At 36.9% G+C, this 57,671-nt stretch carries 53 protein-coding genes and 1 pseudogene (1 of these 54 running past the window's edge); 20 read left to right on the top strand and 34 right to left on the bottom strand.

What is annotated here, in order from left to right; translation table 11 throughout:
• The 8 genes from VB694_RS21625 to VB694_RS21590 all read left to right on the top strand — a co-directional run.
• Positions 1–1,901, top strand: the 3' portion of a protein-coding gene (locus VB694_RS21625) for an iron uptake porin (RefSeq protein ID WP_323362399.1). 664 nt of this gene lie to the left of the window's left edge; only the last 1,901 of its 2,565 coding nucleotides appear in the window; its start codon lies beyond the left edge, outside the window; its stop codon occupies positions 1,899–1,901.
• 233 nt (positions 1,902–2,134) lie between these two features.
• Complete coding sequence (locus tag VB694_RS21620; RefSeq protein ID WP_323362398.1) at positions 2,135–3,250, top strand: mechanosensitive ion channel family protein; 1,116 nt, start codon at positions 2,135–2,137, stop codon at positions 3,248–3,250.
• 72 nt (positions 3,251–3,322) lie between these two features.
• Positions 3,323–4,906, top strand: coding sequence for a mechanosensitive ion channel family protein (locus tag VB694_RS21615; protein ID WP_323362397.1), 1,584 nt, complete (start codon positions 3,323–3,325; stop codon positions 4,904–4,906).
• 177 nt (positions 4,907–5,083) lie between these two features.
• Positions 5,084–6,613, top strand: coding sequence for a radical SAM protein (locus VB694_RS21610; protein ID WP_323362396.1), 1,530 nt, complete (start codon positions 5,084–5,086; stop codon positions 6,611–6,613).
• Positions 6,614–6,729: 116 nt separating this feature from the next.
• On the top strand, positions 6,730–7,227 hold the full coding sequence (locus VB694_RS21605; RefSeq protein ID WP_323362395.1) for a DUF427 domain-containing protein: 498 nt from the start codon (positions 6,730–6,732) through the stop codon (positions 7,225–7,227).
• Positions 7,228–7,416: 189 nt separating this feature from the next.
• Complete coding sequence (locus VB694_RS21600; RefSeq protein WP_323362394.1) at positions 7,417–8,772, top strand: hypothetical protein; 1,356 nt, start codon at positions 7,417–7,419, stop codon at positions 8,770–8,772.
• A gap of 185 nt (positions 8,773–8,957) precedes the next feature.
• Positions 8,958–9,281, top strand: coding sequence for a nucleotidyltransferase domain-containing protein (locus VB694_RS21595; RefSeq protein ID WP_323362393.1), 324 nt, complete (start codon positions 8,958–8,960; stop codon positions 9,279–9,281).
• Positions 9,278–9,655 (top strand): HEPN domain-containing protein, encoded by a 378-nt coding sequence (locus VB694_RS21590; protein WP_323362392.1) that lies wholly within the window; start codon positions 9,278–9,280, stop codon positions 9,653–9,655. The genes VB694_RS21595 and VB694_RS21590 overlap by 4 nt, the downstream gene beginning before the upstream one ends.
• 21 nt (positions 9,656–9,676) lie before the next feature.
• Here the strand turns inward: VB694_RS21590 and VB694_RS21585 are convergent, their stop codons facing one another.
• The 7 genes from VB694_RS21585 to VB694_RS21550 all read right to left on the bottom strand — a co-directional run bounded on the left by VB694_RS21585 (position 9,677) and on the right by VB694_RS21550 (position 15,446).
• Positions 9,677–11,203, bottom strand: coding sequence for a glycine betaine ABC transporter substrate-binding protein (locus VB694_RS21585; RefSeq protein WP_323362391.1), 1,527 nt, complete (start codon positions 11,201–11,203; stop codon positions 9,677–9,679).
• 33 nt (positions 11,204–11,236) lie between these two features.
• Entirely contained in the window at positions 11,237–12,004 is a 768-nt protein-coding gene (locus VB694_RS21580; RefSeq protein WP_323362390.1) for an ATP-binding cassette domain-containing protein, read from the bottom strand.
• A gap of 141 nt (positions 12,005–12,145) precedes the next feature.
• Positions 12,146–12,526, bottom strand: coding sequence for a DUF423 domain-containing protein (locus VB694_RS21575; protein ID WP_323362389.1), 381 nt, complete (start codon positions 12,524–12,526; stop codon positions 12,146–12,148).
• A 31-nt stretch (positions 12,527–12,557) separates the two neighbouring features.
• The gene (locus VB694_RS21570; RefSeq protein WP_323362388.1) at positions 12,558–13,070 is read right to left on the bottom strand and encodes a hypothetical protein; all 513 of its coding nucleotides are present in this window, start codon (positions 13,068–13,070) and stop codon (positions 12,558–12,560) included.
• Between the two features lie 89 nt (positions 13,071–13,159).
• Positions 13,160–13,843: a magnesium protoporphyrin IX methyltransferase gene (bchM, locus tag VB694_RS21565; protein WP_323362387.1), complete on the bottom strand. Its 684-nt coding sequence runs from the start codon at positions 13,841–13,843 to the stop codon at positions 13,160–13,162.
• A 164-nt stretch (positions 13,844–14,007) separates the two neighbouring features.
• Entirely contained in the window at positions 14,008–14,844 is an 837-nt protein-coding gene (locus VB694_RS21560; protein WP_323362386.1) for a metallophosphoesterase, read from the bottom strand.
• Positions 14,845–15,218: 374 nt separating this feature from the next.
• The gene (locus VB694_RS21550; protein WP_416233494.1) at positions 15,219–15,446 is read right to left on the bottom strand and encodes a transposase family protein; all 228 of its coding nucleotides are present in this window, start codon (positions 15,444–15,446) and stop codon (positions 15,219–15,221) included.
• A 236-nt stretch (positions 15,447–15,682) separates the two neighbouring features.
• On the opposite strand from VB694_RS21550, the gene VB694_RS21545 reads away from it, so the two are divergent.
• The 4 genes from VB694_RS21545 (at position 15,683) to uvrB (ending at position 20,841) form a co-directional block, all read left to right on the top strand.
• Positions 15,683–16,576 carry a hypothetical protein gene (locus tag VB694_RS21545; protein ID WP_323362385.1) on the top strand — a complete coding sequence of 298 codons (894 nt, stop codon included), beginning with the start codon at positions 15,683–15,685 and terminating at the stop codon, positions 16,574–16,576.
• A 105-nt stretch (positions 16,577–16,681) separates the two neighbouring features.
• The gene (locus VB694_RS21540; protein WP_323362384.1) at positions 16,682–17,554 is read left to right on the top strand and encodes a bile acid:sodium symporter family protein; all 873 of its coding nucleotides are present in this window, start codon (positions 16,682–16,684) and stop codon (positions 17,552–17,554) included.
• A gap of 122 nt (positions 17,555–17,676) precedes the next feature.
• Positions 17,677–18,741 (top strand): aromatic ring-hydroxylating dioxygenase subunit alpha, encoded by a 1,065-nt coding sequence (locus VB694_RS21535; RefSeq protein WP_323362383.1) that lies wholly within the window; start codon positions 17,677–17,679, stop codon positions 18,739–18,741.
• A gap of 102 nt (positions 18,742–18,843) precedes the next feature.
• Complete coding sequence (gene uvrB / locus VB694_RS21530) at positions 18,844–20,841, top strand: excinuclease ABC subunit UvrB (RefSeq protein ID WP_323362382.1); 1,998 nt, start codon at positions 18,844–18,846, stop codon at positions 20,839–20,841.
• A gap of 13 nt (positions 20,842–20,854) precedes the next feature.
• Here the strand turns inward: uvrB and VB694_RS21525 are convergent, their stop codons facing one another.
• The 4 genes from VB694_RS21525 to VB694_RS21510 form a co-directional block, all read right to left on the bottom strand.
• Positions 20,855–21,475 (bottom strand): hypothetical protein, encoded by a 621-nt coding sequence (locus VB694_RS21525; protein WP_323362381.1) that lies wholly within the window; start codon positions 21,473–21,475, stop codon positions 20,855–20,857.
• 3 nt (positions 21,476–21,478) lie between these two features.
• Positions 21,479–21,826 carry an STAS-like domain-containing protein gene (locus VB694_RS21520; protein WP_323362380.1) on the bottom strand — a complete coding sequence of 116 codons (348 nt, stop codon included), beginning with the start codon at positions 21,824–21,826 and terminating at the stop codon, positions 21,479–21,481.
• 92 nt (positions 21,827–21,918) lie between these two features.
• Complete coding sequence (locus VB694_RS21515; RefSeq protein ID WP_323362379.1) at positions 21,919–22,539, bottom strand: hypothetical protein; 621 nt, start codon at positions 22,537–22,539, stop codon at positions 21,919–21,921.
• A 50-nt stretch (positions 22,540–22,589) separates the two neighbouring features.
• A complete protein-coding gene (locus VB694_RS21510; protein WP_323362378.1) occupies positions 22,590–24,650 on the bottom strand; it encodes a bifunctional serine/threonine-protein kinase/formylglycine-generating enzyme family protein in 2,061 nt (686 codons plus the stop codon).
• A gap of 289 nt (positions 24,651–24,939) precedes the next feature.
• Between VB694_RS21510 and VB694_RS21505 the strand changes: the two genes are divergently transcribed.
• A complete protein-coding gene (locus VB694_RS21505; protein ID WP_323362377.1) occupies positions 24,940–25,413 on the top strand; it encodes an MEKHLA domain-containing protein in 474 nt (157 codons plus the stop codon).
• A gap of 51 nt (positions 25,414–25,464) precedes the next feature.
• Here the strand turns inward: VB694_RS21505 and VB694_RS21500 are convergent, their stop codons facing one another.
• Positions 25,465–26,181 carry a Uma2 family endonuclease gene (locus tag VB694_RS21500; protein WP_323362376.1) on the bottom strand — a complete coding sequence of 239 codons (717 nt, stop codon included), beginning with the start codon at positions 26,179–26,181 and terminating at the stop codon, positions 25,465–25,467.
• 154 nt (positions 26,182–26,335) lie between these two features.
• Between VB694_RS21500 and VB694_RS21495 the strand changes: the two genes are divergently transcribed.
• Positions 26,336–27,034, top strand: a complete 699-nt coding sequence (locus VB694_RS21495) for a rhomboid family intramembrane serine protease (RefSeq protein WP_323362375.1) — start codon at positions 26,336–26,338, stop codon at positions 27,032–27,034.
• 95 nt (positions 27,035–27,129) lie between these two features.
• On the opposite strand, the gene VB694_RS21490 is transcribed toward VB694_RS21495, so the two are convergent.
• Entirely contained in the window at positions 27,130–27,477 is a 348-nt protein-coding gene (locus VB694_RS21490; protein WP_323362374.1) for a hypothetical protein, read from the bottom strand.
• A gap of 479 nt (positions 27,478–27,956) precedes the next feature.
• Complete coding sequence (locus VB694_RS21485) at positions 27,957–28,310, bottom strand: Rieske (2Fe-2S) protein (RefSeq protein ID WP_323362373.1); 354 nt, start codon at positions 28,308–28,310, stop codon at positions 27,957–27,959.
• A gap of 145 nt (positions 28,311–28,455) precedes the next feature.
• On the opposite strand from VB694_RS21485, the pseudogene VB694_RS21480 reads away from it, so the two are divergent.
• Positions 28,456–28,614, top strand: a pseudogene (locus VB694_RS21480) (IS5/IS1182 family transposase); the annotation flags it as partial.
• Here the strand turns inward: VB694_RS21480 and VB694_RS21475 are convergent.
• The 3 genes from VB694_RS21475 to VB694_RS21465 all read right to left on the bottom strand — a co-directional run bounded on the left by VB694_RS21475 (position 28,604) and on the right by VB694_RS21465 (position 33,322).
• Positions 28,604–30,850, bottom strand: coding sequence for a dynamin family protein (locus VB694_RS21475; protein ID WP_323362372.1), 2,247 nt, complete (start codon positions 30,848–30,850; stop codon positions 28,604–28,606). The pseudogene VB694_RS21480 and the gene VB694_RS21475 overlap by 11 nt on opposite strands.
• 73 nt (positions 30,851–30,923) lie before the next feature.
• Complete coding sequence (locus tag VB694_RS21470; protein ID WP_323362371.1) at positions 30,924–33,005, bottom strand: dynamin family protein; 2,082 nt, start codon at positions 33,003–33,005, stop codon at positions 30,924–30,926.
• Positions 33,006–33,016: 11 nt separating this feature from the next.
• On the bottom strand, positions 33,017–33,322 hold the full coding sequence (locus tag VB694_RS21465) for a hypothetical protein (protein WP_323362370.1): 306 nt from the start codon (positions 33,320–33,322) through the stop codon (positions 33,017–33,019).
• Positions 33,323–33,664: 342 nt separating this feature from the next.
• On the opposite strand from VB694_RS21465, the gene VB694_RS21460 reads away from it, so the two are divergent.
• The 3 genes from VB694_RS21460 to VB694_RS21450 all read left to right on the top strand — a co-directional run bounded on the left by VB694_RS21460 (position 33,665) and on the right by VB694_RS21450 (position 35,739).
• Positions 33,665–34,642, top strand: a complete 978-nt coding sequence (locus VB694_RS21460) for a cysteine synthase A (RefSeq protein WP_323362369.1) — start codon at positions 33,665–33,667, stop codon at positions 34,640–34,642.
• Positions 34,643–34,727: 85 nt separating this feature from the next.
• Positions 34,728–35,009, top strand: coding sequence for a (2Fe-2S) ferredoxin domain-containing protein (locus VB694_RS21455; RefSeq protein WP_323362368.1), 282 nt, complete (start codon positions 34,728–34,730; stop codon positions 35,007–35,009).
• A 55-nt stretch (positions 35,010–35,064) separates the two neighbouring features.
• Complete coding sequence (locus VB694_RS21450) at positions 35,065–35,739, top strand: DUF5331 domain-containing protein (protein WP_323362367.1); 675 nt, start codon at positions 35,065–35,067, stop codon at positions 35,737–35,739.
• 88 nt (positions 35,740–35,827) lie between these two features.
• Here VB694_RS21450 and VB694_RS21445 read toward each other — a convergent pair whose 3' ends face one another.
• A complete protein-coding gene (locus VB694_RS21445) occupies positions 35,828–36,808 on the bottom strand; it encodes a folate-binding protein (RefSeq protein ID WP_323362366.1) in 981 nt (326 codons plus the stop codon).
• Between the two features lie 125 nt (positions 36,809–36,933).
• Positions 36,934–37,137, bottom strand: coding sequence for a hypothetical protein (locus VB694_RS21440; protein WP_323362365.1), 204 nt, complete (start codon positions 37,135–37,137; stop codon positions 36,934–36,936).
• A gap of 191 nt (positions 37,138–37,328) precedes the next feature.
• On the opposite strand from VB694_RS21440, the gene VB694_RS21435 reads away from it, so the two are divergent.
• Entirely contained in the window at positions 37,329–38,204 is an 876-nt protein-coding gene (locus VB694_RS21435) for an S-methyl-5'-thioadenosine phosphorylase (RefSeq protein ID WP_323362364.1), read from the top strand.
• Between the two features lie 134 nt (positions 38,205–38,338).
• Here VB694_RS21435 and VB694_RS21430 read toward each other — a convergent pair whose 3' ends face one another.
• The 10 genes from VB694_RS21430 to glmM all read right to left on the bottom strand — a co-directional run bounded on the left by VB694_RS21430 (position 38,339) and on the right by glmM (position 52,842).
• A complete protein-coding gene (locus VB694_RS21430; RefSeq protein ID WP_323362363.1) occupies positions 38,339–40,474 on the bottom strand; it encodes a caspase family protein in 2,136 nt (711 codons plus the stop codon).
• A 100-nt stretch (positions 40,475–40,574) separates the two neighbouring features.
• Entirely contained in the window at positions 40,575–41,759 is a 1,185-nt protein-coding gene (gene sat / locus VB694_RS21425; RefSeq protein WP_323362362.1) for a sulfate adenylyltransferase, read from the bottom strand.
• Positions 41,760–41,909: 150 nt separating this feature from the next.
• Positions 41,910–43,289, bottom strand: coding sequence for a 1-acyl-sn-glycerol-3-phosphate acyltransferase (locus VB694_RS21420; RefSeq protein ID WP_323362401.1), 1,380 nt, complete (start codon positions 43,287–43,289; stop codon positions 41,910–41,912).
• A gap of 482 nt (positions 43,290–43,771) precedes the next feature.
• Entirely contained in the window at positions 43,772–44,410 is a 639-nt protein-coding gene (locus VB694_RS21415) for a peroxiredoxin (protein WP_323362361.1), read from the bottom strand.
• A gap of 200 nt (positions 44,411–44,610) precedes the next feature.
• Complete coding sequence (gene hpsP, locus VB694_RS21410; protein ID WP_323362360.1) at positions 44,611–45,780, bottom strand: hormogonium polysaccharide biosynthesis glycosyltransferase HpsP; 1,170 nt, start codon at positions 45,778–45,780, stop codon at positions 44,611–44,613.
• A 138-nt stretch (positions 45,781–45,918) separates the two neighbouring features.
• On the bottom strand, positions 45,919–47,085 hold the full coding sequence (hpsO, locus tag VB694_RS21405; RefSeq protein WP_323362359.1) for a hormogonium polysaccharide biosynthesis glycosyltransferase HpsO: 1,167 nt from the start codon (positions 47,083–47,085) through the stop codon (positions 45,919–45,921).
• Between the two features lie 126 nt (positions 47,086–47,211).
• Entirely contained in the window at positions 47,212–48,192 is a 981-nt protein-coding gene (gene hpsN, locus VB694_RS21400; protein WP_323362358.1) for a hormogonium polysaccharide biosynthesis glycosyltransferase HpsN, read from the bottom strand.
• A gap of 174 nt (positions 48,193–48,366) precedes the next feature.
• Entirely contained in the window at positions 48,367–49,527 is a 1,161-nt protein-coding gene (locus tag VB694_RS21395) for a glycosyltransferase family 4 protein (protein WP_323362357.1), read from the bottom strand.
• A gap of 20 nt (positions 49,528–49,547) precedes the next feature.
• Positions 49,548–51,218 (bottom strand): hormogonium polysaccharide biosynthesis protein HpsL, encoded by a 1,671-nt coding sequence (hpsL, locus tag VB694_RS21390; RefSeq protein ID WP_323362356.1) that lies wholly within the window; start codon positions 51,216–51,218, stop codon positions 49,548–49,550.
• A 151-nt stretch (positions 51,219–51,369) separates the two neighbouring features.
• Complete coding sequence (gene glmM / locus VB694_RS21385) at positions 51,370–52,842, bottom strand: phosphoglucosamine mutase (protein ID WP_323362355.1); 1,473 nt, start codon at positions 52,840–52,842, stop codon at positions 51,370–51,372.
• Positions 52,843–53,241: 399 nt separating this feature from the next.
• On the opposite strand from glmM, the gene VB694_RS21380 reads away from it, so the two are divergent.
• Positions 53,242–53,958: a heme oxygenase (biliverdin-producing) gene (locus VB694_RS21380; protein WP_323362354.1), complete on the top strand. Its 717-nt coding sequence runs from the start codon at positions 53,242–53,244 to the stop codon at positions 53,956–53,958.
• Positions 53,959–54,953: 995 nt separating this feature from the next.
• Here the strand turns inward: VB694_RS21380 and VB694_RS21375 are convergent.
• The 5 genes from VB694_RS21375 to VB694_RS21355 form a co-directional block, all read right to left on the bottom strand.
• A complete protein-coding gene (locus tag VB694_RS21375) occupies positions 54,954–55,460 on the bottom strand; it encodes a DUF3368 domain-containing protein (protein WP_323362353.1) in 507 nt (168 codons plus the stop codon).
• A complete protein-coding gene (locus VB694_RS21370; protein WP_323362352.1) occupies positions 55,453–55,704 on the bottom strand; it encodes a UPF0175 family protein in 252 nt (83 codons plus the stop codon). Before VB694_RS21370 ends, VB694_RS21375 begins: the two co-directional genes overlap by 8 nt.
• Positions 55,705–55,806: 102 nt before the next feature.
• The gene (locus tag VB694_RS21365) at positions 55,807–56,145 is read right to left on the bottom strand and encodes a XisI protein (protein WP_323362351.1); all 339 of its coding nucleotides are present in this window, start codon (positions 56,143–56,145) and stop codon (positions 55,807–55,809) included.
• A 37-nt stretch (positions 56,146–56,182) separates the two neighbouring features.
• Complete coding sequence (locus VB694_RS21360) at positions 56,183–56,965, bottom strand: DUF1828 domain-containing protein (protein ID WP_323362350.1); 783 nt, start codon at positions 56,963–56,965, stop codon at positions 56,183–56,185.
• A complete protein-coding gene (locus VB694_RS21355) occupies positions 56,965–57,420 on the bottom strand; it encodes a DUF6978 family protein (RefSeq protein ID WP_323362349.1) in 456 nt (151 codons plus the stop codon). Before VB694_RS21355 ends, VB694_RS21360 begins: the two co-directional genes overlap by 1 nt.
• Positions 57,421–57,671: the final 251 nt, after the last annotated feature.

Raw genomic sequence — 57,671 nt, 5'->3', positions numbered from 1 at the left:
TAGCTCTACAAGAAAATCTATCCATTGCCAGTCTTGAAAATAAAGCTGGTAATTATCTTCAACCAACTGTAGAAACAACAGAGAAAGCCTTAGCAAATGTCAAGTTTAATAATGATTTTACTACCGAAGATATTCAAGATCCAGAAAATGGTTATCCTTTAGTAAGTTTAACTTGGCTACTACTCCCTAAAAATTATGATGATCAAAAAATTCTGGAAAAAACCCAAAGTTTAGTAACATGGATTTTTACCCAAGGACAAAAATTAAATCCAGAATTAGGATATACAAAAGTTCCTGATGATGTTAATAAAAAAGCAATTGTAGCTATTAATAATCAATTTAAAATCAGTTCTATGGCAGCAATTAGCGGAGATGATTTAAGATTATCTCCCATTGGCAATCTATATGATAATACTCCCAGTGATGTACAACCCATTGTTAACGTCAATCAATTAATAGATATTGATCCTCAACATTGGGCTTATTCAGCATTAAGTAATTTAGTAGAAAAACATCAATGTCTGAGCGGTACTTCTCAAAATACATTTACTGGGAATAGAACACTAAAACGCCATGAATTTGCATTTATGTTAAATTCGTGTTTGTTGAAAATTAGGCGATCGCTTGATAGTTTACAAACCAATAAATTAGCTAATAAACAAGACTTAGCAGTTGTCCAAAGATTACAAACAGAATTTACTCAAGAACTCCAAAATATAACTAATAGAGTAGATAATTTAGAAGAAAAAACTGCATTGATTCGAGATCAGCAATTTAGCACAACTACAGTTTTAAGAGGTAGAGTAGATTTTAACTTAATTAGTGGTTTTGGTGATAAAAAAGCAGTAGCCCCTGGTGCAAATTCCACCGAAAAATTAACTGTGAATCCTACCTTTTCAGGACGCGCATCACTCACCCTAGATACTAGTTTTACAGGTAAAGATAAACTACAAACCCAACTAGTTGCAGGGAATATTAATAATTTAAATAGTGCCATCACAGGAACAGATATGACTCTTTTGATAGGTGCTACAAACACCAATAATAATGTCAGACTAGGAACAATCTTTTATCAATTTCCCATAGGTGATAAAGGCATAATTGCTATTGCTCCCGTGGCTGATTTTCCTACGCGGATTTTTCCAGCACTTAATCCTGTGAGTTCAATTTCTAACTTTGGTGCAGAAAGTCCTATTTATTCCTTTGCATTTGGTAGTGGTGCTGTAGGTTATTATCAATTCACCGATCAATTAGCAGCAGGTATTAGTTATTTAACCACCTCTGGAAATGATCCAAATGAAGGATTATTTGGCGGACAATATACCTTACTAAGTCAAGTAACCTATACCCCCTCAGATAAACTTGGTATTGCCTTTACCTATGGTAATTATTATGCCTCCAAACCAGGATCAACTATTAATGTGACTGGTAGTAAAGGTAGTCAATTTGCTCAATTACCTTTTGGGGAAAATACACCAACTTCTTCCAATGCTTTTGGTTTACAATTAACCTACAAATTAAGCAATAAATTGGTTTTAGGCGGTTGGACTAGCTACTTTAAGACTGAAAATAAAGCTATAGCTAGTTTAAATGGAATAGATTTTAATCCCGGTGCAAATGCAGATATTTGGAGTTGGGCAGTTACTGCATCTTTAACAGATTTGGGCAAATTAGGTAGTCAATTAAGTTTTGTGTTCGGGATGCCACCTAAAGTTACAAGTAATGATATTATGCAACGCAGGGATCGAGATACTTCCTTACATTGGGAATTATCTTATCGTTACCCATTGACTGAGAGAATTGATCTAACTCCTGGATTTTTAATGATTACTAATCCAGAACATAACGCCGCTAATGATACAATTTGGGTAGGATTGATCAGGACTTCTTTTAAATTTTGATCCCTACTTTAATCAACATTGGACAATCAAAATATTGCTTGAGCAACTTTAAATTTAAAAAAATAGATACAAAAGGGTAGTTGGGATTGATTTTTTGTCAAGTTTAATTACTTTTTTGCCAGCATTCAGAAAACAAGATTTAAATATCTGTTAAAATCCTCAACGCTGATAAAAATCATCCAATGATCTAAAATCAACAGACTCAAATATCTAACAGAGTAAACAGGGTAAAAATGGAAATTATCTCTAACGCGCTCAAAAGTATTGATTACTCTAATTTTCCCATTGCGAAAATTGCTGCTGTTCTTGTCATATTAACGCTAACACAGACATTAAGAAGATTTGTTTTAGCAGTGATCATTAAAACCATTGAAAATTTTACCAAGAAAACAGAAACTACCCTTGATGATGAATTAATTGCTATTGTTAAGCCAGCTTTAAATTGGCTAATTCTCATTGGTGGATTTTGGCTAATCAAAGAAATTCTTGCCCAGGAATTAGGGTCTCAATTAACCGAAACTATTGGTAAAAGTATCAACCTAATAGTTCTTTTTATTATTGGCTATGTTGTTTATCGTAGTTCATCAATTTTAGGTCAACTAATTGCTAATGTTGTACTGCAAACAGAAACTGAGCTTGATGAATTACTCAGACCTTTGATGCCGAAAATTTTTCAATCGGCTGCAATTATTGTATTAGTAATTAAAATTAGTGAAATCTTTTTAGGACAATCTGCGGCGGCTTTAGTTGGGTTACTCGGTGGTGCTGGTATCACTTTAGGTTTACTGTTCAAAGACATTGTTTATGACTGGTTTTGTACAATTATTATCTATTCCGATAATCTTTATCGAGAAGGTGATTGGGTAGGAATATCAGGAGTAGATGGTTTTGTACAGATACTCGGTATTGGATTTAGAACCACAACACTGCACATAGCTAAATGGGGTTCAATCATCAAAATGCCCAATTCTCGCATGATTTCTGGAATTGTGGAAAATTGGTCACAAAATCCAGGGGAAGAATTAAAGTGGGGGCTGAATTTAATTCTCAAAATTGATGGTATTTCCGCAAAAAAAACTGCGAGAATTTGCGATGCTATTCAACAAATGCCAGCATCTATTCCTGGTTTTTCTCCTAAGTGTACAGTGCGTTTCAAAAACATTGAAAAGAATGCTCGCGTAATTGAATTGATGGCATTTGTGAATGATGATAACTTGTATTTTGATGCTGAGAGAAACTTAAATTTAGCCATTTTGGAACTTTTGGAGCAAGAGGGTATTGATTCTCTGTATGTAGAATTAAGAACAGAACCAGAAAAATATAAACCGGTGAAAAATAGCAATAATTAAAACAGTTGAGAATAGATATACCCGAATTTTTTGTGAATTTGGGTATCATAAAAATGCAAAAATTACTTCACTATGAACATACTAATTATCTTGGCTGAAGTTGGCATTTTAATAATTGTTTTTCTCTTATTAAGATGGCTTGTAGGTAAGTTATTCAAGCTCCTGGTTAAATTATCAATATTGAAGGGTGACGATTTAAGAATCAAAATTCTGCGCCGCAATATTACTGGGTTCTTATTACTTAGTTGTATAATATTGTGCCTTTTAATTGTCGGTGCTAATGGTTTTCTCATCTATCGGGGTGAAAACATCCAACAATATACAATAGCCCTGATTCGCCGGATTCCATCAGGATTTTGGGTTACTTTAGGAATTGATCTGGCTAAAAGTATTGGTGTTGTAATTACAGCAATATTTTCTCTAAAAGTGATCAAATCTTGGTTAAAAATAGCTAGTAATCGTGCTAAGAATTTAGATCAAAACACCGCCGATGATGAAAGTATTGACGCTTTTTTTACTGCACTCAATCAAAGAATCAGAGGTGGAATTTGGCTATGGGTTCTCATTATTTGTACCCAATTTCTCAAATTACCCACAGTAGTTTCTGAATATCTATATATCGCACTGCGGATTTATTTGATCATTAGTGTGGGATTACTCATACTCAAAGCAGTGGCCGCAATTGTTGATATTTTAGATGTTCTAAGCGTCAGATATTCCAGTCCTGATAATTTATTAAGATTTTATGATCGTCTCCAACACCTGATTCCTTTTTTGAAAAGGTGTTTAGAATTTGTGATTTATGTCTGTACAGTAACATTGGTAGTTCAGCAAGTTCAGTTAATAGCTAAATTGGCTACTTTTGGTTTAAAAATTATCAAAATCATTGCTATCATCTTCTTGAGTCGCGTGATGTTTGAAGTGATTTACTTACTACTAGAAGAGGTGCTATTTAAAGATCAGGATTTGACTGATACCCAAAGAAGTAGACGTTTAACTATGATTCCTTTGTTTCGTAGTTTGTTACAATATTTTATCTACTTTAGTGTTGCGGTTTCTATTCTTTATATTCTTAATATTAATCCTACTCCTATTTTAGCTGGTGCTGGGATTGTGGGTATTGCTGTAGGATTAGGCGCACAAACATTAATTAATGATATAGTTTGTGGCTTCTTTATTCTTTTTGAAAATTACTATTTGGTAGGTGATTATATTGAAGCTGGGAAAGCTGAAGAAAAAGCAGTAGAGGGTACTGTGGAAGCAATAGAACTGAGAACCACCCGCATTAGACATCCTAATGGTCAATTACATATTATTCGTAATGGTGATATTGGTTCAATTACTAATTATTCTAAACAATATATATTTGCGGTTGTGGAAGTGAATGTACCTTGTGATGCCAATTTATCACATATATATGAAGTAATTCAGGAAATAGGACAACATTTAAAAGAAAATGAGCTAGATGTGGTTGAACCAACTTTTGTAGAAGGTGTGGAAAGTTTGAGTGAATCTCACTTATTGTTGCGAACTTTAACTAAGGTTAAACCGGGAAAACATCTGCATATTCAGCGTGTTCTTCGTAAACTTTATATGGATAATTTTCAAAACCAATGTATTTTACTTCCTGCTACTATTCCCAGGAGTGAAGATTAAAAAGCCATCTTGAATAAATTTGGTCAAATTAGGCAGTTAATTAAGTTTTGTATTTGGTATGTCTTCCACAGTATGAAACAATGATAATCTACAAAAGCTTGATCAAAATATAAAGTTCACTGTTGCGAAACTCGGTTATCAATAATTGAAACTATCAAAGATTAACAGAGGATTACCATGAAATCAAAAAATCCAAGCATCGGATTAGTTGAAGTACCTGCTTTGGGATTATATGACGAAGAAGGACATAATTGGACAGCATTATATAGACGTAATACCTTGTTAAGTAAACAGGTATTAATGGCAGATTTACAAGCTGGTGGTTTTGATGCTCAATTGGTAAATCTCAAAGCTGGTGATTCTAAAGAACCCTTTGGAGAAGTAACTTGGAAAGGGATGAATTTGACCAAAGCCTATGTAGGCCAGAGAATTTATGATATAGATCCAGAAACCTATGATGCTTGGGGAATTACTGTTAATTATACCCAAGAGCGCCAAGTAACTTGTATGGCGATCGCTCATTTTGCGAGTAAAGGAAAACCCGTTGTAGTTGGTGGTTCAGATGCGATCGCCGAACCCAAATATTATTTAGATGCAGGTGCAACAGCGATAGTAATTGATAAATCTGGAGCAGCTAACTGGCCGATTTTTGACTATGTACTCGGTAAAACTCCCAGAGAAAAACTCACAGGAGTAATATTAGCCGATGGTACTTATCATCCCACACGCCCACAAGCCATGAGTCCTGATCAATGGGCTTTACCATCGGTAGATGTAGCCAGACAATGTTTAGGACAAGAATATTCAGAAGAACCCTTTGTGGAAGATTTAGTACCCATAGGTTCGGTATATCCTGACATTGGATGCGATCGCAAATGTGACTTTTGCCAAACACCAACCTACACATCAGGTTATCGGCGAATGTCACCCCAAACTACCATCAATTGGATTGCTCGACAAAAAGAAGCCGGCGCAAAATGTACAGTTATGGGTTCAGATCAATTTCTTGGTAGAGTGCTATTTCCAGGAGGAAAAGAAGAAATTCTCGAAATCACCACAGCAGCGCGAGAAATGGGAATGCCACTTTTATGGCCTAACGGTTTAGAACTTAGAAAAGCCACATTAGGAAGAGGACGCAACTATGATCACACGGACCTCACACCAGATGAAGAAATCATAGAAGCACTGTGGGGATGGGATGGTAAAGTTGGCGGATTTTTAGGATATATTCCCGCAGAACGTCCCGTTTTTGGCAGAGAATCTTACAGTAAACTGCTGCCCTGGCAACAACATTGTGAGATGATGAAACTTATTGTCAGAGCAGGTCTTCCCGTCATCATTTATGGTTTAATTATTGGTCTTCCCGACGACAACCACGACAGTTTACTTCGTCTCGAAGAAGCAGTATCAGAACTCCATCAACAACTCAGAGAAATTAACCCAGACTTAGAATTTCAAGTAGCTTCCTATGCAATTTCTCCCATCCCCGGAACACCTCAAGGAGAAAACATTCGTAAATCAGGACTACTACGTTTTGATGATCCATCCATCGTTGGTGGTTTATGGACTCCCAGTTGTGACACCCACCATCTCAGCTATCAAGATATATCTGATTGGCAATTTAGACTATCTCAAATCGGTAAAGCAGAATCTAAAATCATCAACTATCATGGAGGACTCACAAAAATAGCTGCTGGTGTCAACTAAGTAATGATAAAAATTCCGGGGTTGCTTAACTCCGGGATAAAATCATTAAACAATAACTCTATTTCTCTCTGCGCCTCTGCGTGAAAAAAATATCCCATTAATTAAGTAAGTTAACAATGATCAGACCACAACCCATCCCCCCAAAACCCGGACAAGAATCAGTTTGGGACTACCCCCGTCCCGCAATTTTACAAGATACCGACAAACACCTAAAAGTAATTTGTAATGGTATTGTTTTAGCAGAAACAACCAGAGGAAAAAGAGTCTTAGAAACCAGTCATCCGCCAACTTATTACTTCCCCCCAGAAGATATCAAACTAGAATATTTAATTGAAACACCCAAGAAAAATTTGTGTGAATGGAAAGGTGCATATCAATATTATGATATCAAGATTGGTGATAAGTATATCAATTTTGCATCTTGGCGATATTTTAACCCCACACCAGATTTTCTACCCATTCAAGAATATTATGGTTTTATCGCAGCCTTAATGGATGCTTGTTATGTAAATGATGAGCTAGTAAAACCCCAATCTGGTGATTTTTATGGCGGATGGATCACTGCTGATATTGTTGGACCATTTAAAGGTGAACCAGGTACTTGGGGATGGTAAATTTCGTAGGTTGAGTTGAACAAAGTGAAACCCAACAAAACTTAATTTCGTAGTTTGGTTTAAACCATAGTAAATTTCATGGGTTAGTTGAACAAAGTGAAACCCAACAAAAGTTAATCATCTGATCAATGTTGGGTTTCCTAACGTCAACCCAACCTACATTATGAAATCAAAAATAACTTTATAATCATGAAAATATCAGTTATAAAAATTTATAGTTTAAAAATTCACGAACATCATATAGAAATTAGCTACAGTGCAGATAAATTTCAATTTTCTACTAAGATTTTCTATCATGATGTTTCTTTTTCTAGGTTGATGGAAAAATATTCTCAACCAATCATACAACGAATAGTTTCTCACATTGCCTTATTTGAAGGCATGAAATTTTGTTCTTTATTTCCACAATATTATGATATTTCTGTTATTGCTGAATATTTGGAACCTGCGGTTTTAGATTTATTTGTGCAAATTTATCAAGGTGTATTTGGACAACATTGGTATGAAAATAATATCACTGACTATCAACAACCAGAAATTATTACTTCCCAAGAATTAGGAAAAAGTCAACCTACAACTATTTTAGGTGATCATCAAACAATTCTTGCTGGTTGTGGTGGTGGAAAAGATAGCATTTTAGCTATGAAAATGTTAGAAGAAGTAGCTATTCCTTTTGCGTCTATGCAATATTCCCATAGCGTTTACGGAAAAGCCGATTTTCAACATCATTTAATTTCCCAAGTCTTAGAATGTGTTAAACCTACCTCCAAACATCAAATATCTATTTTTGATGATTTTACAGAATTTCCCTTTTTGAAATTATACTTTCCTGAAAATTCTGGTATTACTGCACCAGAAACACCAGTTTCTATTTTTGAATCTTTAATTTTAATGTTAGATCAAGGATATAATTATCTATGTTTAGCCCATGAAAAAAGCGCAAATACAGGTAATTTATTCTGGGATGAAATAGGAAAAGAAGTTAATCATCAATGGGGTAAAGGTTTAGAAGCAGAACAGATTTTGGATCAATTTATCCAAGAACACCTATTAACTAACTTTAAATACTTCAGTATTTTACAACCAATTTACGATTATCGCATCTTTAAAAACTTTAGTAAATACCCTGAATTTATTCCCAAAATACATTCTTGTAATGTCCAAAAACCTTGGTGTGAAAAATGCCCTAAATGTGCTTATGTTTGGTTAGGTTTAATGGCATTTTCCCAACAAAGTATTGTTAATGAAGTTTTTAAAAACAACTTATTTGATGATGTAGAATTACTTCCTACTTTCCGAGAAATGGTAGGTTTAGGTGAACACACACCCTTTGAATGTATTGGAGAAATTGAAGAAAGTCGGTTGTATATGAAAAGATGTGTAGAAAGAGGTTTAACAGGTAAAGCTTTGGATATGTTTACTGAAGAAATTTTATCAGACAAGAGAATTAATTGGCAGGAAATAGAAAAGAAATATAATTCTGTTTGTAGCACAGAACACACTATACCTGATTGGATATTTGAGAAAATTAAGGAACAGTTGTAATTGACAAGATTGGCCTATGCTAATTCTTTTTTGTTGATATAATAAAATTGCTAGTTCAGTTTTAAGCATATACAGCAGATTGCAAATCCATGAGGTACAAACTGACTCACCAAAACTCAAGCAGTAAGGGTATTTTACCTCCTGCCTCCTGCCTTCTGCTATAACTATAAAGGATGATCTCAGCAATGAATAAATCACAGGTTGATATCATATTACAACAAGTAAAACAAGCTTTGCAAAATCTTTATCAAGACAAATTATCGGCAATTATACTATATGGTTCTCAAGCGAGAGAAGAAGCTAAAGAATTTTCTGATATTGATATTTTGGTAGTTCTCAAATCAGAAATTAACCCCTATCACGAAATTGATAGAACCAGTCAGATAATATCTGAAATTTGTCTAAATCATGATGTGGTTATTTCCCGTCATTTTATATCTTCTGCAAAATTTGAAAATGAAAATACTCCCTTTAATTACAATGTCAAAAAAGAGGGTATTTTCCTATGAACTCGGAACAACATAAATTTATTAAAAAAGCTAAAGAAAGTTTACTAGCATCTGAGATTTTAGCAGAAAATAAATTATATAACTTTGCGGCTTCCAGAGCGTATTATACCATGTTCTATATTGCCGAAGCCTTTTTGTGGCAGCAAGGGTTTACTTTTTCTAGTCATGCTGCTGTAATTTCATGTTTTGGTAGAGAAGTTGCTAAAAAGGGAATTGTTCCCCTGGAATTTCACCGTTATTTGATTGATGCTCAAGATAAAAGGACTCAAGGAGATTATAGTATTGATGATACCGTTAATTTAAGTGAGGAAGATGTGAGAATTTTGATTGAACAAAGCAAAAAATTTATTGAAATTGCCGAGAAAAATTTATAAGCGTGAAAAATCATATTAAAACTATAATTTTTTAGATTTTAACCACTCCCTTACCACATCTTCCACTGGTTGAGATTGATTATCAACTTGATAATTCATCTTTTGTATTTCTTGAGTAGAAATTTTACCCGCTAATTGATTAATAGTTTCTACCAACTCAGGATATTTTTCTAGTATTTCTTGATTAAAAACAGGTACAGCTTCATAAGGTGGAAAGTATTTTTTATCATCTTCTAACATTGCTAGGTTCAAAACTTGAATTAAACCATCTGTAGAATTTGTAGCGATAAAATCAACTTGTTTCTCCTTTAATGCTTGATACATTACCCCTAATTCCATTTGTTTAATCTTGGCAAATTTTAAACCATAGGTTTTAGATAAACCAGGATAACCGTCAGCACGTTCTAAAAATTCATAACCAAAACCTGCTTGCAATTGGGGAGTATATTTAGCAATTTCTGAAAGGGTTTTAACTTGCCATTTTTTCGCATCTTCAGGACGAATAAGCATAGCATAAGTATTTTCAAAACCCAAAGGTTGCATAACTGTTAAATTATATTTTTCTTGATATGCCTTTTTAGTTATTTCATAAACAACTTGCGGATCTGTAATGGTTTTTTCTTTTAAAACTGCTGCAAATGCAGTACCTGTATATTCTACATAACCTGCGATTTTTCCTGCTTTTACCGCTTCATGGGCAATAAATGTACCAGCTAAATTCAACTTCCTATCTACTTTTAAATTAGTATGATTTTCTATTTGCTGTGCTAATATTTCCCCTAAAATAACCTGTTCAGTAAAATTTTTTGATCCAATAGTAATTGTTGCTGGAGTTTGTTGATAGTTAAATGCTATTAATCCGGCTATAATTAAACCAATTATTCCTAAAATAATGCGTATATTTCGATTAAACTTACCTTTATTTTCTGTTTGTTTAGTCAGTTTTTTTTCTAAAAATCCTAAACCAAAATCTGCACTTAAAGCAATAAAAGCAGCGGGGACTGCACCTGCTAAAATTAATTCATTATTAACTGTAGAAATTCCTCGAAAAATAAATACTCCCAAACCGCCACCACCAATAGCAGCAGCAATTGTGGCAATTCCTACAGATATTACTGTTGCAACTCTCACACCTGCTAAAATAACTGGTAAAGCCAGGGGAATTTCTACTTGTAATAATAATTGTTGATCTGTCATTCCCATCCCTACACCAGCTTCTTTAATGGCGGGGTTGATGCTATTAATGCCAATGTAAGTATTACGAATTATCGGTAATAAAGCATAAAGAGTTAAAGCAACAATGGCGGGATTTTTACCTATTCCTCCCAGGAAAGGGACGGAAATTAAAAAACCAAATATGGCTAAACTGGGAATAGTTTGGATAGCATTTGCTAAACCAAGAATAGGAGCAGCTAATTTGGGTTGACGAGTGATAAAAATACCCAAAGGAATACCAATAGAAATGGCCACTATCATGGCTATAGCTACTAATATTAAATGTTCACCACTGTGAAGAATAATTTCTGGAGCATATTGAAATAAAAACATAGTTTTTTTGATTTTAATTGATTTTAATTGATTTTAATTATTTTGTTCCCAATTATTTGCAGTATTTAAACAAGCAAGAAAAGCTTGTGCTTCTGGATGTCTAGATTGAAGTAATTCTCTTCTCGTTCCTAAGACAACTAAATTTCCTGCATACATTAAACCAATTCTAGTTGCTAAAAAGAAAGCTTCTTGAATATCATGGGTGACAAATATTACAGTTTTTCCTAATTGTTGTTGTAAATATTGAAATTGTTGTTGTAATTCTAAACGAGTGATAGGATCAAGTGCGCCAAAAGGTTCATCCATTAATAATATAGGTGGGTCTGCGGCTAAAGCCCTAGCAACTCCAACACGTTGACGCTGACCTCCTGATAGTTGATGAGGATAACGTTGAGCAAATTGTTTGGGTTCTAGTCCAACTAAGTTTAACATTTCATATACTCGCGCCTCAATTTTCTGTGCTGGCCATTTTTCTAAAGATGGTACAAGTCCGACATTTTCGGCGATGGTAAAATGAGGAAATAAGCCTGTTTCTTGGATGACGTAACCAATACGTCGCCGCAGTTTAATAGCATCCCAATTAGTTGTAGAGCGACTTTGGACTAAAACTTGTCCTTGGGTGGGTACAAGCAAATGATTAATTAATTTTAAAGTCGTGGTTTTTCCACTGCCACTACGCCCCAATAAAATCAAAGCTTCCCCTTGATAAATGCTTAGATTTAGGTTAGATAATAAAGGACGATGATTAATTTCAAAACTGACATCTCGAAACTCAACGGCAATTTCTGGTGTTGATAACATGAGTTTTTAGTAAAATAAAATTAAGGCTTGAGGATAAACAATACTATTTGCATATTTTGATTAATTATCACCACAGATATATTATCATGTTTAAAGTTCTCAATCCCCGACTTTTTCAATCAGCCGAGGATTTTGTTTACATTAAAATTTGATAGTTGCAGCGGTAAGAGCTAAAGCACCCCAACCAGCCATTAATGCTAATCCTCCTAATGGTGCAACTGCTCCCAAAGATTTAATACCACTTAAACTGAGAGCATACAAACTACCTGAAAAAATCACCACACCAATAATAAATAACCAACCACTAACTACGAGTGTAGTCGGTGGAATTTCCAAACGACTCATGATCATAGCTACTAATAACAATGCCAGAGCATGATACATTTGATAACGTGCGCCAGTATCGAAAATTTCTAACATTCTTTCACTGACTTTTTCCCGCAAAGCATGAGCGCCAAAAGCACCAGCAGCAACAGATAAACCACCAAAAATAGCAGCTACAGTTAAAAAAATCTGCGTCATAATCACCTAGATGTAAATGAGCAAAACAACACTAAACATCAAAATGATATGATACGCCTCCTTCTTCATTTACTTGAAAATTAGCATTAAATTCTTTAGCTTTTTGATCTAAAAATTGTTGAGCTTCTGATGGTGGTAATTGAGATTGCATGGCAAAACTTAATAAAGTTATTCTGCCATTATTTGCTTGTAACATCTGATAAAATTGCGATAGCTTTGCTTGTTCTTGGCATTGCAAATACTCATTTTGTCGCTCTGTCAAAACTTTTTTATTTTGTCGATTTTGTTTATACATTCCTAATACTAACCATCCCCCCAATAACGCCGTAGGAACGCCAAAAATGATACCTTGAGTAGCAGTATTATCAAGTTGATAAAGTGCGTCTTTATTAATAAAATCTTTTGCCAATGCTTCATCAGGTATCCCTGGTAAAATAGGCTTGAGTGTGGTATTTTTTGTAATTACTGCTGATACTGTTGTTGTTAAAAACATGAATCCGAGTGTGAGCAGCCAACCAGCAGCCAATTTTTCCGCCGTCTTCATAGTTTTACCTCAAAGTTAGACTTTGCTTGCAATTTTAACCTTAGTGTGTTCAAATCCCCGACTTTTTGAAGAAGTTGGGGATATTGTTATTATCGTGTTGCTTCTAACAAACGAGAAAAATAGAAGCTTGTTTTAGTCATGGCTTTTCTTTGCACTTTAAAGCCATTTTTCTCCAGAATTTTCACCACATCAGTTTCACGGTGTAAATAGGCACGAGTAGCTTTACTCGGACCTGGAAAGAAACTACCAATTTTTTTGAGGATAGTGAGGAAACAGGTTTTAGGTGCAAAACTGATAATCATCCGTGATTGTGCCAAAGAACACAGGTGAGAAATCATCTCATCAGCTTTCTCTTGGGGGTAGTGGATGAGAACATCCAAACAAATAACGGTGTGATAATTACCACTTAAAGATTCTAAATCCTGTACCGCGAAAGTAGGATTTATAGAATTGGAAAAAGCTTTTACAGACCTGTCCTGGGCTTCTGATACCATTTTAGCGGATATATCACTGGCGTAAACCTTCGCACCTTCAGTTGCGAGAGGAATACTGAGACTACCCACACCACACCCAGCATCGCAAATAGATAACTCTGATAGATTGTTATCATCTTTTAACCAGCCGATGACTGTATCCACAGTTTGTTGATGTCCAGTACGGATATCTAGCTGAACTTTGTTGACTTCACCATCTCCATAGATGCGTTGCCAACGGTCAAAACCTGTAGAATTGAAGTATTCACGTACTATTGTTTTATCGTCGGCTGCGTTCATAACCTTGATTGTTAAGAGTTCACAATTCTTAAAATTACAATAAAATTATAATACTTGATTTTGATTTAACACACTTTTTAAGTTATAAATTTAAATTCTCAACTTTGTAATTTTTTAGGCTTTAATTTTTGAATCCTCTCAATTAACAACAACTAATTCAAAAATTAACGTGATTTACGTTGTAAAGTAATTATCGTCACTTCTGGCGGACAAAATAAACGTCCGGGCAAATAAGTGCCTAAACCACGATTGACATATAGTTGATTTTTTCCGATTTGATGTAAACCCTCTGACCATTCCCAATGAATAATACTAGGCTTAGTATTTCGCAAAAATGGCATAAAATATTGCAGTTTTTTAGATGTTTTGAGAGCAATTTTTTGGTAAATCATTAATACAGGACCCAATCCGGGAATAACGATTTGTCCACCGTGAGTATGACCAGATAATTGCAAATCTACGCGCCATTTTTGCAATATTTCTGCTGTATCTGGATTATGGGATAAAACTATGCGTGGTGTCTGAGGATCTAGTTGGTTCATGACTGGTGTAGGATTAAATTCTTGTGAGTAAAAATCTGCTAGTCCTACGATTGGTAATTCTTTTCCTAGTGGATAGGAAATTTGATTCCAGAGAACATAAATACCTATATTTGTGAAAGTATCTGTCACTTCAGATTTGGAGTTTCTAGGAAATATATCGTGGTTTCCTAATACAGCATAAATACCACAACGACTTTGCAATTTTTTGAGGTGTTTTGCCAATTTCTTCAGGGGTGCTGTGCTGGTGGTGATGTAGTCGCCGGTTAATAAAATTAAGTCTGGTTGTGCTTGGTTAGTAATTGCGATCGCTCTTGCTAACATTTTATCTGACAATTGCACATCATCATAATGAAAATCTGACATTTGCACTAGTTTTTTACCTTGTAATGATGCAGGTAAACCCGCAATTTTTACCGTTAATTTTTCTATAGTCAACGGTCCAGATAATAATCTGTGCATAATTGTTTAATATTTTGAATATTCTTATTTATAGGTTAACTGAAATTTTTCGGTTTGTTTGTATGAATGAGATAACTTTTGGGAAGTTTTATAAAAATTGTAGATTTCTCCGTATTTATACCTAAGATTTGTTGCCCTAAAATCAACCTGTTTTCACTCTTCCCATGCACTCACTGTATGTAAGGCTTTTAGTTTCAATTCTCGGTCATATTACCCCCGATGAGTTTTACCATCTATAGCAACTATAGCAATCCTATTTGATTTGTGAACACTGCAAGAGTCAGATCCCCGACTTCTTTCATTAATTATGTCCATAAATGATAAATTGATCACAGAAGTCGGGGATCTTGTTGTTCATAACTGATTTAGGATTGCTATACTTCTACACCCAATTTCTCTACTAATGATTGCACCCAATTCCGAAAACATTGCTCAAATTCTTTGGGGTTTATTCTCTCAAATACTCTTCTAAATGTATCTGGACTGGGTATTTCTTCTGGTAATTCTAAAAATGTCTCTAACCACCCTTCTGCACCTGCTATGAATGCCAACAAGGAAATAGTGATAATATCGGTGAGTAAATGCAATCGAGTCCTTTTCACTCTAGTACAGCACTGCGGAAATAAACCAACCATTCCCAATCTGTGAAAAGCTTAGTCTGTATTTGTTTTGACTTTTGATTTTTGACTTTCGCGAAGCGGTACTAGGGTCTGTTATTTCCGTGAAGTGTTGCAGAAAGTTGCGGGTAATCTCTTTACTGTCTACACTGGGTGTAACAGATTTTCTGGTTTTGCACTTTTCATTTAACCGCTAATTTTAATTAAGGAAATATATCAAGATGAAACGTATTTTGACAGGAATTTTCATGGCTACAACATTATTAGTATCTTCTGGTTGTTCATCTACAGTTGAATCTGGTGAAACACAAGTTTCTAATAATGAAACTACTTCTCAAACCGAAAAAAAAGAAACAACACCCATGGGTGATCATCAAGGACAGTCTATGGATCACTCACAACATGATCAAAAACCAAAAACAGTTACCAATGCTAAGTTAACTACTCCTAAAACCTTAACGTCTAATCAACCGATTGACTTAGTTCTTGATATTCAGGATGAAGCGGGAAAACCAGTCAATAAATTTGACATTTTCCAAGAAAAATTAATGCACTTAATAGTTGTTAGTGATGACTTAGAACATTTCGACCATATTCATCCAGACTATAAAGAAAATGGTAGATTTGCAGTCAGCGCCAACTTTCCCCAACCAGGAGAATATACACTTTTCAGTGATTATAAACCCACCGGACAAGCCGAAACTTTATCATTAACAAAAATCTCTATTCCTGGTTCAGTTCCCCTTCCCAAAAGTTTATCTAAATATGAAAAAACTAAAACAATTTCCGATACCAAAGTCAGTTTTAAACCATCTCAAGAAAAAATCAAAGCAGGTGAAGATGTAACTTTTACTTTTGACTTAAAAGACAACAAAAACCAACCCATTAAAGACCTACAACCGTACTTAGGAGAAAAAGCTCATTTAGTAGTGATCAAAAGTTCATCTCCTCTCACGACAGCCGATTATATCCACGCTCACGCGCTCAAAAATACTACAGATGGAAAAATTGAATTTCACACAAAATTACCCCAGTCAGGAACTTATAAAATGTGGATGCAATTTAACCGTAATGGTAAAATCAAAACCGCAGATTTTTGGGTAAACGCAGACTAAAAAATTGTAGGTTGGGTTAAGCAAAGCGCAACCCAACAAAAACATTACTTATTTTAAATAACGTTTATCGTTTAAATTTATCATATAAAACAGGAATATTTAATTATGGAAGCAAGCTTTTTGAGTGCGGTTATATTACCTATAGCCTTAGCTATCATTATGCTAGGGATGGGATTATCTCTTGTACCAGACGATTTTCAACGTGTAAAGAAATATCCTAAAGCTGTCTCAATCGGCTTAGTAAGTCAGTTAGTTTTTTTACCTATTATTGGGTTCATCATTGCTAAAGTTGTACCTATGCAACCTGTGATCGCAATGGGGTTAATGATAGTAGCACTGTGTCCAGGCGGGGTATCTTCAAATATAATTACGTTCCTTGCCAAAGGCGATGTTGCACTTTCAGTAACTCTAACCGCTTTTAGCAGTGTAATTACAGTATTTACAATTCCGGTGTTGGCAAACCTTGCATATCAGCACTTTATTGGACAAACTGCGGCCATCGCTCTACCCATTGGAGCAACAATAGCACAAATTTTTCTGATGACGCTTTTTCCTATCGGGTTGGGAATGCTGTTACGGCAGATGTTTCCAAAATTTGCTCTATCTTTGGAAAAAGTCACTAACCGTCTTGCCGGAGTATTACTTGCTACAATAATTCTCTTGTTGATTATTCGTGAGTGGCAGCGTCTCCCTGACTTTCTTCTTCAAGTTGGATTTGGCGTTGTATTGCTGAATTTTATCTCAATGTTTGCAGGGTTTTATATTAGCAAGTTGTTGAATCTCAATCCTCCTCAACAAATCTGCATTGCGATTGAAGTTGGACTTCAGAATGGTACATTAGCGATCGCCATTACCGCCGGATTACTCAACAATCCTGATATGGCAATACCGGCTGCGGTTTATAGTTTATTTATGTATCTGACAGGGTTTATTGCTATTCGCTACGGTAGAAAGTTAGCTGCAACCAACCCTCTGTGAAGAAATACATTGAATACCCACATCACGGTTAATATAGAAAAGACCAACGCGGTTAAAACCGCCCGTGTCGCTTCCCTCTCAGGGCTAAAACCGCGCTCGTTTCCCGCTGATCGGGTATTCCTATGATAGATAACAATAACATCTTATTACGTAATCTTTGGTACTACGCACTACCTAGTCATCTACTTAAACCAGGTAAGATGGTATCCCGAATTTTTTTGGGAGAACCCGTACTCCTGATCAGAAATCAAGATGGTAAAGTTTCCGCAGTTCGTGATATTTGTCCTCATCGTGCAGTCCCTTTAAGTTGTGGTCGATTCGATGGCAAAGAAGTAGAATGTTGTTACCACGGTTGGCGTTTCAACCCCGCTGGAAAGTGTGTAGCCATTCCATCTTTATTACCAGAACAAAACACTGAATTAAGCCGCTTTGATGTGGAATCATATCCCATTCATGAGACTCAAGGTAACATTTGGATATACATGAGTGATGAAGAAAAATCTCAAATTCATGCTCAAGAAAATGACGTTCCAGTAGTTCCTGGTTTTCCTGAAAAACAACCACACTTAGTAGAAGTGATGCGCTTTCCTTGCTTTATAGATTATGCAGTCACTGGTCTAATGGACCCTGCACATTCTCCTTACGTGCATCGAGTCTGGTGGTGGAGAAGCGGTGATTTACATGAAGAAGTTAAGCAATTTGACCCTTCACCTTATGGCTTTACAGTGCGACGACATCAGTTATCAGAAAACATGGAAAATATGAGCCGATTATATTGGTTAGTCGGTGGTGGAATTCCCGAAGTGGAAATTTCTTTTCGTTTACCTGGAGTCAGAATAGAAGAAATTACTTTTGGTAAACATCGAGTTTGTAATTTAACCGCAGTTACACCAATTTCCGAAACAGAAACAGAAGTAAATTTTGTTCTTTATGGTATACCCTCTTGGTTAAGAATCTTCACACCTTTAATTCATATATTAGCCAGAAAATTTCTAGATCAAGACCGAACAGTAGTAGAAAAACAGCAAATTGGACTCAAATATAATCCAGTTTTACGACTAATTAAAGATTCAGATATGCAAGCACAATGGTATTATCAATTAAAGCGAGAATTTGCCCGTGCGACATCTGAAAAACGGGAATTTATCAATCCTGTAAAAAGTCTATTGCTACGTTGGCGTGCTTAATTTATCGAGAAGTAGTTTGAGCAGAAATCAAATTACTTCTGAGACCCCACAGTTTGAGATGGTATGGCTACCATGGGAAAGGGTATGTTCAGCAAAACGGTTATGACAGAATTTAGTCTTCAAGCTCCTTTTACTCCCACTGGTGATCAACCACAGGCGATCGCCCAACTTATCACCAGCATCCAAGCAGGTAATCGTTACCAAACTTTACTGGGTGCGACGGGAACCGGTAAGACGTTTTCTATCGCCGCAGTCATTGAAAAAGTTGGTAAACCTACTTTAGTCTTAGCCCATAATAAAACCCTGGCCGCGCAATTATGTAACGAGTTGCGGGAATTTTTTCCTAACAGCGCCGTTGAGTATTTTGTCAGTTATTACGACTATTATCAACCGGAAGCTTATATTCCCGTCACTGACACATATATAGAAAAAACAGCAGCAATTAATGATGAAATTGATATGTTGCGACATTCTGCAACTCGTTCTTTATTTGAACGCCGTGATGTGATTGTTGTTGCTTCTATTAGTTGTATTTATGGTTTAGGAATGCCGGCTGAATACCTCAAAGCCGCAATTCCCCTACAGATAGGTATGGAAGTTAACCAACGGCAAATTTTGCGAGATTTAACATCTGTGCAGTATAGCCGCAACGATGTGGAAATGGGTCGGGGAAAATTCCGCGTCCGGGGTGATGTTTTAGAAATTGGACCAGCTTACGAAGATAGAATTATTAGAGTTGAATTTTTTGGTGATGAAATTGATGCAATCCGTTATATTGACCCTGTAACTGGGGAAATTCTCAGCAGTTTACAAGCAGTAAATATTTACCCAGCCCGTCACTTTGTCACCCCAGAAGAACGTTTAGAAGTCGCTTGTACAGATATTTCCGCCGAATTAAAACAGCAAAAATTAGCATTAGAAGAATTAGGAAAATTAGTCGAAGCCCAACGTATAGATCAACGCACTCGCTACGATTTGGAAATGTTGCGTGAGGTGGGATATTGTAACGGCGTAGAAAATTATTCTCGTCATTTAGCAGGTAGACAAGCAGGAGAACCACCAGAATGTTTAATTGATTATTTTCCTAAAGATTGGTTATTAGTAATTGATGAATCTCACGTAACTGTACCACAAATTCGCGGGATGTATAATGGCGATCAAGCACGAAAAAAGGTTTTAATTGATCATGGTTTTCGGCTTCCCAGTGCGGCTGATAATCGTCCTTTGAAAGCAGAGGAATTTTGGCAAAAGGCTAATCAATGTATTTTCGTTTCTGCAACTCCAGGAAATTGGGAATTAGAAATCTCTAAAGATAATATAATTGAGCAAGTAATTAGACCAACTGGTGTGGTAGATCCGGTTATATTTGTCCGTCCCACAGAAGGTCAAGTTGATGATTTATTAGGAGAAATTAAGGATAGAGTTGATCGGAAAGAAAGAACTTTAATTACTACCTTAACTAAACGTATGGCGGAAGATTTAACTGAATATTTGGAAGATAAGGGAATTAAAGTTAGATATTTACATTCTGAGATTAATTCGATTCAGAGAATTGAAATTTTACAAGATTTAAGAAATGGTAAATTTGATGTTTTAGTAGGTGTGAATTTACTGCGGGAAGGTTTGGATTTACCAGAAGTTTCTTTAGTTGCAATCATGGATGCAGATAAAGAAGGTTTCTTGCGGGCTGAACGTTCGTTAATTCAAACTATTGGCCGGGCTGCACGTCATATTCGCGGACAGGCGATTATGTATGCTGATAAGTTAACAGATAGCATGATTAAAGCTATTGATGAAACTGATCGAAGAAGGGGAATACAAACAGCTTATAATAAACTGCACGGAATTACACCGCAACCAATTATCAAAAAATCAAGTAATGCGATTTTATCATTTCTGGATGTATCTCGGCGGTTAAATGCCGGTGATTTAAAAGTTGTTGATGAACATCTAGATGAGTTAGCTTTGGAGGATATTCCTGAGTTAATTACATTGTTGGAAAAACAGATGAAGGAAGCAGCGAAAAAGATGGAGTTTGAGGAAGCTGCAAAGTTGCGCGATCGCATTAAGCATTTAAGGGATAAAATGTTGGGTAGGTAAACTTAATTTATGATTAACGCACTATTAATTTTTGCTGTTTAGTAGCTTCTTGAATTACATAGTTGTTGCTGGTAAAAATCTGAATACCAGGAACAACACTATAGTCTAAATCATCAGTAATAATTTTCACTGTTCCTGCTCCTGCTCTACTAATTGCTTCTAGAAGTAATAAGTCATAACCATCAACTGCTTGAGTTTGAAAACGCTGGAGTGCTGCATCAGTAGTAGCATCATCTACTGTTAAATTAATAGGAATTGCAATTTTTTTGATTCGTCGCCAAGTAAACTGAACTTCAGCTACAACATTGGCTCTTTCTGTTGGATAATTATGACGATATTCCTTAATTGGTAAAGATCCATTAGATTGAACATAAATCTCATATTCAGTTTTCTCAATAATATGTGCAAGTTCTGCTAAAGTTAGCCCAGAGTAGGTGAAAGTAGCTTCATGTAAACCTGCTTGTCTGAGATAATTGGGATAATTTTTGATTTGGTAAGCCTTAGCAACTTCTTTAGCATATGTGTAAGTTTGCCAGAACCAAACATTAGTATCTACAAAGAAAATATCGCTTTTCTTTGGAGTATCTTTTCTAATGTCTATCACATCAGCTTGAATGTTTAAATTAATTGCCATGGCTCAAAAAGTTTCAGCCATATTTGTAATCACCGTATCCACAGCATTTCGATATTTCTCGTCCGAGTAATATCGTTTTGCCTTAGCTATTACATATTCTAAAACATCCCATCCATCATCATTGAGAGAAGTAAATTCTATAAGTTGATTCAGGTTCTCTGTGGAAATATCCTTCAACAATTGACCAAATGCAAAGTTTATAAATGGAGATGCAAAAACTTTCACCCCTGTAAAATCCAATTCTATTGCTTCGCCACGCAGTAAGCAGGGATGAATAACTTCATAAAGTTCTTGACCATAATCAGCAGTGGTAGCATATTCGCCTACCATATCGTAAATTTTGTGTCTCATATCTCTATCTCCTCCTTTCTAGAATATTCGCCTCTTGAGTTGAGAAACTATGGCTTCGCCACGTATTTATAAAAAAATGTTAAATTTAATTCTTAATTCCATCCCCGTAAATTTTTATGCACCACCGCTAAATACCACATATAATCATCAATTTTATAATTATCAGCAGCTTTCACAATATACTCTTTTGCTAGATCCAAATTACCCTCAGCTTCATAATACAAACCTAAATAAAGATGACTATAAAAATCACCTTTTAACCCTTCCAATTTACCCACCGTCAAAACATCATCAGTCGTGCAATTACCCGCAAATAAATCATATATAGACCGCATAATTTTTCTAGGATCATTTTTCACAGGTAACAAAGAATTACGCGCTTCTATCACACCAGATAACCGCGCTATACAAAGATATCGCCAAACTGTTTCTTCCACATCTTGAGCATTCACAGTTAAATCTATTTCAAACTGTTTCGCACCCTCAGCAAATCTTTCGGCATAATAATAAGATAAGCCCCGTTGCCAAAGATAGGGAGTAAGTTTAGAATCTAATTTTTCAGCGGTATCAAAATCTTGAATTGATTCCTGAATTTTGGCAAGTTGAAAATAAACCATTCCCCGACGAATGTAAGCATGAGGGCTATTTAGTTGCTTGGAAATAGTTTCATTCCAGCGTTGGAGTTGATTTTCTAAAGAATTGCTAAAAAACATAAATATTGTTTAACGCCTGATTTTTTTAGTAACTACAGAATCAAAAATTATTAACTCCATGTAGCAGAACAAGCAACACGAAAACCGTGATTTTGGTCTCTACTAACTGCTGGATAATTAACACGATATGCCGAACGACAATAGACTGGACGATAAGACCAAGAACCACCACGGAGGACACGACGAGGGTGATTATCACTGCCACTCAACCACGCATTACCATCAGTAGGCGCACCTATATAATTATCATACCAGCCATCTTCGCACCATTCCCAAACTAACCCGTGCATATCATATAAACCGAAAGCATTAGCTGGAAAAATTCCCACATTTGTTGTTTCTTTGCGGTAAATTCCTTTTTGTCCATTTGCATAAACATATTCACCATTATAATTTACTAAATCAGTGTTAATAGTATTACCAAAATAAAAAGGTGTAGTTGTACCTGCACGACAAGCATATTCCCATTCAGATTCACTGGGTAAACGATATAATTTACCTGTTTTACGTGATAATCTGGAGCAAAATTCCTGTGCATCATGCCATGATACTTGTTCTACTGGTCGGTTAGCACCTTGAAAATGAGATGGGTTTGGATGTAAATCAAATTTAATTTTTGGTAAATTAGAAACTGCTTGCCATTGTGCTTGAGTAATAGGATATTGACCTAGTAAAAAAGGTTGAATAGTAACTTGATGTTGAGGAGTTCCCCTATCCGTACTTTCGACTTCATTTTCGGCTGAACCCATTAAAAAAGTGCCACCAGGGATAGCAATTAATTCTAAAATTGTGCTATTTTCTAATTCTTCTAAAAACAACTCTACTGTTTTTTTGCTGCGTTGAATTTCCCAAGTTGTTCCTAAACCCAAAAATCTAGATTTTAAAATCAATTGTGCTGTTTCAAATGCAAATGCTTTAGTTTTAACAATAGCTGGAGATTGCGTTTGAGAAACTGATTGATTTTCTACTTCTGGTGTTTGTTGAACTTCAGATTTATATATTGCTCTGTTAGCACCGCGTTTTTGCGATTTCGTGGAAATTGATGGCTGATTTTGCTGAGTTTGAGGAATTTTTTGGGCTTGTTGTTGCCGACGTTCATACTCTCGATATGGTTGTAAAACTACTTCCTTAATTTCCCTTGCTTCTTGTTCAGATAAGGCTAAATTAATTCTTTTTATTTCTAATTTTTTCAACATTACAGGAGAAAGTTGTCCGTTAGCTTGTTTAGCTAGATTTGCTAATTCTTGATAATATTCATCTCTAGCAGAAGTGACTAAAACTGGAGATGATAGAATTGCTGTAGGTAAAGAAGCAGTTAATAGTTTCAAATCCTCTAAAGCTGCTTGAGCATTTTGATAACGTAAACTATGATGACGACGCACCATTTTTGTTAAGAACGTGGCTAACTTCTCATTGACTTTAATTGACTGTTGCCATAATAATTCTGCTGTTTGTGCATCTTCTTCAATGTCTTGAGAACGCAAACCTGTTAAAGCTTGAATAGCAGTTATTCCCAAGGCATAAATATCACTAGCAAAAACTGTTTTACCTCTGACTTGTTCTGCTGGCATATAACCAAGAGTACCTGCCATAATTGAAGTCTGCATACTACCACGACTATCTATAATTTGGGAAGCTATTTCTTTAACTATACCAAAATCAATTAAACAAATTTTTCCATCTTGTTGTCTACGGATGAGATTTTGCGGTTTGATATCGCGATGAATAACTTGTTGTTGGTGAACAAAAGTTAAAACTTCTAAAACATCTTGCAATAATTTACTAACATAACCTTCACTTAGTGGTTTACCGGGAATAATTTCTTTATCTAAACATTGTCCCTGGATAAATTCTTGCACAATATAAAATTTTTTATTTTCCTCAAAGTAAGCTAATAGATAAGGAATCTGGTAATGTGTACCCAAGATTTCCAAAGTTTTGGCTTCCTTCTCAAAAAAATTCGCGGCAAATGTATTATGGTGTTGAGGTAGAAGCTCCTTAACTACACATATAGGTTTACTGGGTTTTTGGGTATCTGTAGCTTTATAGGTAATGCCAAAACCACCAGTTGCTAATACTTCGATAATTTCGTAACGTCCACCTAGCTGCATAGCTGAATTCACCTATAAATCTTTAGAAAAAATATCTATATTAAACCAGTATAAACCTTGTCCTGGAGAATGTGGTGTTAAAATGTTAGGACTTACGCAAGTGTCGCACCAAAAATCTGTTGTAGGGTGCGTCAGATATCAACAATCTGTTTATTTGCAGGATTTATGCAGTCTGACGCACCCTACCAATGTGCCAGTTCCGTAAGTCCTGAATATAAAAGATTTGACTTTTATCTTCAATGAATTTTGTTGATTTGATAAATTTTCCATATTGTATTTTCCCTTGATTATGACTAGTATGATTGAATTTCCCTGGCAGCAAGAAGCTATAATTATTCACAGTCAACGCATTCTCAACAGTTTTCAGCATTGGCTAGGATATTCTTTGTTAGATGTGACTGGTTCACCTTTAGAAGTAGCACAAGCACTGTTTGCAGCCCCTTTTGTTTTAGCGTCTCACGGTACAGAAGAAAATCCAATTTTTAATTACGGAAACCGCAAAGCTTTAGAACAATGGGAAATGTTTTGGGATGAATTTACTCGTACACCTTCACGCAAAACAGCTGAAGCAGTAGAACAAGAAGAAAGAAACCGCTTGTTAGCAGATGCAGGGACTAAAGGCTTTAGCTATTTTTCTGGTGTGCGAATTACTAGCACAGGTAAACGCTTTCAGATTGAAGACGGTATTCTCTGGAATCTTTTAGATGAACAAAATCAATATTGTGGTCAAGCTGCTGTTTACTCTAAATGTGAATTTATCTGACCTGGATTTGTCGGTAATTGACTGAAAAAAAATGCTAAATTGTCAAGTAGTTTAGAGATTTTCTATATCAACTCCTTGAGCTTGCAATTTGACTAATAATTCTTGATATTGCTGGAGTGCTGCTTCTTTTTCTTGGCGTTCCTGTTCAGCCCGTTGATATTCTTGTTCAGCCCGTTGATATTCCTGTTCAGCCCTTTGATTAAGTTCCACAGATGTCATAAATTTCCGCCCATCAGGATAATAAATATCTAAAGTATCTGGAGTGAGTTGAAAACTTATACCCAAGTTTGGACTTACCCAACCATTTATTTCTTCTATGACTGCAAAAGAATCTTGGGAACGTAAAAAGCCAGATAATTCTAATGTTTCTGGGTCATAAATATAATATTCTTCTATTCCATAACGTTGATAAAAAAGTGATTTATTAATCATTTCTGGAGTGCGATTTCCAGGGGATAAAATTTCAAAGACAACCTGTGGTGAAATATTATCTTCTAGCCATTGTTTATAAGAACCTCTATCGCCTTTTGGTCTACCAAATACAACCATTACATCTGGTGCTTGGCGAGTTTTAACACTGCCTTCAACGGGATACCATAGGAGATTACCAGCGACAAAGACATCATCCCGTGGTGCAAATAATATTTCTAGGTTTTCTTTAATAGTAACAATCCAGCGAAATTGTTTAGTATTATCTGCCATTGGTTTGCCGTCACTGTCAGGGTAGATGATATCTAGTGCAGTTTGGGGTGTGAGTTGCTGTACCATAAGCTAGACCTCCAATTTTGGGGAGATAGATTCCTGACTTATTTAAGAAGTTGGGAATGTTGGCATTTTAACATATCCATCCACCAGATAGAAGCCATATTTAGCAAAATCCGTTATTTTAAAACTAGCTGCTCAAAAATCAGGAAAAATTCTAGTGGTTCCCCTTAAAGACAACAATCCCACAGAAATTACACCTTATGTAACTTATGGGCTAATTATTGCTAATGTCCTCGCTTTTCTTTATGAAACAAGTCTGCCTCCACAAGCGTTAAATGGGTTTTTACATCTAGCGGCTGTAGTTCCTAGAGAACTTTCTTTAAGCTTTGCTGGCATTTCTGTAAATCAACCAATACCAGAATGGCTAACTTTAATTACGGCACAATTTCTGCACGGTGGTTTTTTGCACCTAGCTGGAAATATGTTATTTCTCTGGATTTTTGGGAATAATGTGGAAGATAAATTAGGACATTTTAAATATTTAGTCTTTTATTTATCTTGTGGTGTTTTAGCATCATTAACCCAATGGTACTTTGCTCAAAATTCTAACATTCCTTCCTTGGGAGCAAGTGGAGCTATTGCGGGTGTGATGGGTGCGTATATTCTGCGTTTTCCCCAAGCAGAAGTTTTGACTTTGCTGCCTTTGGGTATTTTCTTCCCAACTTTTTGGGTTCCTGCATATTTCTTTTTAGGATTTTGGTTTTTGCAACAGGCTTTTTATGGTATAGCCAGTTTAGAAGCACCGACTAATATTGGCATGGAAGGCGGTGGTATTGCCTACTGGGCGCACGCAGGTGGGTTTATTTTTGGGGCGATTATTGCCCCTGTGTTGGGTTTGTTTGATGATAAATCCTAGCTCGGATATATAGTTGAAGTGGACTGATATAACCAAGAATCTCCCGACGTTTGATAAAAATTTAGCGACTGCTGATTTTTACGGTCGGGAGAGTTTTAACCAGCTAAACTTTCAATTAAATGCCAATTGCGGCTGCGTTCAATTTCCTGACGGACAAAATCAAAAACTTGTCGGCAGTGATTGTTCAATTGCAGAGGGAGTTCCTCATTCTTAATTACAATACTCATGCGCGTTTCCGTTTCTGTAGCAGTGGATTTATCAATTAATACCTCCACTATAACTAACTTAGAGAATGATACATTACCGGGCATTTCACGAGCCATAATATAGTCGGCTGTGTAGTATTGAACTTCCAAACCACAGTCTTGTAGCAGTTCTATAAATAATGCTTGCAGATGGGCGATGGGAACAGAAACAAGAAAAGAACAGGTATAGCGAGCCATAATAGCCCCACGTTTTTTAACACTCTGTCCATCCTATAATATAATAGAGTCGCGTCAAGAAAAGTTATCTATTTAGGATCAGATATTGGGCAAAGTGCTTAAACAACTGGTGTGGCTGTAACTACAAACCACAGTAAAATTGCTAAAAATAGCACACCGATTTTAAGAAGTAGGTATGCGGTACTATCAGGGATGATGTGATTGTATGTCATTTTCTTTCACCTCCGGTTGTGATTAGCTAACCAGCTATTTGAGGTTGAAGTTAATTAATGATTTAATTAATTTAATGATCTTTCTCTGTGCCTACATCTTTATTATCGCTGAAAAAGCACAAAATCAGATGTTGAGTAAAGTTAAAGTTTATGTAATATTATGTAGATTTATTGGCCTTGCTGATTTGAGGTATCAAGGTGGTTGTTGATGATATGAAAACCCTTGTAGAGACGTTCCATCGAACGTCTCTACACCTAAATTCATTACTACTCTGGCACGTCAATCAAAATATTGCCATCTTCCACACGGAGAGGAAATACTGGTAGATTTTTTTGTTGGGAAACCATTGACAACAGTTTACCAACTCCAGGTGGCCAAGGACACCAAGTTTTGACTTCACCAGTATTTAGATCAAAAGCACTACGATGGAAAGAGCAAACAATAGCTCCATTTTCTATTTTACCAGATTTTAGGGGTAACTTTAGGTGAGGGCAGGTATTTTCCACAGCATAAAGTTGATTTTCGTGGTTTAACACCAAAATATTTCTGTTCCCTACTTTCACAACTTCTCGCGCACCGGGGGATAGGGTGTTAGCTGCGAGGATTTTTGTCCAGGCCATAGAGTTCTCCTTTCTTGACAAACCTGTTTTCAGTTTCCCCCAATTGTGTCATTTGCGATCGCCTTTTAATCCTATGAGACCTCTGGTGAAAATTAATGTAGAGACTTTCTATAGAAAGTCTCTACAATATTTACCGGAAAGGTCTATTTGGATGGATGGTGGATACAGAGGAGAAGAATTGATGCGTTGGGTGATGGATATGTTTCGGTGGATTGTCACAATTGTCCTCAGACCCTTGGAGAAAAAGGGTTTTGTCCATTTACCTAAGCGTTGGGTTGTGGAGCGTAATATATTTAACCATTATTAGCATCTAAAATATTATAAGCTTCATTTACTAACCGCATCTTTTCCTGCACCTGTTTTTGCATCTGTGGTTGATTCATAAATAAATCAGGATGCCATTTTTTCACTAAAGTTTTATAAGCTTGTTTCACCTCAGCAAAAGAAGCCGTAGGTTGTAAACCTAAAACTTGATAAGCACGAGCAATTTTATCTTTTTCAACTTGCGTTTTTGGCGGCTTTTGTGTTTTTTGATGGGTATTTTGTTGCTGTTTAGCGGAAGAATTCATATTAGCTTTCATTTGTGCTATTTCTTCATCAAGTTCCCACGCACGAAATTTTGCTTCTACTTGTGCAGGATTTGATGGAGATGTATAAACTTGCTGACTTGGTGTTTTTAATTTAGTATCTACTTTAGCTTTATTAGTATTTGTTTTTGGTGGAGGTGGAGGTGGAGGTGGTGTAGAAATCTTTTGACGTTGTGGTTCTACCTTTTTTTCTGTATATGTATATTTGGTACTGTTTTCTGGGGATGATGTTTGAGTATTTGCAGCTTGAGGAGTTTCTTGATAAGATTTATATTTAGTTTTAATATTGACTTTTTCTAACTCTTTTAATAACTGATTAAATTCACTCTGCAACTTTTTTAAACTTTCCCTTTTTTGGCTAATTTCTCCTGGTTCTGGACTCACCTGAAACTTAATTACTTGAGTGGCTTTTTGCTCATATTCAGCCAAAATAGATAAACCTTGATTACTAAAATCAGCTAAATATTTTTCAGCAGTAACTATACAAATTTGTGCTACCTGTTGATGATAAACATCTTTATCTGATTGTTCTCCACCTTTTTGGATATTTTTATTTAATAAATAAGAAATACTCCCCACTACAGCAGCACCAACGGGTCCACCTAATAACCAACCAATACCACCACCTACAGCTATAGAACCAGTTTCTGTCAAATCATTACTATTAAGATTATTTGGTTTGTTTGGTAGATTTAACTCTGGTGCATTAGGAAATGGTATTTTTAAATCTTCTGGTCGTTCTTCCTTGAAAAAATCATAAGCTTGATACAACCATTTAATGATATTTAATTGTAATTCTGTCAAGTCTTTTTTTAAAGTTCCTATTTGCCAAGATGAGAAATTATTTTCTGCTAACACAACTGCAATATCACCTTGGTATTTAGCCACTAAATTGGGTAATTTTAACCAGGTTTCTAACTCATAAATGCTGGTTTTAAAACCTTGGTAAATAAGACTTTTAGCTTTTTGTTTAATTTCAATCTTAGCATTTTCTTTATCATCAAAGGTTTTAATTTCAATTTTGATTTTATCAATTTTATCAACTAATAAAGATTGAATTTGAGAAGTTATTATTTCTACCCTTGGTAAACGTACACCACCACTATTTTCTTGTAAAATTGTCACTATATTCTGTAAAGCTGTTTCAAAAGCTCCTAAACCACTACTATTAGCAAGTGCAACATCACCTTTTAATCTTGCACGTAAAGCTGGTAAAGCATCAACTCGATATAAATTACTAAAACCCGGAGGTAAATCAGAACGGAAACTTTCAGCAACAAATAATAACCGGTTATAAACTTGTTTTTGTTCTTCAGGTTCTAGTAAATTTAAGAAATTAACCACAAAAATAACGGTTTTAATTCCTCGTTCTAATAACCAATCTCGTAAATTTTCCCGTTCACCTAAAGTCATTAATTTACGAGCATCTAATAATTGGATTACTAAATCTGCTCCTAATAACCTATCCCTAACTAAACTATCCTGTGCTTCTCTGTCATTTGTTCCTGGTAAATCAATAAATTCCACACCCCTTTCTAAAAAAGAATCAGGACAAAAAACCTCAACAGAGGTTACATCTTTTCGCATCTGTCTATTACCATCTAAAACCGCAAACTGTTGTAAAACTTCTGTACCACTGCGGTAAATTTCTGTACCATCTGCTAACATAATCCGAGTGCGGAGAGTTGAACCATATTTAACAGTAATTGCAGCACCAGTAGTAGGTATCAAATCAATTGGTAAAGTGCGATTTCCCAACATCGCATTTAGCAAAGTTGATTTCCCATGATTAAAAGGTCCAAATACTGCAATCTGAAAATTAGGATTAGCTAAATGATTGCAAACAGCAATCACATCTTTATATAATGTTGATTCTTTATTCAAATCTATTAACTGACAAGCTGATTTAATAGAAGTTGTTAGTTGATTATAATCTTGAGATTGCTGCTGCATATTTCTTGTATTTAATAATTTGTGTTAAATATTCAGATCCCTGACTTCTAAGTCAGGGATATAGTTTTGATAATTAGCTATAGTAAGCTAATAAATTACTGTATGCAGATTCAATTTTTTGCAGTTGTTCAATAATACCTTCCTGCAAAGTTTTAAACCGCTTGAATTCAGTTTCTCGATTAATTTCCCTCGTTTCTTTTTGCTTGAGCAGATTATCTAACTCCGATTTACGAGAATTGATATCATCATTAATGCGGAGACTCACTTCTTTTTCGTAAGCATCAAAACATTCTTTAACTGCATCATAAACAGTTTGAGATTGTTCATTTGCTACTTGAGGAAGATATTTGACTAACTCTTTTTTAGCCGTTTTTACTAACTCTTTCCTAGCTTGGTCAGCTTGTAAAATTCCTACTCCCAAACCTAGTAAAGCAAAGCCAATTGGACCCAGAAAAATACCTGTAACGGCTGTAATTATTCCGCCAACACCAATAACAGTAAAATAGTTTAACAGGATATTTTTCCAATCAAACCCAGCACCAGCTAAAGCCACACCAGCTAAATTACCTCTCGATAAAGATAATAATCCCATTGCCCATTTTGCCCAACCAGGTGAGTTATCATCTTCTGTGGTACTATTGGCGTTAACTTTAACTGTTTGTCCTGTTAATTTTTCGGTGATTTGATTGGTGACTTGACTGTAGGATGCACCATATTGTGCAGCAGAAAAAGATAATTCTTTAAAAGCTGAATTAATATCTTTTTCCGCAGTTAAAGTCCAAGCTGAAAATTTATCTGTGATATATTGTTCAAAGGCTTTTTGTAATGCTTCGTTAAAAGCATCTCGTTTACCACTACTCAAGAAATCAAACAAATTTAAGTCTGGTTGGTAACGCAAGAAATCATTTTCAAAGGTATTTCCTAAGTTTAAAATGTAGCTGCGAAAAGATTCAGATATTTTGCGTGCTTGACTATCTCTGGTGTTGATAATTTCTTTTTGAAATTGATCACGAATATTGTTGAGTTTGCTAAATTCAGGTTCAACTGAATCAATACGTTGTTTCAATTCATCAACATCTTGATCAAGTAGGGGAATACGTCTATCAATAGCTTCACAGGCATGATTTACAGCTTGTCTAGCTAAGGTTCTGACTTGACGTAATTCAGCGATCGCTCTTTCCCTCGTCAAAAAGGTATTCAACGCCCCCATAAACTCAGGAAAACCAGTTTTACTTAAATCAGCTTGGGGATTTTTTAACCTACGTCTGAGTGCTTGAATTGATGAAATTTCAAACACTCTCTCATCATAAATATCTTGTCCATCTAGATTACAATATTCCGCTAAATTAGCTTTAAATACTTGTCTGAGTCTATTTTCTGCTGCTGATAATTCTTCCAAATCATCAGGATCAATTAATGATTCTTTCACCTGATCCCAAGCATTAACTAAAAAGAAAACCGATAAACCCCGACCTTTGATATAATTCTCTAAATAACGTCTTTCACCTAAAGTACAAGGTTGAGAAGCACGCATCACAAACAAGATTGCATGACAATTATTCACATAACCTAAAGATAACTCATTACGCGCTTCCGTATCATTTAAACCAGGACTATCAACAATTTCAATCCCCTTTTCTAACAAAGTTAAAGGATATTCAACCACTGCATAATCAACATCAGGAAACGCTTGTTTTTTCTCCTGTTCTAACTTCTTCGCTTCTGCTGGATCAATAGTATACTTATATTTAAAGCTTTGGAAATCTAATTGTTGGGGACTTTTCCCATCATTAAAGTGAATGGTAACTTTTTTCTCCGCTCCATAACGTAAAATAGTTAATACTGCTGTACAAGGATTAACATCACTTGGTAGTAAATTTTCTCCTATTAAAGCATTGAGAAACGTACTTTTACCCCGTTTCATATCCCCTAAAACCAACAACCGAAATACACCTTGACTGAGATTTTTACTGGCTACCGTAATATCTTCAATATCTCGTGATAAACTAAGTTTACCTGAAGAATTATCACCAGCTAATTCTGCCTGATTAATGATATCTGCCAGGTGATTTAAACAAACAGAAATTTCTGAACGCACTTGAGAAACACGCTCTAAATCATTGATAAATTTATCAGTGCCAACTTGATAATTCATGGTGATATACTCTATTTAATGTTCTTAAATTTTGATTCTAGGAAGAGTTTGTAAAGTAAAAAAGCCAACGCCCCAAAAATAACAAATCCAGCCAAAACTGAAGCAACTCGAATGGCTACAATTGTCGCAACTGCAAGACCAAAAAGTTTTGCACCCAGAATAGCTTTTCTCATCCAAGGTTTTTGAGAATTTTCTGGCTGATGTTTCTGAGTTTCATAGACAGGTGCTTCATTGGCATTGATTCTATCTTCCATTTCCCGCAACCGCATTTCCACTTTACGTTGCAGTTCTCTATTGTGTTCATCTGGCAATGTCATCTGTATCAACCTCATCGAGTTAGTTATGTTGTATTTTAGCTGACGCTAATAATTTTACCCAACAGTGCAACCAAAGCTACAGACTCAAGTATCCAAACAGATGAACTGGAAAGAGTTACATAGCAAAGGTCAAAATTCAACTGTCTACTGTGAATTGGTTTTGGCGTTTTGGAATGTCCTCATAGAAGTGCTTGCTATATTTACTTATTTACTAAGATTCAATATTTTTTGGTTGCTTTTCGGAAATTGTGGCTAAATTTTTCACCTGGGTAAATGTAAAAGATTGTAAATAGATTCAGCGATAAGGCAAAATCTGAGAGGGAAGAACTCAACTCAATTAAGATGGATATCAAACAAGGATTTGTCGGCACTATTGGCAACACACCGCTGATTCGCTTAAACAGCTTCAGTGAAGATACTGGTTGCGAAATCCTGGCCAAAGCAGAATTTCTCAATCCTGGTGGTTCTGTCAAAGACCGTGCTGCACTGTACATGATTGAAGACGCGGAAGCAAAAGGTTTACTTAAACCCGGTGGTACAGTGGTAGAAGGAACTGCTGGTAACACTGGCATTGGATTAGCGCATATATGCAATGCTAAAGGTTATAAATGCCTGATTATTATTCCTAATACCCAATCCCAAGAAAAAATAGACGCTTTGACTACTTTAGGTGCAGAAGTTCGCACTGTTCCCGCTGTCCCTTACAAAGACCCTAAAAACTACGTCAAGTTATCTGGTAGAATTGCGGCCGAAATGGAAAACGCCATTTGGGCTAATCAATTTGATAATTTAGCAAATCGTCGCGCCCATTACGAAACCACAGGGAGAGAAATTTGGACACAGACAGACGGTAAAATAGATGGTTGGGTAGCTGCAACAGGTACAGGTGGGACTTATGCTGGTGTAGCAATGTGCCTCAAAGAAAAGAACCCAGATGTTAAATGTGTGGTTGCTGATCCGATGGGTAGTGGTTTATATAGCTACATCAAAACCGGCGAAGTCAAAATAGAAGGTAATTCTATTACTGAAGGTATTGGTAATAGTAGAATTACAGCAAATATGGAAGGCGCACCTGTTGATGATGCTATCCAAATTGATGACACAGAAGCCTTAAGAGTGGTTTATCAACTATTAAGAAAAGACGGTTTATTAATGGGTGGTTCAACTGGGATTAATGTTGGTGCGGCTGTAGCTTTAGCAAAACAGTTAGGTCCCGGACATACTATTGTTACCATTTTATGTGACAGTGGTTCTCGCTATCAATCACGCATTTTTAACCGTGAATGGTTGGCTAGTAAAGGATTGGTTGTTAATCATTAAAAATAGGGGACTGGGGACTGGGGACTGGGGACTTGTTAGAGGTAGAAGATTTTTCTTCCTATCTTCGTTTATTAATTAAACTGACATGACTAAATGCGTACAGATTTGCCAACATCGTAGCTGTAGAAAAAAAGGCGCAGCAGAAGTTTTAGCTGCTTTTAAATCTTTACCGATTGCTGATGTGACAGTTACAGCTAGTGGTTGCTTAGGACAATGTGGTAATGGTCCAATAGTGCTAGTGTTACCAGATATGGTCTGGTATTGTCGAGTTTTACCTCTGGAAGTACACCTAGTGGTGGAAAAACATTTATTAGGTGGTCAAATAGTTAAACAAATGCTATATCATCGATTTCATCCCCAGGGATAAATCTACTTAAAAATTTACTAAATCTGCACTTTTGTGGACTCAAGTGAGGAAATTGATGGATATTCAGCAGCTGCGTCAATCGCTAAAACTGAAGTGGCTGAGTTACTGCGAGGAAAATCGTTCTTGGCTAGTCAAAATGCAAATTTGGCGTTCCTATGATGGTGTGAGACGACCTTCTTCTGGTTATATTTTGGCTACTCTGTCTATTTTGGAACCGCAGCTAAAGCAAACACTCCCTTTTATCCTGGATTTGAATAATAATCCCGATCAAATAATTGCTGCTTTGGGTCTGAATTTTAATCCTGATGAGGAGTTACGTTTACTAAAATCACAGCGTTCTGTGGCTAAAAATGAGATTGTTAGTAGACCTGCGAGGACTTCTGTCAATACTCCCCTATCGGGAAAGTCATCTGCTAAACCACCCCAGGAAAACAAACAGCTATTATTCAGAATTACTCCAGTTGTTGAACAAAAGCGCCAATCTGTTTCTGTGGTTGCGGTAGCAACACCAGTAAATTACCATTCTCGCACCAAATCGCTTTCTATGTTGGGGGAAACACCCAGACAATCTCTCACTATCTCTACACAAGTTCCCAATCAAAATAAAGAACTTAATTATAACGGTAAATTTGCGAGCATTCCAGTAAAAGCAGTTGCCTGTATCTCACCTAGCACTAATGCCCGTAGTTTACCTTCTTGGATAGATGAGTTCTGTCAGGGTGTAAAATGATCATAGGAGTCAGGATTTCTAGGATCAATAACCAAGTTAAACCCAATTCCCAATTCCCAATTCCCAATTCCCAATTCCCAATCCCCAGCTAAGGGTATTCGTGAGAAACAAATGGGACTGAAACAACTTCTCCTTGGGTTTCTCCAACTTGCACTTTTAAACCTACGCCACCTGCTTTAGCGCGAATGTAACCAAGTCCAAAATGACCATCAGGGGTTTCGGTGTAACTGGTAAGTTTGCCGACTTTTTCATCACCAATAGTAATCACCGTTCCTGGTTCTGCGTTAGCATTGAGGCGAATTCCCCACAGGTACTGCTTTACACCTTTATATGTGTTTAATCTAGCAATGGTTTCTTGACCGATGTAGCAGCCTTTGTTAAAGGAAACTGTCTGCCATAAACCGGCCTCTAAGGGATTATAATCATCCGTCAGTTCTAAATCTGGGGCGGGACGACCTTGTAAGATTCGTAACATTTCCCAATGGCGATCGCTCAATTCTAACGCCCCATGCTCTAAAATTTGATTCCATAGTCGTTGTTTTTCAGTGACGGGGAAAATTAGAGTATATCCAGGGTTACTCAAACCGCTACCCACCGCAAAAGTTACCCCATCAACTAAAACATGATGACCCTCTGGTTGACCAATCAGTGAACCTGCTCCCATTTTTTCTACAATAGCATCGCTTTGGGGTCCAATGAGGCTAAAGGTTGCAGTTTCTTCAGTGACATCGGTTAATGTTACTTTGTCTGCAAAAAAGATATAACGATCTAACCACTCCATCAAAAATGCACGACGATGAGGTGAAACTAATAGCAACACTGCATCATTGAAAACGTAGCCAGTCACCAAGTCAATGGTGCGGGCTGTAGATGTCACCATCACCGTATCACAACCTTCTCCTGGTTTGAGGCGTTGAAAATCATTGGTACTTTGGTTGTGTAAAAATCGTAGACATTCATCATTAGAAACACGGATACGTCCCCAATGAGAGCGATCGCACACAGCAACTGCTTCTCTGGCTGCATAGATAGCTGCTGTGTCTTTACTGTTAATTGCAGATGTTGGCATAGGTGATCAAGACTTACCCTATTTTCATATTCTTGCATCACAAATATTAGCAAATAGGGCTACCTATTACCACTGACTTGTGTTGTATTTTCAGTAGACTTTAGGCATGATATGAGTATTTTCTCTTAGTCTACAACTTTAATTATGCCTCTTTTGAGAGCATCAAATACTTGATTAATTTGCCGAATGTTCTGTTCACTGAGACCATCTTTAGCCAAAAGATTAGCCATCATTGTATTTTGATCTTGGCGCGTAATGCGACGATTACTAAATATACGCTCTAAGATAGCTTCTAAATTGCTTTGTTCTGAGTTAGCTGTAAGTTGCATATTTATTCCTCGCAATTTATATATTTGTAATGTTAATTAATTAATTAAAAAATATCAAATTTTCATAAAGTTTCCAATCGTAGCCTTACGGAAACAATATTCAAGCACATTAATTGGGAGTTAGTAGCTTTAATCTATTCTGTTTTTCGGTAAAATAACTGAGATGTTAAAAAATTCATAGGTTTAAGAATATGCTCTTAGCGGAGATTGGAATTATTGGTGGCAGTGGTTTATACAAAATGGAAGCTCTGCAAGATGTGGAAGAATTAGAAGTCAAGACACCTTTTGGCTCACCATCAGATGCAGTAATTCTAGGGACACTGAATGGAACAAGAGTAGCTTTTTTGGCGCGTCATGGTCGTAATCATACCTTACTACCTTCTGAGTTACCGTTCCGTGCCAATATCTATGCCATGAAGCAATTAGGTGTAAAATACTTAATTTCTGCCAGTGCGGTTGGTTCTTTGAAAGCAGAGGTAAAACCACTAGATATGGTAGTACCTGATCAGTTTATTGACAGGACAAAAAGTAGAATTTCCACCTTTTTTGGTGAAGGAATTGTCGCACATATTGCTTTTGGTGATCCTATCTGCAAACATTTGGCGGCTGTTTTGGCTGATGCGATCGCTTCTTTAAATTTACCAGATGTCACTCTTCACCGTGATGGTACTTATGTATGTATGGAGGGTCCGGCATTTTCCACTAAAGCTGAATCAAATCTTTATCGCAGTTGGGGTGCAACAGTCATTGGGATGACAAATTTACCAGAAGCAAAGTTAGCCAGGGAAGCAGAAATTGCTTATGCAACCCTAGCTTTAGCCACAGATTATGATTGTTGGCATCCAGATCATGATAGTGTCACTGTAGAAATGGTGATTGGTAATTTACAACGCAATGCAGTAAATGCCCAAAAAGTAATTCAAGAAACTGTGAAGCGGCTAAGTGATAACCCCCCTGCGAGTGATGCCCATTCCGCTTTAAAATATGCAATTTTAACCAATTTAGCCAATGCACCAGCAGCAACTAAGGAAAAGCTGGGTTTGTTGTTGGAGAAGTATAGCAGGTGACAGGGAATAGGGAATAGGGAATAGGGAATAGGGAATAGGGAATAGGGAATTAGCATCTCTTCCCAGTCCCCAGTACCCAGTCCCCAGTACCCAGTACCCAGTCCCCAGTACCCAGTACCCAGTCCCCAGTCACCTCAAACTACCTGAAAACTAAAATTCAAACCTGCCCAATTATTCACATCCAATACATAAGAGTCAGTAGCAGTTCCATTTACTTCCGTTTTCATCCTACTAGCATGATGTAAGTCTTGCAGCAAAGCTTGGGCAACTTCTAAGCCATTAACTAACGAACTAATTGGTTGTTGATCAGCCGTGGGATACTTAGCAGTTCCTAAAGCTGTCAGAGTTTCAGTCAAAGGAGATGTACTGAGAATTAGTTGGTGTTCACAAAATAAAGCTCGTGTTGGTAGTAACCAGCCTGGGTTAGTCTCATTTTGCGGGAATTTCAAAGTTTGTCCTGGGGGAATAACAATTTCTTGCAAATAGGGTTGAGTGTCTGGGACATCTGCTGCTGGAGAGATTTTCCAAGGGTAAAAAGCGGTCGCACTTCTAGTATTATTTAACCCCACCAGCATAAAATATATGGAGCGATCGCTCAAATTTTCCACCCGGTACTGCATCCTACTACCCACGGGAACTGTAGGAATAGCTGTTCCTGGGGTGGTAAATGCTTTGTTAGTTGTAGTTTCCCCACTACGACTGCGCCATGTTTGCCGTTGCATAACTACACGCGGCGAGATTTTGCTGATAATCTCTAAACTCACTTTCACCGCCAACCGAGAAGAACCTTCATTTTCTGTCAGTCGCCATAACTTGGCTGCCAACAGAGTAGAAAATTTTGGTGTTAATCTTTGTACTGCAATTTTCACCGCTTCCCCAACTTCCCCAGCAGTATTCGCTATGAGATCACCACCCAGAGAAAAAAGCCCATAACGACTAGGGATATTTTGCAGTTTACCAAATACGTAATCAGCGCCCTGTTCTGTTGAGGAGATGTTTACCATCCGGGTAAGGGAAGCAAAGGCACTGGTAGCATCTACACGCTCAATTCTTTCTAGTCCCGCATCTAAGGCTACTGTGAGATTAATATTTCGGGGTAACACGCGCACCGCTTCTTGTACTAGTTGCCCAACTTCCAGGGATTTGGTAGCTTCTTGACTAGATATCTGTGCTTTTGCAGTTAACCCATTGCGCGACTTGAGTATTAGCTGTTCTCCAGTTGGTAAAGTCAATCTGGAATTAACCCCATAGTATTGCCAAACCTGGGCGGGTAATCCTCCTAACCATAACTGGGCTGTTTTACCATCCTCATCCGTAGCTTTCACCACTCCTTCCGCGCCAGTGTTTTCTAGGAGGAAATTATTAGTAATTAACACATTTTGAGGATTTTTCTGCTCCGTCAGTAAACCTAATTGCTGTTCGCTACCCAGTTTATAGGTAGAACTATTGACATGAGAAAGAAGAATTTGAATTGTTGTCGCTGGGGTAACTTCCCAGAGATATTGGGTTAAAGCGTAGGTAAATAAACCCGCCGTGAAACCAGAGAAAACCAATTCTCCCGCTGGCTGATCTGGCTGTGAAGTTGCTTTTAGCACCATTGCCTTGTTAACTGCTGAGTTCTGCGTTTGCAGGTGTTGGAGTAACTCCAGTTCTTTGATTGCTAACTTTGCTGTCGATGGTTCGGGACGGGCGCGAAATCGTAAACCTGATGGCTGAGACGTACTTTTAGCATAGTAACTAGTATCTAATACTGCGGTTACTCTATCGGTAGGGAGCGATCGCAATAACAGTAAAAGAGTTTCTTCTAATAAATAGTTGACAAATGTACCATTGGGGAGATTTTTATCAACTGGGATCAGGGCATTCTGCACAGTTTCTGGGAAAGTTCCCAACTTGACACGACTGCCATAACCGCTAAAGTGGAAGACCACCACATCCTCAGCTTTTGCTTGTTTAACTAAGTGATCTAAAATAGCGGCCTCAATAAATTCCTGACTGGCTTGTTCTTCAGTTAAGGTGAGAATATCTGAAGCTGCAAAGCCAAAGCGGTAAATTAACAGTTCCTTCTGCAATTCCACATCAGTCAAACAACCAGCAAGGGCAGGAATTTGTGGATATTGATTGATACCTATTAACAAGGCCAGCTTACGGGCATTGGGTGCTGCTAAAGCTTGATAATAGCGATTTCCCAAAGTCAACCACTCAGCCTCAGTCAATCCCAAGATTGCCAGTATCGAGCCGATTCGTTCTAAAAACGCACGCCGTTTCATAATTAGCTATCAGCCATCAGTCCATTAGCTAACAGCTTAAAGGGCTGAGGGCTGTAGAGTAAAGTTTGAAATTACACTTTTTGCTACTTTTCGACCAAGTTTAAGCCAATGCTGATTTTTGGATCTGCATTGCGCTTGCTAATTCGGCCGCCACTTCAGGACGAGAAAATTCTGGTGGGGGTAATTCACCCCGACGTAACATTTCCCGGACTTTTGTCCCTGATAGATGAACCCGTTCCTCTGGTTTGCTAGGACTGGTTTTAGTTGTCGCCATTTGTTTGGTGCGTGTGCAATAGAAAGCGTGTTCAAACTTCATTGGCACAATGCCCAACTCTTCAGGGGCAAACTCTTCAAATATATATTGAGCGTCATAAGTACCGTAGTAGTCACCTACACCAGCATGATCTCGACCAACTATAAAATGTGTACAGCCATAATTTTTGCGAACTAAAGCATGGAAAATTGCTTCCCTGGGTCCAGCATAACGCATTGCTGCCGGATTAATTGCCAAAATTACTCTATCTAAAGGGTAATAGTGTTCCATTAAGATTTCATAGCAACGCATCCGCACATCCGCAGCAATGTCATCTTCTTTGGTTGCGCCTACTAACGGGTGTAAAAACAGACCATCTACTGTTTCCAAGGCGCACTTTTGAATATATTCATGGGCGCGGTGGATGGGGTTACGAGTTTGGAAACCGACGATAGTTTTCCAACCCTTGTCTCTAAACATTTGCCGGGAAGCAACGGGATCAATTTGGTAGCTGGGAAAGTGAGGATGAGAATCACGTTGTAATAACCAGATATCACCAGCAAGATTCACAGAACCTTGATTGTAGACTACCTGTACCCCAGGGTGTTTAGCATCATCAGTGCGATAGACATTGATGGCTTCCCGTTGTTTGTCGTAGGTGTACTTTTCGCTCAGTTCCAAAACTCCGATATATTCGCCGTTGGAGTTATCCAAGCGGACTAAACCACCTATTTCCAAAGGTGCAGCAACTTCTTCTGTAACGGATAGTGTAATGGGAATTGACCAGACAACACCGTTAGCCAAGCGCATTTCTATCACTACGCGATTATAGTCGGCTTGGTTCATGAAACCAGTCAGCGGACTAAAACCACCAATCGCAATCATTTCTAAATCGGAAACGGCTCTCTCATCAAGTGTCACTCGCGGTAAAAAGTCAGCCTTGGAGAGAAATATTTCCTTTTGTGCCGGTGTAGCAACTCGGTTAACTAACTCTCCACCGTGGGGGGCAATGGCATCTAGATGGTAACTCAACGTGATTCCTTCTCTAATTGTTGCAAACTATGTACTAAGTTATCAAATTGTCGGTACATTGTGCTACAAGTTTACCAAAAATTTTGTCAATTGCCGGTCGGAAAAGGTGAGATTGGGAAAAACGGATAGGAGATTTTTTGATAATCCTTTCTACGTAACTAAACCTTCTAACACCTGCTGCAAATCACTTGTTAACTCAGCTACTGCTTGTCTGGCATCTACCCGACTAGCTTTATAAGTTGGATAACGTTCAGAAACTGATATTGGTTTACCTACAGTAATTTTAACTTTTTGTTTACCCAACTCTGGACGTTGTAAAGGATTCTTATTGCCCTTAATTTTATTGACCATATCCCATAAAATTAAAGTGGTTTCTGCAAATCTTTCTACTGTGGGTTTTTCGCGGATATACGTACCAGAAACAGCGACAAAACTTTCTACTAATCTCATGTGCCACATCCGCACATAAGCTTCTTCAGCAATTCTATCTCCCAAACTTTTATCAATGGTTGATAGTGATTTAATATCTTTAAAATCTTCTCTAAATATATAATTCCATCCTGCTTGTTCTAGTCGTCTACATCTATCATTCCAATTGCCTCTAGATGGTAAATCAAAATATTGTTCAGCAATGAATAGTGCCACATTCATCACAGATTGTAACCGATAAGCCAAAGCTTCATTTCTGTCTATAATTTCCCCATTAATAATTTTTTTGTCTGGCAATGTTTGATGATAGAAACGTGTGTAAAATTGCTCCATTATAGATAATAAATGTTCCGCTAAAGCCAATAATCGAGAATAAAGCACTTCAAAACTAGGGGCATTATTGGCTGATTGAATATTTAAACCACTAGCGGCTTCTAATTCAGTTAATAAATTAGCGATCGCACCCCAAGGTTCGTTAATATAACTATATTTTATGCCAATGGGTACAATTAAAACTTCCTCATTTCTACCTGCTTTTTGCAAATCCTCTGCACACCAAAAGCTCATTTGAGAAATACCAGGTTCTAAAGGGCTAATTATCTCTGATAAACCATTAGTTGCACCTTCTGGAGCAGCAGCCATGGGAAACTGACCATTCATATACAAATCCCGTGCCGAACGCAACCCAGTCCAATCAGCTTTACCTCTTTGGATAGGAGTACCACCTAAGTTAGCAGCCAACCAACCAATATGTTTACCTGCCCATAAAGGAATCCCTCGATCATAAATAAAATGGGCATGAACTGGAGATTGTAGAGCTATATTTTTCTGTTTGGCTACCTTTGGTAAAAGTTGGGAAAACAAGTAAGTTAAACACAGAGGATCGTCGATTTTTGGATGACGAAATGCCAACATAAATCGGATATTACCAGATTGAAATTGGCTATAAAGATCCGCTAAAACTTCGACATTTTCTGCTTCAATTGTAATAATAGAGGTTTTCCATTGCAGCCAGTTGGGTAATAGCAGATGGACAAATTTTAACAACAATGGGTTAAAAGCTGGAGGAATAAATTCTAGCGGTGGTTGTGCTTGATACATGAAATAAGAGAAAATAGAGGACAAAGACATTCAAAATCTAAAGTCTAAAATCTACAGAATTGGTATCACACTTTTACTGTTAAAAGAATGAAGAATTTAGAATGTAGAATGTAGAATTAAGTTTTGCAACGGATATTTTACCCCGACGCAAAACCCGCTGCTTGTAGAAGCAGGGGACTTTCACCCCCAAAGGTAAGTTAATTAACCTCTGGAAAGAATGCCAAATCTGCACCTAGAACACCGATTTATTAATCGTCAGGGATACGCCCCTACAAGGAAAAAACAGATTACCTAGCATTACTGAATCGACGCTCTAGTAGCGTAGGAACTAATACTGAACGGTCTAAATATTTATTTCCCCTGTTTTACTTTTATCTTCTCAACTATTGTACCAAACCGTTACACAAAGTGCTGTATATAAAAAACGGTGGGTTATATTGTCTTTAACCCACCATTCAAATGAATATTGATGTTACTGGAAATTATTTGTTAGGTTGGGGAGTCATCCGCAAATAAGGTTTGATTTCTTGATAACCTTTGGGGAATTTCTCTTTGAGAACTGCGGGGTCTTTCAAAGATGGAACAATTACGCAATCTTCACCATCTTTCCAGTCTGCTGGTGTAGCGACGCTGTAGTTATCAGTTAACTGCAAAGAGTCAATTACTCGCAATAATTCATCAAAGTTGCGTCCGGTGCTGGGGGGGTAGGTGAAAGAAAGACGCAGTTTTTTGTTAGGATCAATGACAAATACGGAACGCACTGTGATGTTTGCAGCTGCGTTAGGGTGAATCATATCATAAAGGTCAGAAACCTTTTTGTCTGCATCCGCCAAAATTGGGTAGTTTAGTTTGGTGCTTTGGGTTTCTTCGATATCTCCCACCCAGCCATTATGAGAGTCTACATCATCAACGCTGAGTGCGATCGCTTTCACGTTACGTTTGTCAAATTCTGGTTTTAGTTTAGCTACTGTACCTAATTCTGTTGTGCAAACAGGTGTAAAATCAGCAGGATGAGAAAACAGCACTACCCAGCTGTCACCCGCCCATTCGTAAAAATTGATGTCGCCGTGTGTAGAGGCTTGTGTAAAATTGGGTACTGTATCACCAAGACGAAGAGCCATGCGAGATTCCCTGTAATTAGAAAAGATAATTATTTCACTGTGTGATCATGACACAAAATCTTGATTATCTCATCTACATTTCGCAGGTTGCAACAAAATTTTAAATTTTTTAACTCTAGGTGACATTAAAATTTATTTTTTCCAAAAATTTCAAAATCCATTATCCCATCGGCGAAATTCAGGATTTTCAGCTTTTAAGCCTATTTTTTGCTAATTTCTTGATATGCTTGAATTACTTGTTGTGCGATCGCATCCCAGCTAAAATTTTGTAACGCATATTTTTGAGCATTTAATCCCCGTCTTTGACATTCTGGAAGATTTGACAAAGCTGCTGTTAATAAATTTAATATTGATTCTACATCTGTTGTTCCCACCCAGCCAGAGTCACTATCTATTATCTGTTGATAAATATGCACTTGATCAGAAATAATTACTGGTACTCCTGCTACCATCGCTTCTGCAACAGCAATACCAAAATTTTCATAGTATGAAGGTAATACAAATAAATCAGCCGCTTGTAATAAACCTGCTTTTGTTTCACCAGTCACAAAACCAGTGATAGTAGTATGTGATTTTAACGGTGAATTCTCAATTTTAGATTTAATTTTCTCCTCATAAATTGGATCTTGAGGATTTGTACCTGCTAAGACAAAATGAAAATCAAACCCTGCTATCAATAGTTTTTCTAGTGCCGAAATTAATAATTCTAAGCCCTTTTTTGGATCAATGCGGGACATAAACAAAATCAAAGGTTTATCCTTGGGAATATCAAACTTATTCCTCACATCTTCACTATTATTGTTGGGAGGAATAACACCCAAAGGAATGACTAAATCTTTTGTGTTTACTCCAAATCTTGCCGATATTTTTGCTTCTTGTTCACTAGTAAAATGAATTGCGGCTGCACCTGCTATATTACGTCGTTCTATCAGTTCAACATAAAGCTGTTTTAATTGTTTTTTCTTTTGCAAATCGGCCGGATCAAGTGTTCCTAAAGGACGTAAAATATAAGGTAGCTGTTGTTGACGACACAGAGTAGCTGCTGCGCTACTAACCGGAGAAAATAAAGCATGAATATGGGCAACATTAAACTCTTTAGCGTGATTTTTTAACCATTTTAATAAATCCACAGAAAACTTATATCTACGAAATGGCGCACAGCGAAAATAAATGATTTCATAGCCATCTTGTTGAATGGAAATATTTAAAGGTACATCCAGTGGTTTTTGTCCATTATCACCATTACTATCAGTCGTCAAAATAGTAACTTCTGCACCTGCTTTTGCTAATGCTGGAGCTAGTCCTAACACCATTTGACTAGGACCACCATAGATGAGAGAAATAGATGGGACAATTTGTAATATTTTCATGATTAATTGTTGTTTATTAATTACTCTTCCCATACTCTGTATGGGAATGAATTTTTAAAGGCTTCTGCCTTTATTTATATCAGAGTCAGAGACTCTGTGATAACATTTCCAGTTAGAAACTGGGAACGAGATAACTCCTTACATTAATTCTTGATAAAATTCAAATTGTTGTTGAGCAACAGCTTTATTTGTATATTTAATCATTGCTTTTTGATAACCCATTTCTCCTAAATTATCTGCTAAATCTGGTTTTTCAATTAACTGCAATAAGCAATTAGCTAAAGCTTCAGAATTACCTTCAGGGAAAACTAAACCAGCATCACCAATAACATGAGGAATTTCTCCAGAGTCAGAACCAATCACAGGAACTTTACAAGCCATTGCTTCAATTAAAACATGGCCAAATTGTTCTTTCCAACCTACAGCGGTGAGAGTTTTAAACTTATAAGTTGTTTCTGAAGGTAGCACCAAAGTATTCATTAAATTGATATAATTTGCAACTTGATCATGAGGGACACTTTCTACTATAATTAGTCTATCTTGAATGTGATTTTCGGTGGCTATTTTTAGTAATTCTTCACGTAATTCACCTCTACCTAATAATAATAATTTCCAAGGTTTATCTTGGATATTGATTAACGCCTTTAACAGTGTTAATAAACCCTTTTCTGGGACAAATCTGCCGACAAAACCGACGACAAAATCATTTTCAGAAATTTCTAATCTAGCTGCTAATTCTGGTTGTGGGTGAGGAGTAAACAGAGTTTCATCTACACCCAACTGGGGTAAAACTTTAATTTTTCCCTCATATCCACGTTGACGTAAAATATCCGCCCCATCTTGATTACCAGAAATAATCCCATGACTGTGATTGAGGTTATACTTTTCTAATAAAGCAATCGGTAATTTTAATTGGTATGGTAAATTCCACCAAGTGAAAAACACGTTTTTGGCTTTAAGTCCTAATAACTGATTTAAAATAATCATTTGTGTATAAGCCAAACCCTTAGAACCTTGTTCTACATGAAGAATTTGGGGACGAAATTTTTGCAATAAACCGATTAAATCAGAACCGAAAGTTAATAGTCCTTGATGATTTTGACTAAAATTAGATATTGGGACTATTTTAAATGCACCTTCATCACGATATTCTGTTTCAATAGTTTTGTTTTGCACTCCTCCTGGTTGCCATTTTTTCGGAACTACAACTATCACCTCAATTCCTGGTTCTAGCTTGGCTAAAGCTCGTAATTTTTCACAATTTAGGTCTACTATATAAGTATGACTAGCAACTAAAATTTTCATGGGAAAACTTGCATATAAATTAACAAACTAAAATCCTTCAGAATATAGATAAACACAAACACAATTAGAATTAAAAATATCTTTGAATTTATCTGTGTTTATCTGCGTTTATCTGCGTTCAAAAAATCAAACCTTTTGATCTAAACGACTGTAAATTTGTCCATCATTCCATGCTGATTGAATCATAGTTCCCACAGCTTTGAAAAAACCTAAAACATAAAAAATTCCCCGACTGGCTACTTTAATGGGAGAACCACTTTTATAACAAGGAGGGTTTCCGAGAACGTGACAATCAAACAAACGCCCATAAAATCGTAAAGCTTGGGTAAAAGTGAGATTTTTTAGCCCTAGTAAAAAATGATTGTGATAGAAAGTAAGTTGATATTGGAGCGATCGCATACTAATATCATGACAACCTCCAGTTTCTTCACCTAGATGAACTAAATAAGCTTCTGGGTCATACCAAATTTTATACCCAGTCTGCCGAAACCGCAAACAAAAATCTGATTCTTCCCGCACTGCACTACCCCGAAACCTTTCATCAAACTTGACTTTATACTTAGTAAAAACATCCCGACGGAAAGACATATTGCAACCCCTAGCTGTCAAAACTTGCTGAGGTTTGGTAGTATGCACTAAATCAATATGATACCAAGCAATACCAGGGTCCATGGCTTCCGGGGGTAAATATTCAATTTCCAATTTTCCCCCAGAATCACCTAATTTCATTCTGTCAAATACACGACCTGCAACCGCACCTATTTCCGGGTTTTCCACGTAATTTTTGACATGGGTTGCTAAAAAACCTGGTGTTAGCTGGACATCATCATCAATAAATAAAATAATCTCACCCGATGATCTCCGCACCGCATAATTTCGCGCCCCTGGTAAACTCGCCCAATCTAACTTAAACAGCTTAATTTTACCAGATGCTGCCATTTCTTCTAGGAAAGCTTGTGTTTCTGGTTCGTGGATTTGGGTTTGATCTACTACCAAAACTTCAAAATGGGGATAATCTTGTTTTAAGACATCAATAATACTATCCCGGAGCAATTTTTCTCTTCTGTATGTGGGGATAACTACGGAAATTAAGGGGTAATTATTCATAACTGTGATAGTTAAGATTGTAATTAATTAATCTGATTTTACCAGGACTTACGCAACTGGCATATTGGTAGGGTGCGTCAGACTGCATAAATCTTGCAAATAAACGTATTTTTGATATCTGACGCACCCTACAACAGATTTTTGGTGTGACACGCAGCTTTAGTTCTATTTACTTCAGTATAACCCTGCGGCGGTTGTATAGAGTTGATCTAATAACTCATTTTGTGTTTCAGCGTTATTAAAATTTTGGGCGTGTGCTAATGCCCCGGCGCTTAAAGCCTCGTAATGTTCCCGTTTATCACCTCTATCGAAAAATGTGATAATTTGTTCCAAAGCTGCTGCTGCTAAATCATCATAAGTACCATTTAAAATTTGCCAATATTCATCAGTTTTCAATTTTTCCCCATGTAGCCAATCTCTCCATTCTCTATATTCATTGAGGGGTAATTTTAAAATGTATCCATTTTCTCCATGAGTAACTAACTCTGGTAATGCACATATATTAGTTGTAATTGCTGGTGTAGCTACAGAAAATCCTTCTACCAGACTGAAACCATAGCTATCTTGTAAAGTAGCCATTAATTGAAAATGACTTTGTGAGAGTAAATCAATTACTTGCTGATTAGGTAGACTTTTATGAAAATTAACATTATCTAAATCCAGTAGCTTTAAATCTTCTGCATACTTGTTTTGATCAGGAAAATCTGTAGGTCTACCTGCACCAATTCCCAATCCAGATATAATATTTATCTTCACAGGTAAGCCTAATTGTTGAGCTTTTTTAGCAACTCTTAAGGCCACAATTCCGCCTTTTCTAGCCAGATGATGTCCTATGAAAATAAATTGTAGCGGTTGTTTTTCATCGTAACTTTTAGCATGATTCACCCTGACAGGGAAGTTGGGATGAATCACGGTTAACTTCTGCTTGATTTTTTCTGATATATCCCAATTTTCTATTTTTTTTGTAATTCGGAATTTAGCAAAATCTGACATAGCAATAATTTTTTGGCAGTTGTCTAGTGCTAACCGATTTCTTAAAATGGGGTAAACTATGGATTCCAGTTTATTTTTAGGATTGCTATATAAAGATGTATGATCTTCAAATGTAATCAACCAAGGTTTATTTGTATATATAATTTGATTGAAAGAGTGAATTACTTGGTATCCACCCCTTATGGGTTGCCAAGGTAAAAAGCTGGATAAGGGTTTCCACAGTTTTTCTATGGGATATCTACCTGTGGGAAAATTTTTGGTTCTAATTAGATCATGTTGAGAGTTCCTGGGTAAATTGGGAGTGCGAATATGTTTTGTACCTGTGATGATTACTTTAACCATTTTTATCTTCTCTACTTTTCCTAATTGTTAAAAGTTGATTTTTTATGCAGACGTTTTTTCTTATCTTTGATGTTGACGGTTGTTTCTTCTGGAATTATTTGTTGATCCAATATTGGTAATTTGAATATTATTCCTGCACATAACCAATAATAAACAGCTACTGGATCAACATCTAGAGGATAGTAATAAGTATTGTAACTAATAAATAACACAAACACCCACATACTAGCGCCATAAGTGCGGAGGTTACGGTTTTTTATAGTGCGATATGTTTTAAAACCAGCAATTGTTAAACTGGTAACAAAGAACAAAAAAGCCATTACTCCCACAATCCCCACTTCATACAGGACTTTCGGGTAGTAGGTTTCCACTAACTTAGTTGAACCTAATACACGGGCTGAGTTAGTAGCTCTACCTAAACCACTACCTATAGGAGTATCAACGGATCTCCAGTTTTCTTTAAATTGAGAAACAATAAACTCTTGAGGGGGTGAGGCATTCCATCGATTGATAAAACTGTCTACTCTTTCTTGGACAACAGTGGGGTTAGCTGCCATTGCAACTACTAAAATTACAATTAACCCTCCTCCCAGGGGTATAAACTTTTTCAAATTGGTAAATTGACCGGTGAATAATAGCAACAGTACAAAACACACTGGTACTAACGCTAAAGAAATTCTTTGTCCACAGACAACAGCATTAACAAAGACTAATACTAAAGCAAACAAACCGATTAATCGCCAAAGAATCGATTTGTCGCTAAAAATGGTGGCAAAGGTAAAAAAAGTACAGGAAATTAAAAACCATGCCCACTGCCAAGGGGCAACAAAAGTGCCTGGTAAGCGAATTACCCCTTGTTCTGGAGTATATAATAATGCTCCTCCAACGAAGCAACGAGCATCAAGTGATGCTTTAAATAATAAATCTCCCTCAACCCCTACAGTGCCTTTACATACCCCAATTGTCAGCAAGTAATATTGGATCATTCCCAAAACACAACAGATGATGATGAGAATAATCTGAAGACGGGATAATAACCAAAAATCCTGCTGAGTGCGAATTAAATAATAGACACAAGTAATTAATGGTAGATAACCTATAAATACTTTTAATCCTAAAATTCCTAATCCTATGGGTAATTCCTGTGAAGGAGGGCTTAATGCCTGTAATTGCTGAACAGGAGGGTTGAACTGCTGTCCCCCATTGATAAAAAATAGGGTTAGCATACAACAGCTAAACAGAATCCAAAATGGAGTTTTGATGGCTTGAGGATTCAGGAAGGGTTGTTTTTGCTTTTTGCAAGTTTGCCACACGGCGATCGCAAATGGCACAAAAAAAGCATCTTTAGCCAATTGCAGTACGGGACTGTTACCCAGCATGTAAATGACTGTACCCGCAAAAGGCACGTACATAACAAAGGCAAATAAAGCAGGGCGTGGGTATTTGTAGCAAAGGGTGAGGACTATGATACCTAATGCTCCGGGCGCTGCTAATTTCATTCCACCTACAAAAAAAAGCACCATTCCCAAGGATAGGCCACTGCCAATGAGTTTACCAACCAAGCTAGTAAATTCTTTCCGTGCTTGGGTAGCCTTCCGTTTTTGGGCTAACTCTTCTTTCAGACTTAGGGCTGGTTTATCTACTGATGACTGCTTTTTTCCAAGCTGAGATTTTCGCTTTGTTTTAGCCATAACTGGTGACTGGAGATTGGGGACTGGGGATTGGGGATTGGGAAAGAATTTTCTCCTCTACTCCTCTACTCCCCTGCTCCCCCAGTGTCAAAGATTCCTGCTTGTCTGACTTCATGCTCCTCTGCTCCTCTACCCTGCCTCTTTTTCTGCTTTAAGCTATATGTTCCTGAACTTGTGCAACTAATTCCTTTGTCCAATAGTTTACCAGTTCACTATCAGCAGCTTCTACCATCACTCTAATCACAGGTTCTGTGCCAGATGCACGGACTAAGATCCTGCCACTATCTCCCATTGCGGCTTCGGCTTGGGCGATCGCTCTTTGTACTGGTTCGCAATTTTCCCACCCTAACCGCTGTTCTCTGTCTTCTACTCGCACGTTTTGTAATAGTTGCGGATAGGTTTGAAAACTTTGATCAACCATTTCCCCTAAAGAAATTCCTGCTGCTTGCACCACTGCGGCTAAATGTAATGCTGTTAACAACCCATCCCCAGTAATACCATAATGACGGCAGAGGATATGACCTGATTGTTCACCACCTAACATCCCCCCAGTTTTTAACATTTCTGCCTGTACATATTGATCACCAACGGCGGTACGAATCATTTTCCCGCCTTGTTTTTGCCAAGCTTTCTCAAATCCCAAGTTAGCCATGACGGTGGAGATAATCAAATTATCTGGCAGTTGTTGCTGTGCTTGCAGGTGACGACCCCAAAGGTAGAGAATGTAATCTCCGTTAACTTGTCTGCCTGTATTATCTACTGCTAAGACTCTATCAGCATCACCATCAAAGGCAAATCCCATATCAGCGTGATATTCTTTAACCGCTGCTGCCAAAATATCTAAATCTGTAGAACCGCAATTGACGTTAATGCGATCGCCATCGGCTTGATTATGTAAACAAATTACATCAGCACCCATCTGGGTAAATACTGATGGCGCTAATCCCACAGCAGCACCCCAAGCTAAATCTAAGACAATCTTCATCCCTTGAAAATTTACTTGTGGGTGTAACGGTTTTTGTAATGCCTGTCCGTAATCTGCTATTAATTCTGCCCGTGAGTAATGCCTACCGCAGTTACTGACACCAACTACAGGTGCGACCTTACCTCGCAAACCTGCCTCAATTTCCGCTTGCAATCCTTTAGATAACTTGCCACCACCAGCACCAAATATTTTAATCCCATTGTCTTCTGGTGGGTTATGACTGGCAGAAATCATCACGCCACCAATGGCATCGGTAATACTAGTAAGATAAGCTACGCATGGAGTAGGACATAAGCCCAAATACCAAACCTCTAAACCTGCGGCTGTTAATCCTGCACTCAAAGCCATTGCCAGCATATCACTGGAGTTTCTGGAATCCTGCCCCAGAATCACAGGACCATTTTGTGCTGCATGATCACGTAAGACAATACCCGTCCAAAAACCAATTTGCAAGGCTAAGGGTGCATTCAGCAGTTCTCCGACTTTACCACGAATGCCATCTGTACCGAATAAAGCCGTTGTTGGTAAGGAAATTAAGTTAAGGGCAAAACTACTGGCAATTTCTGTTGTCAACCCTTGAGATTTGGCAACATAACCCTCAGATATGCTGCTTTGAGTCCGAGTTATAGAGGAAACCATATTTTTCAACACTCCACACCATCACACATTTGGAGAATAACACTTTAAACTTTGTTCAACAATTCTGACGAAATCGCCTTTCAACAGTACACCAGTAATCGTTTTTCTTAATGACAATTAATTTTAACGATTCTTTGTTAAGTAAAATTACAGATGGTTATTAATAATTTACTGTAGATTCCCAACTTCTTTGAGAAGTCGGGGATCTGCCCCAATACTCAGCATAAAAATGCTATTGACTCCTTGAGAATTTTGTATAATGTAGCACAAATAGCTCCCAGCTTAATGAATTTTAATATAAATTCTCATCATAAGGTTTTAATGTAACGTTTTAATGGCATTTTTTCGCCGTTAGTAAAAAATGCCAGCAGTTGATTTTTTAAAGTAGAGAAATTTAGCATGAGCAGTAATTTAGCCTCCAAGTTACGAATAGGTACTAAGAAAGCACACACGATGGCAGAAAACGTAGGTTTTGTCAAGTGTTTTTTAAAAGGAGTTGTAGAAAAAAATTCATACCGGAAACTGGTTGCTAACTTTTATTTCATCTACTCAGCTATGGAAGAGGAGATGGAAAAACACAAACACCATCCCATTTTGAGTAAAATTTATTTTCCTGAACTTAACCGCAAGCATACATTAGAGCAAGATTTAGCTTATTACTACGGTTACAACTGGCGTGAGCAAATCAAATTATCCCCTGCTGGTGAAGCGTATGTAAGCCGGATTCGGGAAATTTCGGCAACTGAACCAGAATTATTAATTGCTCATTCTTATACCCGCTATCTAGGTGATTTATCTGGTGGACAAATCCTCAAAGGTATTGCTCAAACTGCAATGAAGCTGGGTGAAGGTGAAGGAACTGCTTTTTATGAGTTTGCAGATATTACCGACGAGAAGGCATTTAAAGCCCAGTATCGGCAAAACTTGGATGCTATGCCTATTGATGATGCTACAGGCGATCGCATCACAGAAGAAGCAAATGCTGCTTTTGGTGTGAACATGAAGATGTTCCAAGAGTTGGAAGGTAATTTGATTAAAGCGATCGGTATCATGGTTTATAACACCTTGACCCGCAAGCGGACAAAAGGTAGCACTGAACTGGTGACTGCTGAGTAATAAATTGAGAAATAATTAATAGTTCTCATCATATCTAGGGGTAACAGCCTTGTGATTGTTTTCTGTGCATGAAAGCAACCAGAGGGATGTCACCCCTAAATTTATAATCTGCTTGATATTAGTCAATAACAAGTTATCTCATATTTGTACACATCCTCTAGGTAGATGATATTAAATTTAAGTAAGATTACATTAATTAGATATGGTAAACACTTGGTATATATCTGGGCTTGGTTCATCGCCAAGCCTTTTTTATAGAAAAACAGCAGTTAAAATTCCCGATTTCTCTCTGCGATTGAAAATTTGACTGTTGAGTTTTTGATATTGCTAGAGGTCAATTATTACTCACATTAAAGATATAAACCGGGTTTAATTATCCTTTAGGTAGTAGAAATATTGATTTACTGAAGGTAATATTTATTCTATTAATGCCTGAAAAACGTGTAATCGCTCTGGAATCATATCCAGGGCTTTTTTTATGTAGATTAATTTTTATTTGTAAGTTATGCTAACTAGCAGTTTCTATAAATTTTGTACACGCCTATTAGAGAGATGAATTAGAAGAAAACAGAGTTTAAAGTAGCTATATATGGTAAACACCTGGTATATACAAAGGCTTGGCTCTAGTCCAGGTCTTTTTCATTCTTTAGATAGAGACAGGACTTACGCAACTGGCACATTGGTAGGGTGCGTCAGACTGCATAAATCCTGCCAATAAACAGATTGTTGATATCTGACGCACCCTACAACAGATTTTTGGTGTGACACTTGCGTAAGTCCTAAGAGAAAATAGTTAGATTTTAGAAAGTAGGAATTTGATTGATTTCTTCTACATATATTTTTTTAAAAAAGCTCCTAAATTTGATTGGCAGGAATTAAGGAAAAGAAGAGAAGCAGTAAATGATCCTAATCCTTTAACAACAAAAGACATTTGTGAAATTGTGCGAGAGGTTCGCCAACTTTCTTGAACTCAGAGATAAAGATAATATTGTTATTTATTCTCCCACCAATGCCAGTGCTTGGTTGATAACTTTCTGAGATAGATACATTCCAGAGAGCCGTAATTGTTCTAAAATTGGTCGTGCAGATGGAATTACGCCACGTTGTTTAGCAGTAAGAATTATACATAAAGTTCCCCTCACAGGAATATCTAACGCTGCTGCACAACGACGACCTGCTAAATCATCAATAATTACCTCAGTGCCTCGATTTAGATAGCCCCAAGTTAAAACCGCAGATTCTCCAGCCCCTAAATCCCAACTTTGAATAATTGCAGGTACAGGGGGTATTTCCGTGACTACCAGCCAGGAGGTGTTAGCTAGTGCGTTGGCGGTGATATCTGTTTCTCCATAGGCTTGAATTTCACTGGACACTGCTTGAGGAACAGTAATTTCAGGGCTGACTGTTTGCAAGAGGTGTAGGAAACCGCCTTTTGTCAAAAAAATCAAGGGTGAGGTATTTATTGCTGGCTTGATAGCCTCATTTAGTAACTTGTTAGACACGATTTAACTCTTGTTGTAAATCATCAAAGTCTACAGAAAACACATCTATTTCTTCACGGGTAAGGGCTGCAATAAAATCACGTCGGTTTAACCCGGCTATTTGTGCGGCTTTTTCTTGGGAAATTTCATTTTTTTGATACCAATATATAGCTGCTGCTAGGCGCATATCACGGACAAAATCATCTGGGGAAAGACGACGAGCAGAAAATACTTCTGGGGGTAAGTCTAGGTTTACTTTAGTCATAAAAATATGAGTTACAGTCTATTTATAGATAGTATCAAATTTTTCTCCAGAAAATAAATCACAAGAAAAAAATTAAAACGTAAATCAGGCGAAAATGATGTACTAACTAACAGCAAAGTTTGTATATGCTCTGATTTTAGGATGACGAAAACCAAGTACAATATCCTGTGTAGGAACACCTGCTGCTATAAAATCATTAGCAATACCTTCTTCTGTATCATCATATTGAATCCAAATTTTATGATCAATTAAATCTACATGAATAGGTGTGGTATGTAGATATTGATCACCATTCCAACCAATATCTAAAACTAGATAACGTCCATGTTCATCATCAAATAAAACTTGGGAGTTATAACCATCAGGTATAGAAGCGCGATATTCGGCAGTTTCTGTTAATATGCTTTTGATAATTTCTTGATATTTTAACTTGGTATCCATTGTACTATCTCCTTCTATTCCTCGTTTGGTTTTAGGTTTAAGGAAGTGATAGGGTATTGTTTGTAAGGAGCATTTCTTGAAATTCTGCTTTGCGCGACCAGTATGCTACATTAGAAACTTGTTCTAGAAGAGTAATATTTTCAAGTTTCCAAATATCTATGGTATCGTCAAATAATGAAATAAATTTGTAATTTCTTTCTTGAAGGTAGCTAAGGTCTGACCAAACAGTAAAAACATTATCAGCCCTACTATTACCTGCTGCCACGCTTGCTGTACTTAATACATCAATTAATGATACTTGTTGGCGATATTCGGTGAAAAAATCTACTTTTCGAGAACGCCCAGAACGTCCTGCAAATTTCTTATTTTGTTCAAAAGGTATTTGTTTCTCTGTTAAAAATTCTGCTACTTCTTCTATAATTGACTCAAAAGCTCTAGTTCTAAATGTAAACCAAATATCAGAAACTCTAAATGCTGCTTGCGATAAAGTTGTGACAGCAGAAGCTAAGTTTTCATTTTCTTGTATTCTAATTATTAACATTCCTTTGTATTTTTCAACACCGTGAGTTAATAGTGTATCTTGAATTAGCGTTTCTTGCTTTTCTGACCTTTTCTCAGATATAGTTTGCATCCGTAGCCAGCGTAAAGTTTCACCTAAATCTGTCAAGATATATTGACCCTCTTTTTCCTTTAGATATATATCAATAACGTCACCATCAGGATAAAGTAATGGGGTACGTATACGGATATAGTCGTTGACCGTTGAACAGGTAAACAACTCTCCAATCGTTCTGGCAATTTCTTGGCAAGGGGTTAACATTAGAGGAATAAATCTAGCTGTAATGGCGGTGGATCTTGCATATTTCCATTATGCTTTATTTTCGACTCTAGACAAAACTGTTGCCATACTTTGACTGGATCGGTGACAGGAGCAGTTATATCCTCTGGAACATAAGCTTCTTTATCTCGATACGGCTCTCTCCAGCGATGCTTGTGTTTTTCTCCTACTAGGTTTCCATCAGGATTTTTATGATCTTGTCCTAAATCCAAAGCATATATTCTACCAGCAGCCTTATGGATGAGTGCATAGGTCAGTTTTTCTATGAGCGGGTTATAACTACCTTTGACAACAATGGGATAACCAGCATTTGAGGTAAGCTCAACACTAAATTCTACGGTAGGAGAATGGTCTTCATCTTCACTCCATAAAATATTATTATCAATTTGTTTTGTAGTATCATTTATCAATTCCTCAAATTCTGCTTGAGTTAACATCAGTAGCCGAAAAACACAACATAAATTATTGTGTCATAGAAAATACTTGAAAAATCTGGTTAATGCTAAATGCGATCGCTATTTTTATTACATTCTGATTTTAATGAAATTAGGTTAAAATCCGAATATTGGCAATTTTAGGTATAAAAACTAGATTATGGCAAATCCAGAGCATTTAGCAATATTGAAGTAAAGGGTAGAGGTTTGGAATGAGTGGAGAGAGGAAAATCCAGATATAATACCTGATCGGG

It is taken from the genome of Anabaena sp. UHCC 0451 (assembly GCF_034931405.1).
In the GTDB taxonomy this organism is placed as follows: Bacteria; Cyanobacteriota; Cyanobacteriia; order Cyanobacteriales; family Nostocaceae; genus RDYJ01.
This window is presented reverse-complemented; position numbering and strand designations above follow the sequence as displayed.

Bases quoted from the DNA above. Each gene is read 5' to 3' on its own strand.
- VB694_RS21620 (WP_323362398.1), top strand. From the start codon at position 2,135: ATGGAAATTATCTCTAACGCGCTCAAAAGTATTGATTACTCTAATTTT.
- VB694_RS21615 (WP_323362397.1), top strand. From the start codon at position 3,323: ATGAACATACTAATTATCTTGGCTGAAGTTGGCATTTTAATAATTGTT.
- VB694_RS21610 (WP_323362396.1), top strand. From the start codon at position 5,084: ATGAAATCAAAAAATCCAAGCATCGGATTAGTTGAAGTACCTGCTTTG.
- VB694_RS21605 (WP_323362395.1), top strand. From the start codon at position 6,730: ATGATCAGACCACAACCCATCCCCCCAAAACCCGGACAAGAATCAGTT.
- VB694_RS21600 (WP_323362394.1), top strand. From the start codon at position 7,417: ATGAAAATATCAGTTATAAAAATTTATAGTTTAAAAATTCACGAACAT.
- VB694_RS21595 (WP_323362393.1), top strand. From the start codon at position 8,958: ATGAATAAATCACAGGTTGATATCATATTACAACAAGTAAAACAAGCT.
- VB694_RS21590 (WP_323362392.1), top strand. From the start codon at position 9,278: ATGAACTCGGAACAACATAAATTTATTAAAAAAGCTAAAGAAAGTTTA.
- VB694_RS21585 (WP_323362391.1), bottom strand. From the start codon at position 11,203: ATGTTTTTATTTCAATATGCTCCAGAAATTATTCTTCACAGTGGTGAA.
- VB694_RS21580 (WP_323362390.1), bottom strand. From the start codon at position 12,004: ATGTTATCAACACCAGAAATTGCCGTTGAGTTTCGAGATGTCAGTTTT.
- VB694_RS21575 (WP_323362389.1), bottom strand. From the start codon at position 12,526: ATGACGCAGATTTTTTTAACTGTAGCTGCTATTTTTGGTGGTTTATCT.
- VB694_RS21570 (WP_323362388.1), bottom strand. From the start codon at position 13,070: ATGAAGACGGCGGAAAAATTGGCTGCTGGTTGGCTGCTCACACTCGGA.
- bchM (WP_323362387.1), bottom strand. From the start codon at position 13,843: ATGAACGCAGCCGACGATAAAACAATAGTACGTGAATACTTCAATTCT.
- VB694_RS21560 (WP_323362386.1), bottom strand. From the start codon at position 14,844: ATGCACAGATTATTATCTGGACCGTTGACTATAGAAAAATTAACGGTA.
- VB694_RS21545 (WP_323362385.1), top strand. From the start codon at position 15,683: ATGAAACGTATTTTGACAGGAATTTTCATGGCTACAACATTATTAGTA.
- VB694_RS21540 (WP_323362384.1), top strand. From the start codon at position 16,682: ATGGAAGCAAGCTTTTTGAGTGCGGTTATATTACCTATAGCCTTAGCT.
- VB694_RS21535 (WP_323362383.1), top strand. From the start codon at position 17,677: ATGATAGATAACAATAACATCTTATTACGTAATCTTTGGTACTACGCA.
- uvrB (WP_323362382.1), top strand. From the start codon at position 18,844: ATGACAGAATTTAGTCTTCAAGCTCCTTTTACTCCCACTGGTGATCAA.
- VB694_RS21525 (WP_323362381.1), bottom strand. From the start codon at position 21,475: ATGGCAATTAATTTAAACATTCAAGCTGATGTGATAGACATTAGAAAA.
- VB694_RS21520 (WP_323362380.1), bottom strand. From the start codon at position 21,826: ATGAGACACAAAATTTACGATATGGTAGGCGAATATGCTACCACTGCT.
- VB694_RS21515 (WP_323362379.1), bottom strand. From the start codon at position 22,539: ATGTTTTTTAGCAATTCTTTAGAAAATCAACTCCAACGCTGGAATGAA.
- VB694_RS21510 (WP_323362378.1), bottom strand. From the start codon at position 24,650: ATGCAGCTAGGTGGACGTTACGAAATTATCGAAGTATTAGCAACTGGT.
- VB694_RS21505 (WP_323362377.1), top strand. From the start codon at position 24,940: ATGACTAGTATGATTGAATTTCCCTGGCAGCAAGAAGCTATAATTATT.
- VB694_RS21500 (WP_323362376.1), bottom strand. From the start codon at position 26,181: ATGGTACAGCAACTCACACCCCAAACTGCACTAGATATCATCTACCCT.
- VB694_RS21490 (WP_323362374.1), bottom strand. From the start codon at position 27,477: ATGGCTCGCTATACCTGTTCTTTTCTTGTTTCTGTTCCCATCGCCCAT.
- VB694_RS21485 (WP_323362373.1), bottom strand. From the start codon at position 28,310: ATGGCCTGGACAAAAATCCTCGCAGCTAACACCCTATCCCCCGGTGCG.
- VB694_RS21475 (WP_323362372.1), bottom strand. From the start codon at position 30,850: ATGCAGCAGCAATCTCAAGATTATAATCAACTAACAACTTCTATTAAA.
- VB694_RS21470 (WP_323362371.1), bottom strand. From the start codon at position 33,005: ATGAATTATCAAGTTGGCACTGATAAATTTATCAATGATTTAGAGCGT.
- VB694_RS21465 (WP_323362370.1), bottom strand. From the start codon at position 33,322: ATGACATTGCCAGATGAACACAATAGAGAACTGCAACGTAAAGTGGAA.
- VB694_RS21460 (WP_323362369.1), top strand. From the start codon at position 33,665: ATGGATATCAAACAAGGATTTGTCGGCACTATTGGCAACACACCGCTG.
- VB694_RS21455 (WP_323362368.1), top strand. From the start codon at position 34,728: ATGACTAAATGCGTACAGATTTGCCAACATCGTAGCTGTAGAAAAAAA.
- VB694_RS21450 (WP_323362367.1), top strand. From the start codon at position 35,065: ATGGATATTCAGCAGCTGCGTCAATCGCTAAAACTGAAGTGGCTGAGT.
- VB694_RS21445 (WP_323362366.1), bottom strand. From the start codon at position 36,808: ATGCCAACATCTGCAATTAACAGTAAAGACACAGCAGCTATCTATGCA.
- VB694_RS21440 (WP_323362365.1), bottom strand. From the start codon at position 37,137: ATGCAACTTACAGCTAACTCAGAACAAAGCAATTTAGAAGCTATCTTA.
- VB694_RS21435 (WP_323362364.1), top strand. From the start codon at position 37,329: ATGCTCTTAGCGGAGATTGGAATTATTGGTGGCAGTGGTTTATACAAA.
- VB694_RS21430 (WP_323362363.1), bottom strand. From the start codon at position 40,474: ATGAAACGGCGTGCGTTTTTAGAACGAATCGGCTCGATACTGGCAATC.
- VB694_RS21420 (WP_323362401.1), bottom strand. From the start codon at position 43,289: ATGTATCAAGCACAACCACCGCTAGAATTTATTCCTCCAGCTTTTAAC.
- VB694_RS21415 (WP_323362361.1), bottom strand. From the start codon at position 44,410: ATGGCTCTTCGTCTTGGTGATACAGTACCCAATTTTACACAAGCCTCT.
- hpsP (WP_323362360.1), bottom strand. From the start codon at position 45,780: ATGAAAATATTACAAATTGTCCCATCTATTTCTCTCATCTATGGTGGT.
- hpsO (WP_323362359.1), bottom strand. From the start codon at position 47,085: ATGAAAATTTTAGTTGCTAGTCATACTTATATAGTAGACCTAAATTGT.
- hpsN (WP_323362358.1), bottom strand. From the start codon at position 48,192: ATGAATAATTACCCCTTAATTTCCGTAGTTATCCCCACATACAGAAGA.
- VB694_RS21395 (WP_323362357.1), bottom strand. From the start codon at position 49,527: ATGGTTAAAGTAATCATCACAGGTACAAAACATATTCGCACTCCCAAT.
- hpsL (WP_323362356.1), bottom strand. From the start codon at position 51,218: ATGGCTAAAACAAAGCGAAAATCTCAGCTTGGAAAAAAGCAGTCATCA.
- glmM (WP_323362355.1), bottom strand. From the start codon at position 52,842: ATGGTTTCCTCTATAACTCGGACTCAAAGCAGCATATCTGAGGGTTAT.
- VB694_RS21380 (WP_323362354.1), top strand. From the start codon at position 53,242: ATGAGCAGTAATTTAGCCTCCAAGTTACGAATAGGTACTAAGAAAGCA.
- VB694_RS21370 (WP_323362352.1), bottom strand. From the start codon at position 55,704: ATGACTAAAGTAAACCTAGACTTACCCCCAGAAGTATTTTCTGCTCGT.
- VB694_RS21365 (WP_323362351.1), bottom strand. From the start codon at position 56,145: ATGGATACCAAGTTAAAATATCAAGAAATTATCAAAAGCATATTAACA.
- VB694_RS21360 (WP_323362350.1), bottom strand. From the start codon at position 56,965: ATGTTAACCCCTTGCCAAGAAATTGCCAGAACGATTGGAGAGTTGTTT.
- VB694_RS21355 (WP_323362349.1), bottom strand. From the start codon at position 57,420: ATGTTAACTCAAGCAGAATTTGAGGAATTGATAAATGATACTACAAAA.